The following is a 57,671-nucleotide window of genomic DNA, read 5'->3' on the forward strand; positions in this document are numbered from 1 at the left end:
GATCGAATTGAATTGAATTGAGTTGAATTGATTTAAGTTTATGGTGGACGGTACTGGGCTCGAACCAGTGACCCCCGCCTTGTAAGGGCGGTGCTCTCCCAACTGAGCTAACCGTCCAGGGAGAAACAGCGTTAAGAAACCTTAAGCTTTTTTTGATTCATCAAAAAATGATGGTGGACGGTACTGGGCTCGAACCAGTGACCCTCGCCTTGTAAGGGCGATGCTCTCCCAACTGAGCTAACCGTCCATTTAAGACTTTCACAGACAGACCATAAAATGATGGTGGACGGTACTGGGCTCGAACCAGTGACCCTCGCCTTGTAAGGGCGATGCTCTCCCAACTGAGCTAACCGTCCATTTAAGACTTTCACAGACAGACCATAAAATGATGGTGGACGGTACTGGGCTCGAACCAGTGACCCTCGCCTTGTAAGGGCGATGCTCTCCCAACTGAGCTAACCGTCCGTCTGTGTGGTTGCGTATTATAGGGATCGGCAAAAAGCTGTCAACACAAACTTTAAATAATTTCAGAAAAACCGTTTGTTTGCCGAAATTTAAAGCAATTAAAGATAACCTTATCGTAATTCGACAATTTGCCTGGCATTGATTGCCAAATTTCCGAAAAAATTGAGCCATTCAACCGCCACCTATTTCTGCAAAAATTTTCTTTTGGATGCCCTTTTGCGGACAAAACCACGAAGAAAGTCGTAATAAAGTGTGGGTGAATGTAAAAGAGTATTTGTCATAGCCTACCCTGCACAACTAAAGCTTCGGTCAAAAAACCAACAAACACAGCATATTGCACTGATTTATAAGTTAGAGCACGTAACTTCACCATGAAATAACTTGTTACATCCCGTCAAATTTCATTAGCAACTAAATCGCGTTCTTGTGCCATCTATATAGGTGTTACCCATTAACAAATTCTTTACAACAAGTTGCACAAGAAGCAACTAAGGAAGATAACCATGAAAACTTTAAACGTTATTGCAACAACAGGTCTTATCGCTTCATTAGCCGCATTCAGTGTGAATGCTCAAGGTGCCTACAGCAGTTATATGGAAACCGCATTGGTTGATACCTGTAAAGCGGCCATGTCAGACAGCACGTACAAGCTTCGTCAGACATTAGGCGAATATAACCTGAAGGCGAAAACCGTTGCTCTTGGTTTGGTTTGTAATGGTGAAGACGTGATCACATTCGCAACGAATCGAGGCGCAAACAACACCGCCGATTACATGAATGAGAAACTTGATGGCGCAAGCATCACCGATTTGGCGGCAACTGAACAGGTGACATACGAAGTAACTTTCGAAGACGCACCTGAGTAAAATCGACACCTTGGCTTAACATCGAATGTATTATCGACTAATGCCTTTCAGTCGATAATAGCCCCCTTTCTCCCAGGGGGGCGCCCTATTCAAATGGATGTAATATGATTCGGTGGTTTCGATAGCATAGAGGCCTATGGTAAACTTGGACGATTAACCCTGTTTACTGTGAAATTGGAATCGATTTGTCTGAACCAGAATTTATAGAGCTTGATGAAAGTGATATCAACACGATTGACGTTTATGTCGAGCCATTAGAGCTGTATAAGCTGCTAAAGATCGCCAATTTGGTCGGTGGCGGCGGTGAAGCGAAAATGTTAATCGCCGATGGTCACGTTGGCGTGAACGGTGAATTGTGTCAACAAAAACGCAAAAAGATCTATCAAGGTGATCTGGTCGAATTCAATGGCGAGTTTATGCAAATCCGTCTTGTCGACGCGCCGCAAAAACCGGCCTTCAATGCCACTGACGCAAGTGATATCGAAACAGAGGAACTTGCTTTGACCAAGCAAGCAAAGCCAGAAAGTCGGAAATCTTCACCAACCAACAAGCGCAAAGCCAAAGCGGGTAAATCTGTGAACTCGGGCAAAGCGAAAAAAGCGGGTAAACCTGATTCAAACAAAAAGTCGGATTCAGAAACCAATGGTCGAGGCTCCGGACGTCGTTCTATTTCGTTTTAAAGTGACGGCGACTCAGGTGAGCCTACCACCGCTGACACGTTATCCATTATGCGACCTTTCTAACAAAACTACACCATAAACAATGGGATAGTTAATGATGGACTTTGCATCTTAGCTTCGTTAACTTAAAGGTTCGCAGATTCTCGGGGAGTTGCTCATGTTAGAAATGAAATCACAATGTGAATCTTGTCAGGCGGCAACCGGACCTACTGACATCGCGTATATTTGTTCATATGAATGCACCTTCTGTAAAGATTGCACTTCGACCAAAGCATTCACTTGTCCGAATTGCGGTGGTGAGTTAGTCCCTCGCCCGACTCGAGAACCCAAGCCATCCGATGTTGTCAAAGCGTCACTTTAGAAAACTTTTTGACTGATAACTGAGATCAGAGCGCTTTTTCCCAAAATTCCGCATTACCCAATTGTGGGTCTAATTCATAGCCAGAAAAGCCAAAATTGATGTAACTTTGTTTCGCGACTTGATTGCCCTGCAACACTTCCAACGTGAGTTTACAACACCCTTTTTGTATGGCGATTTGTTCCACTTCTGCGAGTAGTTTGTGGCTTAATTTTTGACCACGGAACTCAGGCAATACGCCCATATCATGGATGTTCAGCAATGGTTTGGCTTTAAAGGTTGAGAAACCGAAAACGCAGTTACAGATAGCTGCGGGCTTATTATCTATATAGGCTAATAAAGTCACAACCCCAGGTTGCTCTGCAAGTTTTGCGCACAGGTTTTCTTTTACATAGTCTGTTAACGGTTCATTGCCACCCATCGGATCTTCGGCATAGGCATTTAATAACATGATTAAATCTTTACAATGGGTTGGATTATTATAATCGGCGACAATAATTTCAACAGCCATAGGTTATCCTTTTTATTTGTGTTAGCTCAATAATTCACGGGCAATGATCACGCGTTGGATTTCGCTGGTGCCCTCATAGATGGAAGTAATTCGCACATCGCGGGCCAATCGTTCTAATGGGTACTCTTTGATGTAACCTGCACCACCTAGCATTTGCAAAGCATCATAACAGGCTTTATTGGCTTTTTCGCTGGCAAAAAGCTTTGCCATAGACGCCTGAGTCGCAAAACTCAGCCCCTGTTCTTTTAAACTTGCCGCTTGCATCAATAACATTCGTGCCGCTTCCATTTCTGTATATCGGTCAGCCAGCATCCACTGCAGCCCCTGAAACTTGGCCAGCGGTTGATCGAATTGGCGACGGTCCTGAATGAACTCTTTGGCATAATCAAGTGCGGCAAGACCGACCCCTAATGCCAGCGAGCCAATACCGATACGGCCACCGGCTAACTCCGATACAGCAATGGCGTAACCTTTATTTTCCTTACCAAGCATATTACTGGCTGGCACCCGACAATTTTCAAAATGCACTTCATTGGTGGGCGATGCCTTTTGTCCCATTTTGTCTTCCGGCTTGCTGATGTTGATACCCAGAGTATCGGCATCCACGAGAAAGCAGGAAATACCCTTACCTTTTGCCGCGGCGCTATCCGTTACGGCCCAGACCACAAAAACGCCGGCGATTGAACCACTGGTGATATAAATTTTGCTACCGTTTAACAGGTAGTCATCACCGTCTTTTACCGCTGTCGTTTTCATCCCTGCGGGATCCGAACCTGCGCAAGGCTCTGTTAAACAAAACCCACCGGCTAAAAACTCACCACTGCAAATTTTTGGCAGATAGGTCTGTTTTTGTGCATCCGTCCCTACCGCTTGTATTACTTCTGCCACCATATTGGTTACCGATGTCGTTACAGCGGTTGCCGCACACGCTTTGGCAAGTTCGGTGATCGCCAGCGAAAATGCAACAGTACCGGCCTCAACACCACCATACTCGGCATCAATGTTTAACCCCATAAACCCTAAGTCGGCCAACTTTGCCAAATTCGCATTAAAGAGATCGGCATCGGGTTTTGCATCGAGTTGTGCCGCTACTGGCGCGAGTTCAGATTCGGCAAACTTTTTCGCCATATCCTGGATCATTTGTTGTTCTTCACTGAGGTAAATTTTCACTGAGCATTGCCTTTACGTTGTTTGTTCGCTGCTTTTTAATGTTAGTCCAACGATATTTAATGGACGAAACCTTACACCCGTTCCGCGATAGACTCCATTACTGTGCGGATAATGACGCGCGCACAGTGTATGTAAAAATGAACAAACGGGTGCTGATGCAAAGGAGCTAATGCGAGAATTTTATCCATCAGCAGGGAGACAAACGATGCGAACAGCACATCGTTAAGCTGACAATCGCCGCAAACAACGCGGCGCTATGCTGACGACGCAGAGGTTCAATGAATTGTTTTCTGCTTCGCTGACTATTCGGATTCAAACATCCGAATAGTAAAAGCAACTCAGTCTCCTTCACCGAAAATAAGCTCCCTCGATAACTGCTCCTCGATAACTGCTCCTGCGTTATTCTACCTGCGCACATCCATGATCATAACTTTCCACTCCTCCCTGTTCTTTACTCTTCCTTGTAAACAAAATTTTCCGCGAAACCACGCAAAGATTGAACGGTCGACAAGCATTTCATTGAGTTCACCTGGCCTTTGCGCCATTATCGACAGCAAATCTTCGGGATAGTTGAACTTATACCAATGACATCAACGTCCCAAATAACCACACCCAAATAACGACACCCAAATCATTGGGGGAAACAGGAGTTTTTATGGCAGGTTTCAACAAGGTCGTAAATTCTTATCAGGAAGCTTTAGCAGGCCTGGAAGATAATATGACGTTAATTGTCGGCGGCTTTGGCTTATGCGGCAACCCAGAAAACCTTATTAAAGAAATCAAGCGTATTGGCACGACGGGACTTACCGTTGTATCGAATAATTGTGGCACCACAGAGCATGGCTTAGGCATTTTGTTGTTCGATAAACAAATCAAAAAAATGGTTGCATCCTATGTCGGCGAAAATGATAACTTTGAACAGCAAATGATGAGTGGCGAGTTAGACGTTGAATTGACACCACAGGGTACCTTAGCGGAAAAAATGCGCGCTGGCGGCGCTGGTATTCCTGCGTTTTATACTGCCACAGGTTATGGTACGCCAGTTGCTGAAGGCAAGGAAGTGCGAGAGTTTAATGGCAAGAAATATATTCTTGAAGAGTCTGTCACCGGCGACTTTGCGCTGGTTAAAGCCTATAAAGCGGATACTTTTGGAAACCTTGTTTTTCGAAAGACCGCCCGCAACTTCAACCCACTCGCGGCGACTGCGGGTAAAATTACCGTTGTGGAAGTAGAGCATATCGTTGAACCTGGGGAGCTTGATCCCGATGAAATTCACTTAAGTGGTATCTATGTCGACCGCTTAATCAAAGGCAATTTTGAAAAGGTGATCGAACAGCGCACCATAACCGAAGCTAAAAACCCAAAGCAAGGAGCATAATCATGGCGTTATCAAGAGAACAAATTGCCCAGCGCGTTGCTCAGGAGTTACAAGACGGTTATTACGTCAATTTAGGCATCGGAATTCCGACTCTGGTTGCCAATTATGTGCCTGCAGGCATTGAAGTGATGCTGCAATCAGAAAATGGTTTATTAGGTATGGGACTATTTCCAACCGAAGACGAAGTGGATGCCGATTTAATTAATGCCGGTAAGCAAACCGTTACCATGGCCGCTGGCGCATCGCTATTTGATAGTGCCGAATCGTTTGCCATGATCCGCGGTGGCCATGTGGATTTGACTGTATTGGGGGCATTTGAAGTGGATGTCGAAGGCAACATTGCCTCTTACATGATCCCGGGTAAGTTAATCAAAGGGATGGGGGGAGCGATGGACTTAGTGGCAGGCGCTGATAATATTATCGTCACCATGACCCACGCTTCGAAACACGGAGTATCCAAGCTTCTGAACCAGTGCACGCTACCATTAACCGGTAAAGGATGTATCAAAAAGGTATTGACCGACTTGGCATTCATTGAAATAAAAAACGGTAAATTTCACCTGCTTGAGCGAGCGCCGGGTGTTAGTGTCGATGAGATCGTAAAGCTTACCGAAGGCGAGTTAGTGGTCAATGGCGACGTGCCTGAAATGACGTTTTAGTCACGTTCTTGAAAAATATAAAACGGCTTATAACACAAGCCGTTTTTCGTCTGTTTAGCCCCGAAACTTACTGAGCTTTGTACCAAATCGGACTGCTCCAGCCTCTTTCCTGTATGGTTACCGGCAGATCGTCTCTTGGTTTTTGTCCAAGTGCAATGGCATCTAACGTAGACCATCTCGGAGTCGGGATTTCCAGCACGCGCAGATAGTAAAAGGCGTGTTGCGATGCGTCGAATTCAGGGTCTTTCCAGGTCAGTAAAAATGCACTCGCGCCAATATCATTAGTGTATTTTCCTGTTGCTAGATCAACCGTCGACTCAAGCATTTGAGAACCGTCCGTGCGATCATCGGATAATGCCACATCAAAGATCTTTTCCTGCACATTGCCGTCACTGTCCACCCAACCTTTAATGATTTGTGCCCTATCCAGATTCGCACCATCGGCTTCTTTCAGTGCCTGGATGATAAATACCGGCGAACTATCCGAACTGCCCGTCAATTCACTGCCCATATGAACGCCTTTGTCATAAGCCATCGTTACCCAGTCATCACGATTGAGAATGTCTTCGTCATAATCAAAGGATGCAAATATTCTGACTTTAACTCGAGTACCTGAAGTACCAAAAGTTTCTTTGTTTTGCATGGCGTTAAAAATAGCATCCCGGGTATTTTCTTTCGCCCATACACCTGCCAGGCCGCCAGAACCAAATTCCCGGATTTGTTGGTTTGATGCTTCTTCATACCCTGATATTCCGTTTAACCTATGCTCAGGATTGAATTCTCCTGCGAATTTTCCGGTATAGTTATCTTCTTCTACAGATGAGGCTGAATTATGAGTGTCAGAATCACCAATAATCCCGTATTGAAATGGGTTACCCTGGTTATTCATTTCAAATTTCAAACCATCAAGATAGGCCTGCCTTAAGTAACTTCCTTGCCGTTTAGTCGGACGCTCGGTAATCGCCGAAAGCGTGTAATCCCACAACTCAAAGTCGGCAAATTCATCATTGGGTGATAAATCAGGATGGGTATCCGATGAACCTTTGATTTGGGTAATCTCATACAAAGGTTCGTTCATAATGCGATTGTCTGAATACTCTTTGGTGATTTCATTGCCATAGGAATCGGTCAATGCGAACATCATGCCATCGCTGGCATTACCGTTATGGGGCACAGCTAACAGAGTTGCGCCATTTTCACGAGCAGTATTCATGTATTTCCACAAATCTTCGGGTTTGTCAGAATCCAGCGTTGAAAACGGCAATTCAGGAATATTCTCTCGACCATTAAATATGACCACTCGATGCAGGTTTCGGTTACTCGGCGCCGAGGTCCACTCAAAAGCGGCAAATGTGGTGAAATTTCCTGGATCATTGTGCATCTCTGCGGTTTCGATAATTTCCTGCCACATGGTTTTTGCCATTTTTGGATCATTTAATTGTGGATCAGATTTGCCTTTATTCATGTCATCCAAAACTTTCGCAAACGCTTTAAAGGCAACTGCGGGATCGTCAGAGGTGATTTCCTTAGCTATGTCCAACTGACTCACCGGGCTGTCCGGGTCTTCCATACTGACAAAAACACCCATGTATTCCGCATGATCAGAAACGGCATACCAATCCAGAGGTTGTTTAATTTTCATCATCCCACCTTCTTTATTGGCTTGGATCTCTTCGCCTTTGGCCCAGCGATACGCATCATCCGGTGCTGTCACACTGCCATTGGTGTAGCCGTCAAATGACCAGGATGTATGGACATGAAGGTTGCCAAAATACGCTTGTTTATCTGAGGTTAGCGATTCATTGGAATCGTCCTTAACCGGTGCCGGGGCGACTTGGTTATCCGATTTAGATGAAGAGACTGAGTCAGGATCGGATTGTTGACCGCAGGCAAAAAGAATCAGGGCAGCAGATACTGCCAAAGCAAGAGGGGCATGTTTTCGCATTAGATCTCCAGAATTAACCATCGATAAACGATATCGTTAACTAGCTAAATAGATGATTCGACAAGTATAGAAGATAAAAAAGATCCAACAATGCGCAAGGGCTCAGGTAATGGCTATCACTAGCTTCCTTATATTGACTAACCTCGACAATGGGGTTGGGTGAAATCCACAATCGGGCCTTGAGGTACCACGCCCGTCGGGTTAATCATATCGTGGCTCTGATAGTAGTGCCGTTTTATGTGCGTCATATTTACCGTGGGCGCCACTCCCGGCACTTGATACAACTCCCGTAAATAACCGCTTAAGTTTGGATAATCGTCGATACGTCGCAAATTACATTTAAAGTGACCGACATAAACCGCATCGAAACGAACTAACGTGGTGAACAGCCGCCAGTCTGCTTCGGTGATCGAATCACCTACCAGATAACGTTGTTTTCCTAAGCGTTGTTCCAGGCTATCCAATGCCACGAATAATTCCTGCACCGCTTCATCATAAGCTTGCTGAGTGGTCGCAAATCCCGCTCGGTATACACCATTATTGATATTGCGATAAACAAAATCATTGATGGTATCGATCTCTTCTTGCAATGGCTCTGGGTAAAAATCCCAGGGTCTGGCGCCAAGGTGATCAAATGCGACATTAAGCATACGGATAATTTCAGACGATTCATTCGATACAATGGCCTTGGTCTTTTTATCCCATAAAACCGGCACCGTAACTCTACCGGTATATTGAGGGTCGGCCATGGTATATACCTGATGTAGGAATTCCTGGTGATTTATCTCATCCTCAACGTTAACCCAATCCGGATGATCGGAATGTTCTATCGGGGTAAAGGTCCAGCCATTTTCTTGCATAAGATAATGCACCACGGAAACGGAAATCATTCCTTCCAATGCTTTTAATTTGCGAAATATCAAGGTTCGATGTGCCCAAGGGCACGCTAGAGAAACATAGAGATGATAACGGTTAGGCTCCGCTTTAAATCCTTTTTGGCCATTGGGTCCGGGGCTCCCATCGGCGGTTAACCAGTGACGAAACGAAGACGCTTTGCGTTCAAATTTCCCGCCGCTTGCTTTGGTATCGTACCATTGATCCTGCCACTGGCCTTCGACTAATAAACCCATAATATTGTTCCTAAAAATCTGTAAAGGTTAACTTGATTTGATTAAGTTTAATTTGAATAAATTTGATCTCGTTAAACGTGAGGCGTTTAACGATGCGTTTATATCCGCAACCGTTAAACATCACTTTACAGGAATTGATCAGAACAAAAATTAGAAATATTCGACCGCATTAATCGAATCAGTAGAATCTTACGGTCGTTAACTCAAATTAGCGACCGACTTGAGCGATAGCGAACGCTACTGGCATATTGGCTAAATAAGCCTGATCGAAATATTGCAGCGCATTATAGGTAATCAAACCACGAATACTGCGGGTATACGCCTCGCCACGTTCGGAGTATTCGGTCAGATTATCAACGAGATCCAGACCTGCAATTACTTGATTAGAAGCTCGCAAATGATGCCTTTGTGTTCGGAACTGCTGATACGCACCAACCGTATTAAGGTTTAACATGTAAGCCTGAACGGATTCGAGCGGCGTGCTAAATCGTGCCAGACCATAATTTCCCAATTCCTTGCGTTGTTGTTTCGGTATCATGCCATTTCCGGAATAGTCCCACTGACCAAAATACGCATGCCCTTCGAGGGTAAATCTAGAGGTTGCCCAACCGCTTTCTTCTGCGGCTTGCGCCAGCGCCAATGACGGTGGAATAATATCGACACGCGCCATTAACCGTTGTTTTTGTGATTCACTGATATTCGCACGACTACCCGCAATGACCTGATATTTCACTGCTAGCTCAATCAATTTCGGATCCGATAAACTTGCAGACTCAATAAATTGACGCTCTTGTAATATCGCTTCATTTGACATCAAAATGAGTGGCATCATGAGTTTATAAAAAAGAGATTTTTTGACACTGACCGGTAATTTTCGCGTATCCGCTATCCAAGATGGTGCGAGTTTGGAAAACGTGATCCTCGGAACCGCCTGATTATTGTGATGCCAGTTTACTGGGTGGTAATCGAGCAATTCATAAAGGGCGAACAAGTCATCGATTGTCGCGGTTTCAATCACCACAGAATTCGGTGCAAGCACTTGTTCCGTAACAATATCGGCTCGTTGTTGAAGTGGCGTCAGCTGGGTGCTTGCGGATGCATTGACAGATACCATAAGCGCCAGTAACGCAGGAAAAACGATAAAAGAGAGTAAGCGCCCAACCGGGGGAAATAAATAGCGTGATCCTTGCATTTGTTATTATCTCAATCAAAACTGGGTTTTTTATTGAGTATAGACGCTATTTTAAAAAGTACTTTTTAACCGCTGTTTTCATTCATTATTTTATACAAATGTTCAATAGTGTGTACCTTAAGAATCAATATTTGTCTGAAATTCGAAGACTGCCCCCTCCCCTTTATTCCAATTTAAAATATCGGTAGCCTTGCCGATATAGCTGACAGGCCATCAGCAGATCACCTTCAAATTCCAATCGCTTCGCACGTTTAAATAACTCTTCCATAAACAGCAAATTGCCCGCATTGGCCTGTTGAATAACCTGGTTATCGTCAAACTTCGCCAGCCATTGTCGGTGATTTTGTTGAGATAAATACGAGATATAGGATGCCACTTTGATTCTCCGTTGCTTGCGTGTTCGTATCTAAATCGACCATAACGGAATCTGTATCCGAGATCCTATTGCTGACGAGATGAAATATGATCAATGATGAAAGAACAAAGATGAATGGTGATAGCGAAAAGGAGAAGGATAAAGCTTGCCTGCGCAAACAAGTATTTAAGTTATCCGTTTAAGAATACCTTTTTGCATTTTGGCTGCACAATGACGGAATTTAGCGCGCGATATCCCATGTATTCGGAAATTTTAAAAACTAAACCGTCGTAAAGTGTGGATTGTTTAATGCTTGTTGCAGTGGAATATCCGGTAAACCGTTATCCCGAAGGGCGTGAATAAATTTCAATGTTTTAAAGGCATCAAACCAGACCCTAAGTTGCCGGTTCACTTGAGCGCTCGAAATTGATTGTGCCCCAAGTTTATCAAGAAAGTCAGCAAAACCGATATCCGCCAAGGAGCGGCTACAAACCGCTGATAAATCTTGCAACGCTATCGCTAACTCCTCGAGGTTTCCAGCGCTTGTATTCATTGCGTCAAGTAGCTGTTTTAACTCTACAAATACTTGCGGTTGATAGTAGCAATAATCTTGTTTGTTTTGTTGCAAATTGATGATTTTCTCTACCGCAGGACCGGTGCCAAATGGCACTCTATCTGATACTCGGGCATCGATTTTTATTTGCACACTTTGTTCATTTTTTATCTTACCGAGCTTGGCAATCTTGTTAAGCAGGTAAAAATCTTCTCCGGCAGCGCGTTTGGGAAACCCGCGCACTTTGACATAGGCATCGGCGCAAAAAGCCAAAATACTACCAATGGTGAAAAAGTTATAGGGACTACCGGCGTAGCTCAACCCCGCCACATAATAGCGCATCGACAGTTCATAAAGGTGTGTCGCTGCGCCCTCTTGTTGATGCTCTATGGAATCCACCGCTTGATGATAAAAGCCAAACACCAAAGCTCTGGTATCGTCACTAATGTTGGCAAGCGTAGAGAAATAATTTTCTGGTAAATGGGCGTCGGCGTCAGTGGAGTAGACCCAGGGCGATTGGATCTGTTTTTGGCTGATTAATTGGCATGCGAGATCCGCCGCAATCTTCCGTGCCAGACCTACCCCTTGTTTATGTGGGATCGGCTGAGTAAAGCGATCAACAACTAATACAAAACTGCCACTTTTTAGCTGCAATAGAGACAAGTTTTCACACTGCCAGATGCGATCCCCGATATGATCAATTTTCTCGAACAGTTGCCGTTGCGGTTCGATATCCATGTCGGTATCTGGTTGATTAATTACGACAATTAAAAGTTTATCCTGTTGAGATTCGGTCACAATATTAAACCGATGACAAAATTCTGCTGACTCTTTATAGGCCGGCAGTATTACAACCTGCGCAAAGACTAACGTCTGAGGAAAGGATGCTAATCGCGTCACTTCCGGCTCTGCAAAATTTGCCAGATATTTGCTAAACGTTTTGTCGATAGCCAGATTATCTCTCCTTGCCTGTACGCCTATTGGGTATTCAATAACAGACGAAATCCAATTTAACTTGCGCACTTCATAAATCCGCGAGTTAACGGGTTAATATTAATGGCTAGCCGTTAATGCAAGGCCGCTCTAAATGGTAATTTTGAGCAAATACCCGCTTCAAAGTCGAGCACTTCTTCAAGTCGTTGATAAACCATTTCTTCTTCGAAATACTCGAGAGCCAGCTCAACAAACAAGTTTTTATGTTTTTCTTCTGATTTAGCAATCGCCACATAAAATTCTTTCTCTTTGCCCTCTGGCAATGCTTGAGCAATCAGAGAAAAACGCTCATGACCACGGGCTTCAATAACGCCGGCAACCAACAAACGATCAAGGAAAAACACATCAGAGCCACGACGGAACAAGGTGCGAATTTCATTAATGTAAGGGTCTTTTTGATCGTTACCTAAGGTTACATCACGTTTTTGAAGCAGTTTTAACACTTGCTTAAAGTGGATCATTTCCTCAATCGCTAAATCCGTCATCGCCCGTACGAGGTTTTTACGATCAGGGTAATGGGACAACATCGACATCGCCATACCCGATGCTTTCTTCTCGGCTGCAGCGTGATCTTGTAAAAATGCGTCAAAATCTTCCAGGGCAACTTGTGCCCACTCTGGTGGAGTCTGGTATTTTAATTCAAACATGGATTGCGTAGTTACCATTAAAACGAGTGGTTAAAATTGCGCTTATTCTATAGTTTCTCTAACTCTTGCGCCATAGAGAGTTACAGAAAACCTACCTGGCATATGTGGATAGGCGACACTGAACGGTAATGAGCGATAATGAAAACCAAAATCTAATTTATTCGCACCCTTGGCAATCGTCTTTATTCCGTCGCAAAGTATTTAAATACTTTGTATTTGCGAACCGCGCAAATTCAAGGTAGCGTGCTTTTATTGTTGTTTGTGATCAGGAGCAATTTAATGGATGAAACTTTATACATAACCGGTGCGGGCGTCAGTAGTGAAAGTGGTATTCCTACATTTCGCGGTGAAGACGGGTTCTGGACCATAGGCAGTGAAAATTATACACCGCAGGAAATGGCAACTCGTGCCATGTATCAAACCAATCCGGTGGAGTTTTTAACCTGGTATTATCATCGATTTGCCAGCTACCGCCATCATGGGCCTAACGACGTACACCACTGGCTTACAGATAAAAACCTGATCACCCAAAATATCGATGGCCTGGACGGTAAAGCTGGCAATCAGGACTATATCGCCATTCATGGACGATTGGACCAAATGACCTTGTTTCACGAGCAAGGCCCTGTCGTCGACACGTATATGACGCCCTGGGAAGAAGTCGACCCAAACAATGTTCAAGCGTCGCTGTTAAACATTTTTAACATCGATCCCAGTTCAAAACTTCCACAGTTAGATCATTCTTTTAAACCCTTTGTATTGCTGTTTGATGAGTTTTATACCGATTTATATCGCATCGGAGAAGCACAACAACGCATGCAGGATGCCGAGCGAATGGTGTTTATGGGAACCTCCTTTAGTGTCAACATTACCCAAATGGCATTAAGAGCTGCGATTAATAATCGAATACCTATCGAAATTGTCGATCCAAGCCCGGTAGAAATTCCTTACCAGCATGTTTCCTATTTCAAAATGAAGGCTAGCGATTACATAAAACAAAGATAATTACACTAAAATGTCAGCCATTACATTTTGTCGCAATCAATAACAAGCTATTGCCAGACAAAACACTTTTAGTGGCAAGTTTTACAGGGTGAAAACAGCTTTTACTAAGCTTGAGAGGTATGATTATCAGCGTTAACTTTTCATAAGTTTTCTCCCTTAAATACTAGATTTTAACCCCGCGCCATGCGGGGTTTGTTTTTTCTAATAACTGCGTTTCTGTCTATCCCACAAAAATCCTGGTTGCATAGCAAATCCCAGAGCCTTTGCTATGCTCAATTTAGCCTAAATAAAAAACAACAAGTCTATGAAACTACTCACAAAGCTGATTACTGTCGGATTTTGCTGCGTCACCATCACCCTATTTACCTTTTCTGAACGTTTATATTCAAAAGCGTACCCAATCATGGCTGCACTCAATGTAAACCAGTCTGGTAACCTGCGCTTTGAATTAGCGGATGATAGTGAAAATCAAACAAAGGCGATTATTACCCAATGGCATGACAATGAAAAAAAGCGGCAGGGTGGAAAATTTCAATCTCACGGTTGGTGGCCCTGGGGGGTGAATGGTTTCGACTATGACAATGATGGTGACATCGATTTGTACCTGTCCCATCATGGTAAGCCTGGTGGTAAAATTTTGGTCAATCAACTGCAAGAAAGCAATAAGCTTACGTTTATCGATTTAAAGCAAATCAACCCATCGCTACCCTACTTACCCGGTGCCGACGACAAGCCTAAATTTTTCGATTTTGACGGCGATGGCTGGCTCGATATCGCCGGTTTATCTGATGAAAGCAAGCCCGAGTACCTGTTTAACCAACAAGGCGATGGGTTTCTCGGTCGTGGCAAAGGCTTCACCCTAAGACCTTTATCCAAACCGCTGGATATCGTTGATATCAACTTTGATGGTTACCTCGACCTCGACGGTGGCGTTAAAGGTGTCTGGATATATCAACCACAAACAAAGTCATTCAACCGAGACGAGCCAATCACGACAACGGAACCGCCAGGGCTTGAAGAAAAGTACCAAAACCTGACGGAAAAACACAAAGCGATGCGCAAGAAAAATCGTTTTTTCAGAGCCAAGTACCATCAATACTTTCCCACCCATCAGCATGGTTTAAGCCCAAATCTTATCGATCTAAATTTTGATGGTCTCGGCGATATTATTATCGCGGGATCTGCCAGTTATGGTGGCGACAAGATAGGGCATTATCTATTGCAAAACGACAAAGGTCAGTATCATGGTGCCAATAAAACATTAGGACTGCCAGAAGATGCGGTGCCCATTTATTACGGCGACATTAATAATGATCACCTTGATGACTTATTGGTAATTGGCGACAGTAAAAGTGGATGGTATTTGAACTCTTTAAACGGATTCAAATATCACTCAACCGGCATGGATGCGTTTTTTAAAAAACGTGCACCCTACTTATTGCGCGCCTATCCAGTCGATTTCGATGGTGATTCCGATCCCGATTTTGTGATGAATAACCCCAGATTAAAAATCACCGAAGTATATGAGAACCTGGGGGATGGAAACTTCAGTCGAGTATTATTCAGTAAATCCTGGAGTGCCAACCCTGTATATATCGCCGACATCGATAATGATGGCGATAACGACTTAATTCTCGGTGGCAACAATAGCGAAAGCGACACACGACTGTCGATTTTTATCAATGAAAGTAAAATGGACGGCAATCAGGTCACGGTTTACCCCAGGTATAAAATTCCTAATATTTATGCAGCAGGCTCCCTGATTAAGCTTTATATCACAGACAAAGAAGAGAATAAAAAACGTACCCTGCTGGCAAAATCCCGCTGGAACGGAGAACCTGTGACCTTTCATATTGGCAGTGCCGAGCAGGTCAATATTGAGATCAGTTATCCTGACAATAAAAAAACCCGATTTGACGGCCTCGCGGCAAATCAAACGTACACACTTCACTACAACGGGCAAGTGGAAGGTGGCTATCAAGCCGCCACCTTTAAATCTGGTGCGAAGTCTCAGCAAGCGCGCCCATAATATCAAGATAAATGGTACCGATGTAAACCTACTGCAACTGCCCTACCCCTGACCCTACCGATTTATTCGCCTATTTTAATGGCTTGACTGTACACGATTGTCGTTGAAAGATATCCTACCATTGACAGAATTATCGGCGGGGTAAAACTCGCAATAAAATGAGAACGAACAATGAAAATAAAACTGATCGCATCAGCTTTGGCTACAGTATTTGTAGCCGGGTGTGGACAACCTAAGCCACAACAACAAACACAACCACAAGAACAAGAACAAACACAAGAACTACCCCAGGAAACAACACAAGAAACTGCGCAACAAGATCAGCCAGAGCTAGGTAGCTTTGGTGTTGATTTGAGTGCTCGCAACGAGAGCGTGAAACCAGGTGATGATTTCTTTATGTATGCCAGCGGCACCTGGTACGACAATTTTGAAATGCCAGCAGATAAGACCCGTTACGGCGCATTCTCTCTGTTAGCGGAGCGCAGTGACGACCAGGTAAAAGCCATTATCGATGATATCGCTGCTCGCGAAGACCTGAATGCTGAAGAACAGTTAATTGCCGATTTCTACAACTCGTTTATGGATGTAGAAACCCTTAATGCGCTGGGTATAAAGCCTATCGAGCCTCTGCTGACTGATATCTCTGCTATTGAGAATACCGACCAACTTACCAAAGTGTTTGGTAAGTCCTGGCTAAATGGTGTAAGCGCTCCTATCGGTGGAGGTATGTGGTTTAACCGCCTTGATCCAAACGAGTATCAAATGTCGGTTGGCGCCAGTGGTTTGGGTCTTCCGGATCGTTCTTACTATCTGGAAGAATCTGAGCGTTTTGAAAAAACTCGCCAGGCTTATGTTGCGCACATTGCCGAGATGCTTGCTTTTGCCGGTACAGACAAAGCAACCGAGCGCGCTGAAGCGATTCTTGCTCTGGAAACGAAAATTGCCGAAGGTCACTGGCCTCGGGAAAAGCGTCGTAACCGCGACTTAACCTTAAACCAAATCGAACGTTCGGAATTAGCCAAAGAGTATCCTGGCTTTAAATGGGATGTTTTCTTTGCTGAAACGGGTTATCAGGTACCACACCTAAACGTAAGCCAACCTGAGCCAATCAAGGCGATGATTGAGCTAGTTAACAATGAAGATTTAGCGGTATGGAAAGATTATCTGACTTACCACGCAATTAGCGGCAATGCCTCGCTTTTATCTGAAGACATTTATAACACTAACTTCGCGTTTTATGGCACCCATTTAAGTGGTCAGCAACAGCCTCGTGATCGCTGGAAGCGTGCTATCAGCCAAATGTCTGGTACAACATCCCTTGGCTTTGCGATTGGTAAAGTATACGTAGACCGTCATTTCCCAGAATCTTCCAAAGAGCAGATGTCAGAGCTGGTTGAAAACCTACGCACCGCCCTTGGTCAGCGTATCGACAACCTGGATTGGATGGGAGAGGAAACCAAGGTTAATGCCCGTGCAAAACTCGCCGCCTTCGTTCCTAAAATCGGTTATCCGGATGTATGGCAGTCTTTTGACGGCGTTGAGCTGAGCAATAACGATTTAATGGGTAATGTTACCAACCTGCGTGAATTCTTCCGTGCTGACAGCGCGTCTAAAGAATTACAGAAAACTGACCGCAATCGTTGGGGCATGACGCCACAACGCGTTAACGCCTACTACAATGCGTCTTTCAATGAGATTGTATTCCCTGCTGCAATTCTACAACCACCATTTTTCGATCCAAATGCCGATCCTGCCGTTAACTATGGCGGTATTGGTGCCGTAATCGGTCACGAGATGGGTCATGGGTTTGACGATCAGGGTTCAAAATCTGACGCTAACGGTATCCAGCGTAACTGGTGGACTGAATCGGATCGCGCCGCATTTGAAGCGAAAGCCGATAAACTGGCTGAGCAATATAGCCAGTACGAGCCAATTGAAGGTAACTTTGTAAATGGTCGTAACAGCTTAGGCGAAAACATCGGTGATGTTGGTGGCCTGGCAATGGCTTATCATGCTTATAAATTAAGCCTGAATGGCGAAGAAGCACCAATTATCGATGGCCTTACTGGTGATCAACGTTTCTTCCTGGCCTGGGCTCAGGTTTGGAAAGAAAAGCGCACCGAGCAAAGCATGCTAAACCAGCTTCGTGCCGGTACTCACGCGCCGGGTCGTTACCGTTCTCTGGCACCAAGAAACCACGATGCCTGGTACGAAGCGTTTAATGTTCAGGAAGGTGACAAACTTTACCTTAAGCCTGAAGAGCGGGTTCGTATCTGGTAAATCCATGCCACTTTAAACCACAGGTTTAGATACAAAAAAGGGTCAGTTTCACACTGACCCTTTTATTTTTTCGGTTAGTTAAAGCTGGTTCGCTGAATTTTTCAGGTAACGGTCAAGGAATCTGGCATAGGCATCGGATGCTGTGATGCGGTTTGCCCTTTTCCTAAATCCATGGCCTTCATCTTCAAACAACACGTATTCAACTGGCACATTGTTGGCTTTGATTGCAGCAACCATTTCATCGCTTTCCACTTGGAGAACCCGCGGATCATTGGCCCCCTGAACCACTAATACTGGCTTTTTGATATTTTTTGCATGAAATAGCGGTGAAATTTTGCGATGACGCTCTGCATCCGTTGCCGGGTCGCCCATTTCATCATACAGAGCTTGCTTAAACGCTTCCCACCAAGGTGGAATGCTATTTAAGGTACGAACCCAGTTGGTAACACCAAAAATATTGATACCTACTTCAAACTCATCAGTAAACGCCATACCCGCCATGGTCATATAACCACCGTAGCTGCCACCAATAATACCGATACGTGAACTATCTACCCAATCCAGAGTTTGCAGGTGTTTTTTCCCATAGACAATATCCTGCAAGTCCCCTTCCCCATGATTTTTGTCATCCAAATGGAAAAAGGTTTTACCATAGCCGGAAGAGCCACGGTTATTTACTGCAAAAATGGCATAGCCATTGTTGACCAAGTGCTGAATTGCGGCGCGGTAGCCTGTGCGCGACTGGCCACCCGGACCACCATGAACCCACACCAACGCAGGCACCTTGTTCTCACTACTGGCTTGTTTTGGCTTATACAACAGTCCAGGAATTTCTAGGTCATCAAAGCTTTTAAAGCGCACCACTTCACTCATCACTAAATCATCTGATGACATCGCAGGATTCAATGTTTCTGTTAACTTAACGACGTTGTCCTCACCCAAAGTATGGGTATACAGGTTTGAGGGCGAATTATCGGCATTGATGTAAAATACCATTTTGCTCGAGTCGTTAGAAAAATTGACGCCACGTAAGTCACCTGGCGGTAGTTCTGGTAGCTGCACACTTTGTTTGGTTTCACTGTTCAGGATTGTCAGTTTGGTTTGCGCATCATCATTAACGCCAATAACCGTATATTTTCCATCTTTGGAAAAATATACAAAGCTTACATCCCAGTCGGTTTCATAGAATAACTCTGATTCACCAGAAGATAGCTCATAAGCCCAGGCCTGATTAAATTCACTGTGCTCATTGGTGGCAAAAATCAATTTGCTCGAATCCGGGTTAAACCCATAGCTAAAGTATTCGATATTACCTTCATGAGGGGTTACATGAATAGGAGCGGCGTCTTCACGAGTCAAATCAATTAAATATAAGTCAGAATCTGCACCTGATACCGCCTTGGTCAGGCTTAACCAGCGACCATCTTTGGAAACATCACCAATGGATAGCATATCGTCGTTTTGGAAGATCAGTTCTCGTTGATAATCTTTCGAAGAATAACGATAAAGATCGAATGCCTTAGGGTCACGTTCGTTGCTGTAAGCAAAAAAGTCACCACTATCGCTCCAACCTAAAAAGCCCGCTTTTAAGTTTTCACCTGGGGTTAAATCTTTTACTTCGCCACTCACTTCCTGCACATAGAGATGGTTCAGTTCATCACCACCGTTATCTGCGGTATAGATAAAGCGATTATCTTCTGGAAACCAACTAACACCATAAACCGTATCTTTGTCCGATTTCGTTAATTGCTCAGGCTCTGAACCATCCAGAGGGTAGCGATAAGCGTTAAATACACCCGTTTCGTCATTAGACGCCAATACAGCAGTGCCATCATGATTAATGGATGAGCCAAAAACCGTGGTTGTTGCGAAGAACTCTTCCGCGGTGAAGGTTTTTACTTCCGCCTGCGTTGTTGCGGGTGCTGGTGCTTCTGGCTTTGATGTTTCAGGAGCCTTGCCACATGCAGATAGCATTAGCATCGCTGCCACGCTGAGTACACCGGTTTTGATAGACATATCATTCCCTTTCATTATTGGTTTATCGTCAGTTTTTCTAATGCTGAGCCCGAAAAACTTGGTGAAATTTTGCTCAATAGCACTAACATAGCGCGAAAACTTGTTAGAAAACAAGAGGCAGGAAATCTCACGGCTTGCTACAAGAAGGCTTCGGAAGTAAGAAATAAACCGAGTATTGGTAACTTAAACACCAATGTTCACAAAGAAACTCAAAGCCAAACTAAATATCAAGGGGTCAGAGTTGTTGAAAATCAACAACTCTGACCCCTTGATATTTAGTGAGATTAGCCAACTTGAATGGAATCGTTGCTGAGATATTCTCTCAGAGTATCTTTTTTCACTTTGCCAACAAATACAAACTGGCGCCAGCATGTCCCAACATTAGATTTAAAATCCAACAAGGTTCCTAAAAGCCCTAATAGGTAAACTTTGATCAGCCAGACATAACTGAATAACAGCGTTACACCTGATGATTTTCTAACTTTACCGTTTCGCCAATACTTCAACATACAAACTACTTAAATGTTGGATTTGCGACAATCTATCGTAAGCCTAACCGTACATCTTCAATAACGAAGTTATTGTTAAACATCGGGTGCTGGTGGCCTAAGGTGTCCATTTCAAAGAATTCCTGTTCTTCAAAACCAAGGCCTTGATAACCATTAATGACCGCATAAATCCATTCTTCGGCATCAAAGTTTAATGATTGATCCGACATAAACTGCATTGCCGATACCTTTGAGGCGTTATCAATGACTTCACAGAAATACTGCTCAACGGCCTGATGTAATTCATCATCCACCAAGCTAATCTCTTCAATGTCGCCAATGGCTACATCCTGCCCCTGACGCTTATCATCACTGGCGTCCAATTTGCGATTGATGCGTTTTAACCCAGCAACCAATGCCGACAAGTCGGTTTCATGCTCTATGTTATTCACGGAAATTGCTGCCGGTTTAATGATTGCGGCGGCGCGATTAAATAGAGGGTTTACAGCATTTTGCATGCCAGGATCTTTAGGCTGATACTGGGGCTTTTGCCGACAATGACGAATAAAGCCCTTAAGCAATTGCGAGCTTTGCAGGTATTGTCGAAACTGCCCGAGTAATTCAATCAATCGCGCCTGCGCCGAGCTTAACTCTTTTGAGGTTTCTGAATGGCAGTTTTGTAAATGAACCACCATCAATCGACGTAATGGCCTTGAGGTTCCCGCTAATTTGGTAAGTTCATCGAATTGCAAAAGCTGCAACTGCTCACGCATTTGGGTTACCTGCTTTTGTGCTAGCTCATTCTCACGAATTTTGGCATTAATGGATGACACATAACCAAACTCATTATGAATACGACGCCATAGGTTTCGCACCCCAGATTTTAAGCTGTCACTTAAGCCATAAACCTGCTCAGTCAAATCTTCCAGATACACTTCCGCCTGCGCATAGCCTTGATCATTCATCGCTTCGTGATAATGGCTGACCACGGTTTTAATGGTTTGCAGTCGTGCCTGAATATTGGTTTCCAGCTGGCGCGAGCTTTCATCCCGTAAGCTATGCTCCAACAGACTGCGAATATGACTTCTGAGTCGTAGTTCTTCACCAGGTTCTGGGCGCCAGAGGATACCCAGCTTTTGCAGGGATTTAAGCACCTGCTCATTATGGGACTCTTCGCTGATCCGGCCATTTACAAACGCATGCATTACCACATCGGAGTGATTCGCCAGCGCGTTTAATAGCTTTTGTCCGGATTCGAGGATCGGCTGACTCACAGCAATTCTCCCTGCTCCGTTTCAACCTTGCTTTGCTCAGCTAGCGCGAGCTTTTCGTTTTCATCGATAAAGCGGATCACATCAAACAGATAATCGACTTTACCGGTAGCGATAAAGATTTGCTTATCTTTGTTTGGTTTTAATAAATAGCCCAGATCCAATAACCGCTTAAAAATTTGCTTTAATTGACCGTCACTGCTGATACTGGTGGAGTTGAACAGACTATAGCGGGCAATTTTCTGTAATTGTTCACTAAACGCCGGCGTGTCTTCTATAACCAATTGCAACTCTTGTAAGCGAATGACTTTGCCAGCCGTCAACAAGGCTTTGTCACCCTGAGCCTCCTGAACCAGCACCAACCATTCGACCAATGGCAATAGTGCGCCACCAATGTCTTTAAATTGCTCTGATAAGTGCTTACGTTCATTGTCGCCAAGGGTTTGATAACCGCAATAAAACACCTGACCATCGTTAGCGCTGACCAAGGTTCGATTCATCTGGTTTAGCTGCGCTTCAATTTTGTCTGCAGCCTCCGCCTGTTGCAAAAATCCGAATGCGACTTCATCGCTTACGGTACAGATAAACTCGCCTTGCAGGAGTTTTTCCATGACTTGTCCGTGCATACTGATCATGATAATTCCTCCGCTGCGGTGCTTTCACTCAAAGATTGTTGTTGCTCACGCTTTTGCTGTAAGCGGGCTTTAACCGCATTGACTTTTGGTTGCACCACCTGCAGTTGTTGCTTTTGCTTATCAATTAAATAGCGGTTAACAAACAATTGCAGGATATCCGATTCCGGATTTGGAAATGCTCCGAGAACACGAATATGACTGTCTTCACAGGCATCAAATATTTTCTTCACATTGTGATGTGCCAAGGTGCCGATTTCATCAATCGGCCAGTGCACTATTGCCTTAGAATGACCACGTAATAAACGGGTAAAGGCGAGCAGGAACTTACATAAGATCAAATACGCCATACCGTGACTGGAGGATTCATTTAGCTGACGGTCGGTGCGGATCAACAGCTTCGAATGCCCTTCCGTCAGGTGTAATTCAATATCCAGCAACTGACTGATACCACCTTGCATTGACGCACGGCCCAATACATCCAACACTTCGCGTATGGTGGCAATATAGTCATCATTCGGCAGCTTTTGTGCCTCGTTATCCAACCACTGTTTATGGAGCTTGCTAAAATGCTTAAGCTTGGGCCAGAAATCAAATTCACTTATCTTCGAGCGGATTTGCACCGAAGATTCTGATACGCCATCCAGACTAAGCTCTTGACCAACCTCTTTGGAAATCCGCTTTGACTGCAGTTCGATACGCGAATCAATATCCGCCAGGATATGGTAATACTGAGTCAGGTCATTACCGAAAATAAGTCCGTTGTTGCGTAGGCCATCCAGGCGCTGCGGTACCAACGTATTTAACAGTTGATCCAAATGGCTAACCATTTGTCGGGCATCGACGCTTTCCACGCCCTGAGCATTTTTAACCATGCAATCGCGGCGGGCAATTTCCCAGATCTCGGTTAACCCCGTGCCACTTTTCTGGCCAATGGCATTGTCAAAATACTGAATATACTGTTCCAGACTTTCTGCCAATTGCCGTTGTTTATCCAGCAACTGTTGAGCTTCGCTGATACGGGATGTTACCGTCCCTTGTTCTGTCTTTGGTTCTACGTCAGCTAATAGCAGAGCGTTAAGTTTGTGCTTTAACGATTGGATAGACGCGCTCGCCTCTTTGTTAGTGCTTAGCTGCCCTTCCAGAGTCTGAATTTCACGTCGCAATGCCTGTTTTTGTTTAACGTATTCAGTGTCCTGCTGATTTAACTGGCGTTCATATTCTGCCTTGTTGGTTTTCGCCTTACTCGACTGCTCAAGGTATTGGCTTTTCTGCTTGGTAAAGACCAGCTGGTACCAGCGTTGATATTGTGCCACGGCATCGCGATGCCTATTAGTAGCTTCAATATCTGACTTCAGGGTTGCCATCGATTGTTTAAGTTTGGCAATTTTATCGACGTCTACATCTCTGTTTGCCAGTTCATCCTCGTACCAGCGTTTGCAGTCTTTTTTATCTTTGCGATGCGCTACCTGCAATTGTTCAGAACGCTCTGTTAAGGAATCACGCTGTGCTTCAATATCACCAATGATCTGCTGCCAGTGCATTTCATGTTCCATTTTTTCATCGTGACAGTTTTGTTGATATTCTTCTTTCGCATCAGCAAAACTTAACTGCAACTTTTCTAGACTTTTTTGTTGTTGAGTAAGCTCACATTCAACACCTTGCTTGCGTTCAGCCTGCATTTGTCGATGTTGCTCTTTCAGAAGTTGTCGCTCTTCCTGAGCCCGTTTACGGCCATCCGCTTTAAACTGACATTGGCTGGTCAGTGTGGTGATCGTTTGTTCTGCTTCCTTTACTTGTTCGGTCAGTGCTGCCAACTGCTCTTCCGCGTTTTCTTGCTGGGTTTGGGCATCACTTAATGCCACTTCGGCACTGGCTAATTGTGTTTTCAGTTGTTCTTGCGAACGCACGATTTCGGGCGGGTCTATGGCGTCATAATCAATGACGATGCCATTAAAAATAGCTTTTTGAGTGTCTTGCAAATTTTCCGGCAACTCGGCCTTAGCGGGCGCTAAATCAGAACGAGACAGTAATTCGGGATTAATTACCCGTCCTAGTGTTTGCTCCCAATCGGGAATTTCTTTGCGTAAAAAAGACAATAACGTGTTGTCTCCCGGGTACAACCAGGCTTGAACCTGTTCTAGGTGCTGGCGACGTTGTTTCACGATTTGTCTGGCATTGTTCAGGCTTTCATTGGCGCCGATCTGCTGATATTTCAATTGCTGCAGGTTTTGCTGCTGGTGATTGAGCTCATGACGGGCGTGGTCTTCGCTCAATTGTGCCTCTTCAATGGCACTATCGAGCAGGGCGAGTGCCTGTTGCTCTTCAAAACTCGGTGCCGCCATTGATACCTGTGTTTGTAACGTTCCTACGGCCAGTTTACTGTCGTTAATTTGTTCCTGATACTGCGCCTGGGTTTGTTGCCAATGGAGTTGCTGCTTGGATAGTAACCCTTGCAGTGCCTGTTGTTCATCAAGCTGCTTTACTCGCAGCTGTTCAGCAAGCTGCTGCTCTTCTGTGTTCAGGGATTTGAATTCCCGGCTTTGCTTGCTTTCCAGTGCAGCAAGACGCTTATGATAAGCCGCTTCAATATCCTGATGCTCTTCCGTTAGCAAGCTATGTTGTTCAGTAACCGATTGATAGTCCGATTGCCATTGCGGCAGTAATTTTAAATTTGCCTGATGGCGTTCAATATCCTGATCCTGCCAGTCATTAAATTCTGACTCTATTTGATCTAAGTGCTGTTCTGCATTGCTAAGCTCTGCTTTAGCCACCGAGATATTCTGGTTAAAGGCATCGCGTTTCTGCTCCCAGTTTCGGGCCTGTTCAGATTGCGCCTGCTTTGCCTCGGCTAACGCATTATCATCATCATTCAATTGTTTTGATAACAGGCTTAAATCACGGGATAATTGTTGTTTTAACTGCGCTAAACGCTGTTCCGTCTGAACGATATCCAGTTCACAGGATTGCAGTTTTTTATATTGCGGCATCAGGTGCTCAAACTCTTGAATCAAAGCACATTCTTTGATCCATTCTTCCACCTGAATTTTCGATATCTTCGATGCTGGCGGTTGTACTCCATCCTCTTCCAAAATGGCGGCAATCATTGCCTTGATGGTCTCCATCTTGCCTTCTTTGGAATGGACAGCGCGAATAAGTTTCTCAATATGACGCAAATTAGCGTCGGCTTCACACAAACTAAAGTATCGGGCGGCGGTCAGTAGCTCTTTTTTGCCATTGCTGGTCGCCATCACTGTGCGATCGTTTTGGATCACACTGCGATATTCCTTGTTATTCAGTGCCTTTGATGTGATGACATTATCTTTGCGCATATTGCGTACAATTTCAGAGATAGGTATTGCTCGATTGCCGGCAATGTCCTGAGCTATGAAATCCGCAATATCAAAGCCTTTATCGATAAATCGAAACACCACCGCATGGTTAGATGCGGTTAGCACCGCCATACAGGTTTTACCGCTAAGGCGCTGATACTCATAAATAATAAAGCTAGACTCACGGGGCAAATACCAGGTTTGGAAATTATCTCGTGTCGCGGGTACGACCTTAGATGGCGCTTCACCATAAAACACCGGTAGCAGACGTTGCAAGGTGGTTTTACCGGAAGCGTTGGTTCCACAGATATTGGTGTGGCCATCGACTTTAAGTTCGACCATACCAGGTAAATGGGTATCGATCAGAATGATACGTTGTAATCCAGACATGCGAATGTAAGGTCCCTGTTATTAGCTGTCAGTTTTGAGGGAAAACTGCAGTGAAATTATTCCAAAACCGACAGTTTTGATATTAGCGCTAACAGCTAGTGTATCGGTTCATGGGGGCTGATTCAATGCAATTTATCACGCGTTTTGGCAAGCGCATATCGATTGATTAATGCTTAAGCATGCAGGTTTACAAGCGGTTCACAACTTCCCCTAAAGGCTAGCGTTTCATCCTTAATTCAAGCAAGGATTCTCGCATTTTTTGTTCGCCGATTATATTGGTTAGCTCAGACGTTTTGCCATTTAATCAATTCAATTGGCCGTTATCGAAAACAGAGTTTTTTCGCAACACGATTGGTCATTATTGCCCAATTCTTCAATTGTTCAATTTACCAATATTTAAAATAAATCGTCAAAGCGGTAACGATAAGAATCACACTAAGTTGCAACATCAGCTTTTTATTCAATGTGATACTCCTTCTTTCTAATCAATTCAATATGTTGGTGCTCAGCATATGCAGCCCGTTACGGAATTTCTCATGTCATGCTCATAGATTTTTTTTGCGAGTACTTATCTCACGAATATATTAACTATTCCGATGAGCATCCATATTAAACGCAAAGAACACACATATAATAACGTTAACAGCGATATCCTGTTTTGAAAATAATGGAAAATGACGTCTCAGTACATTTATCGAACAAAAATTACATATTGTTAACGGTAAGGCAACGCCAGTTTGATTATTATTACAGCGTTAACTTTTCATAGTTCCTTCCTTAAAGTTTCCGGCGCCTATACGGCGCCTTTTTTATTACATGGGGTCAGAGTCAATTCTCACAAACTCAAACCTAAAGAAATCAAAACCTTACCCCCAAAAAGTCATTGACTGTGTCCCCTTATTATCGATACTCCCCCCTTATCTACAACAACCATTGAAACTTGCATGATCAAATTTGATGTCTTTGGCACCTTAATGTCTGTGCACAGAAAAAACCAAGAATGGCAGTTATTTATTGAGTACGAAACCAGTATCCGCCGACGGATTTAGGATGCGGTGATCCCACAACAGCAGCTTGATGAAGAGCAATTGGCCAGATACCTGGATGATATATACCATGAGATGGCGTCAGAGACTTATCCGGAAGTAGTCCGAATTGATTAAGTCTTAGTCAGATTTTGCGTGGTCCAAAACGGGGACAGAGTCATTAAGTTAATGCATCTAACCGATAGAATTTATTAGCATTTTATTTTCCGTAATTGACTCTGCCCCCATGAAATTTTGGTAATGAAAAAAGGCCGTGAGGGTTACCTCGCGGCCTTTAGTAGGTATCTGGTATTTGAAATTAGTTGCCGGGAAAATCCGCTAACGTTGTTTCATCAACCACAATTGATACGTTTTGCTGTTCGACAAAGATTAGCTCGTCGTCCATCTCTGGGTCGTCTTCAGTTTCACAACTTAACGCTAAGGTGTAGTCACCGGCTAGCAAGAAACCAATTTCGTATTCATACATGTTGGTATTTTCATTGTAGAACACGCCAGCACTGGCAAGTGGTTGAGTCTCATCTGCAACATCGTTTGCGGTGTTATCGCCTAAATCGGTTTGATCTGCGCCGTTATAGAGATAAACACTCGCCGCCGGCAAAGATGTGTCTTCAGGCGGTAATTGCGTACAATCGTAAGCAAGTTCAGAAACCGTGCCCAATAAATGACCAATTTCACTATTATCCACCAAGCGTACGCCGCGTGGTTTAACGAAATAGTTATCCTGACCAGCCGGGTCCGTCATGCCTTTACGAAGATCAAATTCCAGGGTAAAGCTCACATTACCGCCTTGGGCTACCGTAAAACCATCCAGTTTCAATTCATTTGAAGGTACGACAACCGGAATTTCTTGCTCTGGTGAAATTTCATTGCCCGCGTCATCGTACTGAGCGTCTTTAATGGCAAATGAACCCTCGCTCAATACAAAGCGCATTTGATTGTATTTACCGGCTTCAATTTCGATATTATTAATCAAAGTAAGCGCGTCATCACCAGTGTAATCGAGTAAATTGATACCAACACTATTCACCGCATCTGGACAAACACTATTGGCGTTAATCATTTCCGGGTGTTCACCGACGATAAATTCGGTTTTGCCACCTTCGCCGTTTAGCTCTACGCGGTTAAAGCACAAAGTAACATTGCTCACACCATTTACCGGTGCATCACTGATAGCAAGTGAAAATGTTGAAGATTCATCAGAGTCGTTGCTGCAACCTGAAAGCGATAAAGAAGCGGATAAAGCCAGCGCGAGTGCGATTTTGGTTTTTGCAAAAAACATAGTATTGCCTTTATTATTTTGTTTGCTTTCGACTTGAATAAAAATAGTCGAACAATGATGGAAGACGCCTGCAAATACCGATTATAGTGTACTTCACAGGACTAAGTTTTAGGGGGCAAGGTAAGATCAAATATAAACCATTCTTGTGCAAACAGTCAAAAGCCACTTTGTGACTTTTTGTACACTGTGGTTTAAATGAGCAATTCGATAAAAACCACCAGACAACACTAATTAATATGCTGTTTAGCCTTAACCAGCCAATCGCGTTTTGAGGCTTTGCTGATGCATTGCATTAGATCAAAGTCGATATCGTCGACGGCAAGGTTAGCTCTGACTTCACCCAATAGTGATACCCAGAGTTTGGCGGTCATTTGCGCATCGAATAAGGCCCGGTGAAAATCACCGGATTCATTGAGGTTTTTATAGGAAACTAGTGTACCAAGCCGGTGATTCGGGGCATCGCTGAACACGCGTCTGGAGGTTAATAAACTACAGGCAAACTGGCCGGCATAATTACGATTAATTAAGGAAAGCTCGGAATCGAGAAATTTTTTATCAAACGAAGCATTGTGAGCAAGCAGGTTATCATCTCCAAGAAACTGCCAAAATGCTTCCATAACTTCAGCATTGGGTGCGGCGCTTTGCAGCATTCGATTTGTGATCCCGGTATATTGTTCGATAAAGCTGTTGACGCGACGCCCGGGGTTCATCAATGCCTGAAATGTGTCGACTGGCTTACCTTTTCTCAGACGCACAGCACCAATTTCAATGGCGCGATCACCATTGTCGGGCGACAGCCCCGTTGTTTCAAAATCGAGTACCACAAGGTCATCGGCAAATTGCGTTTCCATCACACTTCTTTTTGTACAAATTTACGATTATCAGGAGTCTACCTAATTTCGCCGCAAATTAAAAAAGAAACGGGTTCCTTGCCCTAATTCACTTGTGACATTGATGTCGTTGTTAAGGATTTCCAACAACCGTTTGCAAATCGTGAGACCCAGACCATTGTGTTTTTTACAATCTTCAGAAGCATTACTTGCTCGGTACCTGGCATCGAATATGTACGACAGCTCTTCCTTGCGTATGCCCGTACCATTATCTCTTATCGCCACTTGTAAGGTATACTCATCCACTTCAATAATGCTCAGTTCAATCTCACCATTGGCCGGCGTATGGCGCAAAGCGTTGTCGAGCAAATTGGTGATCACCCGCTCTATTTTTCCGATATCACTATGCACCATAAAGTGCCCAAACTCAGGCCGCACATTGATGAGAATATTTTTGTTACTCGCGCTTAATTTAAATTTGTCGGAAACATCATATAACAGTTCGGTCAGATTGAAATGTTCAAGATTGACTGAAACCTGACCGGCCTCCAAATGCGCTAATTCAAAAAGCTGTTCAATAAGACAATTGAGTTGCTTGGCATTGGTAAGTGCGATTTGTAAAAACTCCTGCTTTTGTGCTTCGCTCAACGCGTGGTTTAAACTCAAGGTTTCCAAGTACCCTTGCATATTCGCCAACGGAGTTCGCAAATCATGGGATATATGAGTCAGTAATTCACGACGATTTTTTTCATTGTGATTAAGCTGGTCAAATTGTCGATTAATTTTTGCAACCATCTGATTGAATAGGTTACCTAACTGGTTCACTTCGTTGTGATCATGTTGTGGCCAGGGGTAAAGTTGCATCTGGTTCTGTTCGAACCCTGAACTTCTAAACCGTTTCATTTCATCTGCCAAGCGGCGAATTGGGTGGGTAAAAAAACGAAACAAGCCGAGCATCAAAACGAGTAACATAATCAGAGCAATGCCTGAAAATGCCAGATAAACTTGCATTTCTTTACTGGTATTGGTGCGATCTAAAATGGTTTCATATCGTTCTCCGGCGACAATAACATACAAGTAACCCTGCAATGTGACCCCATTAAAAACTGGTGCTGCAGAAAAGATTTTTTTGCGATTAGTATGTCTTGGATCATCACCGAAAATCGGCAGCGCAGCCTGATTTTGCGTCAATAGATTAATCGGCCTGATATCAATGCTTTGTCGATGAATTCTTGACTCGTCTGCAGAATGGGCAAGAATAGCTCCATCAGGAGCAACAAAATAAAATTCAAAAGCAGGCCCTAGCACCATTAAGGTGTGAAACAGGTTTTGCAACGCTTTAAAGTCATATTCGCCCTGTTGTAGTAGAGGGTTATCGCGAGCTAAATTAGCGGCGAGTGACAAATGTAATCTTTGTTGTGCCTCAAAACGCAACTGTGTTTTGAGCGTATCACTCCACAGGTAAAATCCAAGCGCAATCACCGCAAACAGTGCGAGTAGACTTATCGACAATCGTTGATACAAAGACAGTTTCATGTAAGCGCTTGAATCCGTTTACACGCGCATGCTGCGCACAGGTTTAAAAGGGTTAAAGCGCTCGATTGTCTAAATACCAGCACGATTAATGCACGCCATGCTCGTTAAATTTGTACCCCACGCCCCAAACGGTTTGCACGATTTTAGGGTCAGATACGTCCGATTCAAGCTTATTACGCAATCGATTGATGTGTGAATTTACGGTGTGCTCATAGCCACTGTGATGATATCCCCATACCGAACTTAGTAAATCGGAACGCGAAAACACCTGTCCGGGATGCATAGCGAGGAAACAAAGCAAGTCATATTCCGTGGATGTCAGGTGCAATGTCTGACCATGGATTCGAATTTGATGGCTGGTTTGGTTGATTTCCAATTGACCAATAACAATCCGCTTATGTTCTGGTTGACTGCAGTTGGTCGCTTGTTCTGAAAATTGAAGGGCAAGCGTTTGCGCTTGATGAACGGCTTTAATTAAATTTACCCGCCTTAAAAGACTTCTGACTCGTGCTTGTAACTCTCTGACACTAAATGGCTTGGTCATATAATCATCGGCACCCAGTTCTAACCCGACTACCCTGTCGGTTTCTGAGCTACGAGACGTCAGCATTAATATCGCTTGCTCTGGATCCGTATCTCTCACCTTACGACAAATATCCAGCCCGGAAACGCGACCGAGCATGACATCCAAAATGATAAGATCAAACGACTGAGATTGTGCTTTTTCCAGTCCTGATTCACCATCAAATGCTAGCTCCACATCGAAATTTAGTTCCTTTAATTGCACTTCAATTAGATGTGCAATGTCATGGTCGTCTTCTACCACTAATATCGTTGTCATCTGGCTTCCCCTATGCACCGGAGTTGCCTGAAAAACCCAGATGGACTGGTATTCACCAGACCATCTGAATTAGTGACAATCACTCGATGCGAGTAACAGTTACTCGAATAGTGGGGTTATCAAAGCGATGTGCCTGAGTCAGCACTGATTGTGCCAATCCATCATCCATGGTTACTACACCTGGATGCGCGGCAATAAAGTCGACATCATCGCGGTCGGCGTTATAGCCTTCCCCACCGGCTGCTGGGCCCGGAATTGTTTCTGCAAGTTCGCTATTTTTTTCCGTCCCTGCATCATAAGAACCCATCACCATGGAAATACTTTCGTTTAATGCCATCTGACTGATATTTAGTCCATTAATCCCAGTGAATGCATCATTCGTATTGACCAGCATTGTTGCGCCACTTAGGTAAGTTGGCATGGCATCGGCAAGGCTGATTTCAATGGTTTCACTGCTTCCTGGCATAATGATGTCCTCGCCAGATACGCCGGCTAAGGCTACACCCAAACCGAGAACCTGACTGTTATCGCCACTTTCAGCGAGATTCTCCATCGCATCATTTGCGCTTTCGCCAATGTTCCACAGCATTCCTTCGTTATGCAATACCACGGCAAACGGCGAAAGAGGCTGAGCATTGGTTAAATTGGCCACAGTTACCTGATACCGATAAAGCATCGGCTCAGGCTCTGGCATTAGCCCTTCATCGTCATCATCACAGGCACTGACAAAGAGTAATAAGCTTGCGGCAACTAAGATTTTCACTGCACTTTTTTTACTGGGGTTTCGATAAATAGTCATAAAACCTCCTAATTAACCACAATCGTGATGCGAGCGACCGGATTTAACCAACGATGAACCGTATTATCCAAATCACTTTTACCACCGGACAAATCATCATCTCCAAGATTACCGCGATGGATATGCACTAAGACATTATCCTCCGTCGATGTGACGCCAGTCGCACCTATTCCTGCGTTCATGCCTGGCGCGGCTGGAATACCCGGTTCACCCGGTGCTCCAGCACCATTGACAATTTCATCATTGGCTTCAGTTCCCGCATCATAGGCATTGAGAGTGAAGCTGTAGGTGCCTGGCTCGGTGGGAATTTTCCAGCTGTTCAAACCGACGAATCCATCATTGGTTGGCAGTAACATAGAAGCCAGTGATAAATAGTCGTTTCCGTCGGCACTGGAGAGTGATGTTTCAATCCGGGCACCCGGGGCGAGCAAACCATCTGCTGGGTTTTCAACAAGATCGGCACTGACGCTGGTGAGCAAGGTTCCCATACCAGAAATATCACCACCTTCGGCAATTGCCTGCAATTCAGGAGATGCCGATTCGCCAACGACAAACATGCTGGCATCAGCAGAGTGGGCAGCGATTACCAGAGGTGTAAAATACATCCCCTGAGTTAAGTTAGTGACTGTGATCTGTAAATCCTGGGCCCAGACATTACCGCTTACTGCAAAAGATGCCGCGGCCGCGATTAATTTCATTTTCATCATTATTTTCCTCATCAGGTCGGGGAGCCCCCGTTAAATTATTCAAACCAAGTATGGTGAAAAAAAAGACCGAATCCTTCACAGTTCAATAACAAAATCATCACAATTTCGATGTGAAAATGTTATGAAATTAATTCTTAAAAACTCCGGTATATAGCTAATTGCCCGACAATTTTTCCTTGCCTGATTGCCATCCACAAATACACGCGACAACCCCAATCCCCCCCCCAAACGCAAATGAAATCCAGGATGGAAATGTTGCGAACTCAAGCATCATGTTGGTCCAAGAATCAGATTTCCCGAATGTAATGAACCCCGCATAGCTAAGGCTAATTACAGCTCCCGATAGTAACCAGGGCCTGCCGTATTTTCGATTCCGCAGGTATAGCCACGCAGCTATTAACAACGTAACAGCGATGGACAACATTAATGAATAGTTAAACCGATATAGCGTTTCGACACTCGTTATGGCAAACCCAGGTATGAAGGCGACGAATACTCTTGCAATAATGGGTCCTAATAGACCAAGCATTGTGGCAAACATATATCCGCTGTGAAGTTCGACTGTGCGCCGGTGTTTGAGTGCCTGATATACTAAAAAAGGAGTCAAAAATGTAAGCGCGACATCAACGACTAGAAGAGCCGTGCCAACTTCTTGATAAAAAGCACTGCCCTCTGCGGTTTTCACCGCCCCCTGGTGGGTAACCATTGCAAATGCACCAGTCATAAACGGCGCGACAAGAAATACCAATAATCCTAGTTTTTTATGAAAGGAAAAATTTTTATTTGCTGCCAACCAGCTTTGTGTAATCAGTAAAAATAACCACATTGAACTCGATACACTGTGTAAGTGATGCGCTAGCGGTGCCTTGTCGATCACTAAAAAATAATTGGGTGCAAAGGCGATAAGAATCAGAGGAATTAACCCAAGTAAATAATAATGTGCTTTTGTATAGGGCATAACTTTACTCCAAAAAATTAACGTTTTTGATTAAACTTCCTGCGCTAAAAAATCATTTCAACAATCTGTAATACGTCAAATTGAACCTGCAACTGCACTTTGTCTCGAGTTGCGATCTCGCCAAAGTCTTCAATGTCGTCGATGCGAACAGACCCGCGAATCGTAATCAACTCATTGATTAACCCGGTTGAAAAATAGATGGAATGTAGTGATTCCTTGTATACGCTGCGCCCCGGAAATGAATATTCATAGCCTGAAGATAGAACCGGTACGACAATTGAGCCCGTATGGTAACTACCGCCAACGGCCAGGCTTAAATAGTCGTCATGTTCGAAATCGGCTTCCAGGTAATTAAACGTCGCCGAGCCATCGATGGTGATATTGTCAAAAGGACTGTCGGTTCGACCCACCGCAGAGAAGAGTAAACTGTTCTCAAACGCACCAAAACCAAAGCGCAATGTCCCAGTACAACAATCCGAAAACCAATTACTTAACGGCCAGGTGCCGGTTTTAGAATAATCTATCCAGGAATCTTTAAACGGTTCCGAGATACGTAAAATGGTTAAGAGGTTCTTATTTTCAATGCGAAATTCGCAGTTATAACAATCGGATGCCTGTTCTTGCATGGTGATCAGATTGTCATAGCTCACCTTGAAATGCTCAGCTGCCCACTTCGGGTAGTCAATAAAAAGCTCATCCTGTAACGATTTGGATTTAAACTGCTTACGCGCCAAGCCTTTCAGATTGTTCATATAGTTATTAAACGTCATAGGCTCGGAATGTTTGCCGGAAAAGGTATAAAAAGCCTGAGATAATGCGATGTAAGTGTTTTGATAATAATCGCTGGCTAGCGGCATGGAAGCACGAAATTCGATGTTATACAGGTACTTTAGAAAATCTAATTCAAATAGCTGATTTTCCAATACCGTTTTTTGCTCAGGCGTTAGATTTTCCTGTTTTATTTCCGGACCTTCGACTTGCGTAAGTTGCCGGATGCGTTGAATCATTTGCTGTTGAATACACTGGCTTTTAGTTGATTTATTTACATCTTCGCAGGCATAAGAGCTAAGCAGATAGGCACCATCATAAACGCCAGTTAAATAATCATGAACGCGAAAATGAGCGGAATAAAACGCACCGAAATGGGCATGAAAATCCGCCAGTAAATTATGGTATCGACTGCTCATGCGAAAATGATACTTTTCTTCATCACTATGAATTTTTTCCAGTGTTTTACGGTAATTTTCACTGGTGGCGGTATCAAATGAATTGCCGAGGTATAAAAGGTAATCCCAAAGACCTACGCGATCCGGTTGCTTAATAGCCTCCCCCGGATAGATGGAAAACGAATCTTCGGTAACTGGGTTTTCATTACGCAGATTATCCGGATGAATAAAGACAATACGCTGTTGCGTCGTATAAGGCGGTTGTAGCGGCTCGGTTTTCAGTGTCTTTTGATACATCTCATGAATATCCACCGAAACACCAATGGGAGAATTATCAAACAAGCCGCCATCACTAAATAATGACGTCATCGCATAATCTAATTTGCAGACTCTTCCGTTGAGCTTTTTACTGATGCAAAACGGCAATTCGACCGGTGCAAACGCCACCGGGAAGGAACTTGACGCTTTGATCGCATCAAACACAATATCTGGATTGATCAACCCCGCAGAGTTTTCCGGTAAGGCAATGAAGTAATCGGGGCGCAGTTCCGGAAGTGCCGCTTTGAATTTGTCTAAATAGACATTTTTAAAGGCGATTTTACCGTTAATGGTGATAACTTCGATGGGGATAACAAACCGCTGATACCCTGTGGTTTGGTCCGAATTCTTAATTTTTTCCTGGTAGGGATACATTAACGTTACCGACATAGTCGTAATAATACTGCATTCAACTTTCCCCTCACCTCGACTTGGATTGACCGCATGCTTATTCGCATATTGTCGAGCTAATTTACTCTGGCTGACACCTGATTCAAACGGGTTCAGGACATATTGAGATAAATCTTCGGTGATCTTGGCAAAAATACTTTCCCGGTTAAACAAAGAGCCTTCATTGTTACGTTTATTAAGATTACTAATATCAATATTCCAACTTGAACGTAGTAGGTTTGAATGCAGATCTTCATTAAGGTTCGAACAAATTTTGATTGCCGATAACATGCTATTGATACTACCCGCAGAGGCACCAGAAAATGCCACCAGCGTTTCACTCGGCTGGCTTTGAATGTATTCGACCAGATACCAATTGAGCCCTGATTCATAGCTCCCCAGGCTAACTCCCCCTTTTATCGCAACAAAATACTCTTGCGAGGGGCGCTCTTGAATCATCGGTTTCTCAGCGGAGTTAAGTTGCGGCGTTTGCCCATAAAGATCCATACTGAAAACCATCAGCATAAAGGGTAGGATTAAAGCAACGGCATGAGTTTTTAGTGCGTTCTTTGTCATTGGCCTGTCATTTGTTATTTTTCAGGCACTGTAGGTAAGGCTATATCCGACAGGCTATTGGCTTTGTATTTCCTGTTGGCGCATCGGCATTGCATCGATGGTTTCGTATAGCTGCTTCAAGTCCAGTTCACTGGTAAACAGTTTTGGGCTGCCATCTTTGCCGATTAAAATAATGACATCCCCATCGCCAGTATTACCAAAATATTCGGCTTTAATGGAGTTTTTGAAATTATCCGAAACTTCCCCGGGATAATTAGTCTCGACTTGATCAGATTGAAAAATGAACCAGTAAATATGTCTGTCACTGAGTTGTTTTGCATCATTTTCAAGAGATTGAGAAAACGACTGTTTGGCTTCATCAGACCCCTGCATAAGCAACACTCTTGATTGCCATTGCAACTGGCCTATGTCATTTAACTCTTCGGCATGGAGAAAAGAAAATGGCGCCATTAACCAGAAAATAAAAAGACCCAATACAGACCTGGAAAGTGCCTTAGTTACTGCTTTAAAGACCGCTGAGTTTGTTGTTTTCATCGAGCTATCCTGAACAGAGGTCAACGTCCATGAAAACCTTGATTTACTTGTATCTATTCCCACAACGGCAACAATGACAGTGAGAATCAGAAAGAATTTATATTGTCAATGTATAGCATAGGTCAGGGCATGGAAAATTGTGAAATAAAAGAAGGGATTAACAGAAACGAAAGATGAAGAAAGAAACACGTTTTTTGGGGGATAAGAGCAGTACGTATCGCAAGTGTAACTTCGAGTACACAATCAAAGATTGTTCCTAGTACACGACGAAAAGCGTAACTTCGAGTACGCGGATGTCATCCGCTCCGAGGACACGCAATTTCGAGTGAAAAGCACAACCGCCTAGAGTCATTCCCTGACACTACAGGGAATCTACCACCAAATGGCGGAGCTACAACTGCCCGATAACTCAGATAAGTTAACAACATCATCAACGTCAATCATCAAAAACAATCATTAAAAACAATCCTGGCCAACAAAGGCAAGTGAGTGGTTACTCAAACTCTTTCTTGGCACCTTTACTCATCACCTTTAAATATACCTCGGGGAGCAAACTAAACAGCCAGCGCGCGATATTGGCCACCTTGCCCAGATACAGGGCGCGTTGACCTTTGGACGCTGCCGCTAATATTCGACTTGCCGCCACTTCCACAGAAATCTGTTCGCCATTGGTATTCTTCTTGAGTGCCCCTGGCGATGAAACGCCGGCATTCACCTGCGCCGTCAATTCTGGTCGTGACCGCACAAACGATGGGCAAATAACACTGATACTGACCCCTTGTTCTTTGACTTCACTGGCTAAGGAATAGAAAAAACCTTGCATTGCATGCTTACTTCCAGCATAGAGCGAACGCCCGTATAAAGGAGCAAATCCTGCAACACTGGACATGGCAATGATTTGCCCCTTATTGTTTATTATTTGTGGTAAACACAAACGGGTAATATCGACCGCGGCGGTATAATTTACTGCGATTATTCGATCCGCGAGATCTCTGCTTGAATCGCCAAAACGACTCATATGGGTAATACCTGCATTATTGATTAATACATCAATACGATTAAATCGCGAGATAACTTGTTCGATGGCACCTTGCAACTGCGAATAGTCGGTAATATCGAGGGCAATATTCAACACATTATCATGTTCTATTACATTGTGATTGGTTAAGTCCAGACAGGCGACAAACGCCCCCTGCTCCAGTAACTGTTTACATAATTCCTGACCAATACCGCCACCGCCTCCCGTGACCACCACGACTTTATTTTGGTAAGGATGCATGCGTTATCTCCTCTATACTCTCATTTTTATCCGCTTTAACAGCGTTAACATCTCGCTCACCCTTGCCACAATGGCTACCTTGACCACTATCACTGGTTGGCTGTTCAAAACTTTCCAGTGAGGTTATCTGAATCAAACGAAATAGCGCAATGAAAATCAACGTGACAATAAAACCACCCGCTGCCATTAATGCGATTTGCGAATCAAATGCCTGGGCAACGATGCCGGAAACGACTCCACTTAATGCAGGGATAACCTGACCGATAATGGTATAACACGCCATCACTCGGCCGCGATAAGCCGGTTCACATAATTGATTCAATCCTGCCACAATCAAACTGATGGCAATACCGCCGGCAATGCCAGAGGTTATTAGCACGGCGACCGACAATGCTAAATCAGAGATCAGTGCTAACGCGCCAAGACCTGATGCAGCCACCAAGATTGATAGATTTAATTGCCAGCCCAGCTTGCCAATGTTGCGGGTAAATAGACTGAGCAAGCCTCCAACAATCAAGGAGAAAGCTACTAAAGATAGATAGTTCCCCTGTCCCTGTGCACTTAACCCTAACTGCTGCTCTGCAATAACCGGCAATAGCACCTGCATCGGCCCCATCAATAGATAAGTGATCATTGACAACAATAGCAAAGGCTTCACCATGCCGGGCTTGAACAAAATTTTCCAACCATTTACCACTTGTTGCCAAACCGAGGCCTGGTTATCGGCAGTTAACTCTGGACCGCTTTGTTGCGTTTGCTCATTTTCGCGTATTACTGAAGATTGTGGATGATGGCGTAAGCGTGCCAGCAAAATGGATGAGGCAATAAACATCAATGCGGCTACTGCAAATACGCCTTGGTAACCAAAGGAAACCTGAAGGTTTTTCACCACCATAGGGGCGATGCCAAAACCACTCATAACCATCAAATTCAGAGCAATGGTGCCCGTGGTGAGCTTTTGCGCGGCAATAAATGCTGGTAGCGCCGCAAATCTTGCGGGTGAAACAAAAGACCAGGCAACGCCGGCAAAAAACGCAGCACTTAGAAGTAAGACAACTTGCCAAACAGCTTGCGCGTTCAAGGCAAGGTATAGCAGCGCCAGACTAATTAAAAATGAATTTTGGGCAATTAATATCACCCGTCTTGGGGAATATCGGTCGCAATAAACCCCAGCAAACCAACCGAGAATAACCGGCGGTCCAAAACACAAACCATAACCGATACCCGCCAGCATTGGAGAATCAAACCAGTCTATGGCCAAAAAGATAATGCTGTAATTGACCATATGTCCGGCAATAAACGCCAGCAAACAGGACAAAAGAAATCCGGGAAGTTTATTCATCGATTTGGCTCTTTGCTCTACCCGCCTCAGACCTGTTTTCCTCGCCAGCATCGTCATACTGCGGTTGCAAACGGATCAATGTTGGCTGGCCGTCTTCGATATGCCAGCTCGGGAAACTTGAGTTGGTCGTAAAAACATCACCATTGGGGGCAATTTCAACATCTCGGGTAAACGTTACACGTTTTGGCATTGGATAGTGATGCCAGGTTTTGGCATCGATATCATAGCGATAGAGTGCATCAGAGGTGTTACCGTTAATCCAGACAATATCTCGGCTACGATCCACATTAAGCGAGTATGGGGTTTCACTGCCCAATGGGTACACAGGGATCTCTACGTTTTCAAAGCGTTCCGTAATCGGGTCAAATTTGACAATCATCGACTCTGGAAAGGCGGCAATCCACAAATTACCTTTTGAATCACTGCGCAATCGGCGCGGTCCGGTAAACGGGGTGTCGTATACAGTGACCTGCAGTGTTTTAGCATCAATTTTACCTATGGAATCGGCGTGTAAACGCGCGAACCAGATATCGCCATTAGGAGTGATGTCAATGCCATAAGGAAGCGGAACACCGGAAGATTGTTCGTCGATAGAGAACCAATTGGCCAATGGTAACCCCCAATCCATCAACTTTAAGATTGCCCCCATAAAGCTGACGGTTAAGCCTTCACCAAAATTCCGGGCTGGCAAATCAAACATCTGAAATTCTTGGTTTTTTCGATCAAACATAGCGATTTGATTCGATAATGCCATGGTAAACCAAATTCGGTCTTGCGCATCAATACGCACCGTGTGCGGGTAATAACCATCGTCCATTTCATGGATGATAAAGGCTTTTTTGGTAACATCAAACTCAACTAATCGTTGTTGATACGAGGTGGTAATAAAGATATTGCCATCCACTTTTGACTCTGCGAATGAATGAATACCAGCAAAGGTTTCATGTTTGGGAAATGAGCTTAAACGATTGCCCATCAAGCCACCGTGCTTATCTCCTTTGGCACGCTTCATTTTATAAACAGTATATTCGCCGTTTTCTGGATTAATTTCGTATAAACGATCCTGAAGATTGTCGCCAACATAGACAAACCCGTTCGAGTGGTACAACAAATCATGCATTTGCGAAAACGCATCACCAATTGGCCATTCGGTGATCTTATCTTTGCTTAACGATGTCGCCCAGGGCGTTGCGTCTGGGATTAATTCCGGGTTTTCAAATAAACGTTTATATTCTGCGCTTAGCAAAGGGGGTAACTGCTCTTGTGCTTCATCGTGCACCCTGGCACCGTAACCCACCATGCGATATACAATTTCATTCCAACTTTCTTCGTCGCGTGGACGACGGAAAAAATGCGATCCCTGTTGATGACAAAATCCACATTGCATCACGTAATGTTTCTTTAAGTCTTCATCGCCCAAATCCAGTGCCGATAACCAGGTATTCGCCGGTTTGGATTCCGCCAGCATTAACGGATCGGTGATTGGCTTCATTTGCAACGTCAAATCTTCATTACCACTGGCTTCAACAGTTACGTCCTGATAATTAGGACGACGTATGCGAATTCGGACTTTGTCTTGCTTATAGGTATCAAATTCGACTTCGCCGTTAACATCGGTGAATCTGGTATGGACGGTATTGGAACGATTTAAACGGCGCTCTGGTGGATAACCCATATCGGATTTGTCCAATACAAACCCCTCTACTGGCGTCTGCATCACCATAACCTGAGGCAACGGTTGGTTGTTTTCATCGGTGACCATCACAGTCGCCGCATGAGCCGTTGACGTTATTAAAAATAACGAGGGTAACGCCGCGATTAACGCTGCAGATATCGACAATATGACGGTTTTCATGGAAGTATTCATCACTTAAACATCCTTTTGCAATGCAAGAAACTGCTCCAGCGCCTGCTGAGAGGTATAGCGAGGTTGATGGTGAAAGGTTCGTTTGAGTTTATCGTTCGCCAAAACAGGACGATATTTCACGAACTTCACCTGCTCTGGTCCGTATTGTGTCAGACCAAGCGGCTTTAAAATGCTTAGCGCTCCTTCAATTAACCAGGAGGGCAATGGTAAATAAGGCTTGCTTAATGTTTGTGCGATTTGCGCCATGGAAACGCTACCGTCACCCGCAAGATTATAAGCCCCTTCAATATCACTAAACATGGCTTCTTGAATATAGGCCACCACATCTTCAGACCAGATAAAGACAAAAGGTCCGGGAAATCCTGCCACTCCGGTGATCATTTTTTGCTGGAAAAGGTTCACGATTGGACCGTCAAAGTCGGGGCCTAAAATTGTTCCAGGGCGTAAAATCACTTGCTTGAGTTGTGGATACAGTGTTTTCGCTTGCTCCATATACGCTTCAATTTCCGCTTTATGGGCACTATAAAAATAATCCTGATTACCTTTTTTTGGATGTTCTTCGCTTAACCAGCCGTTATTTTCTGGCCAGTATCCATAGGAAGCGCCGGAGGTTGTCACGAGAAATTTTTGACAACCAATTTGTGCGGCAAGCTCGACCAGTTTTTGGGTTGCAACAACATCAATTTCATAGGCCTTCTCACGGGGCATGGCTTTCGAAATTTGCAAAATAGACGCTAGGTGAACAATCACATCCGGTTTGACTTGTTCTACCCATTGGCTAAAGTCACCGTGACAAATATCCAATGCTCGGTACGACAATGTCTCGCCGTGTTCCGGATTTGCAATTTCAACCCCAAGTTCTGGCTTGATATCGGTGGCAAAGATTTCTGTGCCCTGCTGTTTTACAAGGGATTGAATCAAGCGACGCCCCAGACAACCTGCCGCACCGGTAATTAATACTTTCATGTTTTTTCTCCGCGCTTGGTTAACGCCTGATTCGATTTTTGTTGTTTGAAAATTAGGGCCACGGTGAGTCCTGCCACGATGTGCCAGGTTCCCCAAAATGCACATATCAAGGCCATTCCGGCCTGACCATCAAACTGAGTAAAGACAATGGCTATCGCTAAGGACGCGTTTTGCATGCCCACTTCAATGGTCACCGCCTTTTGATCTCTGACGTCTAGGCCGGCGCTTCTGGCGCTTAAGTATCCAAGCAAAAAAGCCATGCCGTTATGGACGACAACAATCATCAACAAGAACCATAAATGCTGGAGGAAGGCTTGGTTATTTTTAACAACGGCGATCAAGATAAACGCAATTAACGCCAGCAAGCTGGTATTTTTTAGTAGTTTGTGAAGGATTTTTGCGGCGTTTTCAAATTTAGCGCGGATCAATAATCCCCCGGACAATGGAATCGCCAACACCAGGATCAAAGATTTAAACAGTTGTTCTGAATCCACATCAATAGCATGCATAATAGCCATGGCTGGCTCATTAAATTGCGACCAAAACATGAAGTTTATAGGCATCATAATGACCGCTGTCGCACTTGCCGCGGCGGTCAGAGAAATGGATAACGCGGTATTACCACCGCTCAAATGAGTTACGAAATTAGAAATGGCGCCTCCTGGACAGGAGGCGACTAGCATCATGCCTAGTTCTATGCCGGGCGGTAAATCCACCAGCAAAGTCAAGGCGCAGGTCAGAGCCGGCAAGAGTAAGAACTGAGCGCCCAAGCCCGCAATAACGGCCTTAGGCATGGTAATTACCCGTTTAAAATCTTGCCAGTGTATATCCAGCGCTAATCCAAATATCATACTGGCCAGCACCAGATTTAACATCCATTGCGCACTAGAATCGTAAAATACCGGACCTATTTCCATATTATTATTCTTGTCGTTTTTGTTGTTGGACGCTAATACTAACGAATTTACGTTGATAAATAATGACTTTTAGCGCCATCAAACACCCATTGTTTGGCGTGAAGTGCAAAACCATAGGATTGTGAATAATCAATTGGAATTATTACCCCGCTTTATCGGCCAAAAGCTGTTTTCGATATTGCAACGGCGTCATACCTGTCCAACGCTTAAATGCTCTTTGAAATGCACTTTGCTCTGAAAATCCCGTCATTTCAACGATATAGAGTATTGAATAGTGCTCAAGCTGTAGATAATCCATTGCCATTTTCTTACGCAAACTATCCAACAACTGGCTATAACTTGTTCCTGCATCCGATAGTTTACGTTGCAGCGTGCGAACACTTAGGTTCATTAACTCGGCAATCTCTTCGATGTCCGGCACCTTTACCGACAAACGATTGATCATATATTGGCTCATCACTTCAATCGGCACCGCTTCAGTAAAGCTCGCCAGTTGTTGCTCCGCATGCTGACACAATAAATCGTGTAATTGCGGCTCATGCTTTATTAAAGGAACCTCGAGCAGTTCAGATCCAACCAGCACTCCGTTGGCATCCTGAGAAAACAAAACAGGACATTGAAAGTACTGTTCGTACACCCGCTCATCCCCCTGACATGCGTGGGCAAAAAACACTTTTTCAGGGATCACAGGGGCCGCGGATAATTTTCTTGCCAGGGCAACCCAACCGGTAATGATTTCTTCAACCGTATGGTGCGAACACGCGTAGGCCGGAACCCAGTTAATTAAGGTGTATTCACCCTGTAGTTTTATAAATGGTGAGCCGAGATTGCCAACTAAAGACTGAAACTTGTATTGTTGCTGCAATGCCTGACGCAAGGTTGGTGCTGTGAAAGCAATATAGCCTAAGGTACTCCACCGGTCTGGTTCGATGGTTTGCCCAAAATTAAACCCAATGTCTTTCAAGCCGAGGTTTTGCTCGGCAAAAGTATATAACGATTCCAGCACTTGCGTGGGTAGTAGCGAGTGTTCGTTAAATAATGATGCCTTGTCCAGACCGACTAAATCCAGACTTTGACGTAGAGGTACGCCAAGGTGAGATAGGTATACCACCAGCGCTCTGATGGAGTGGGACGATACTTTGATCATATTGAATTAACTGCTGATATCGCTACTAAGTGTAGCGATAAATAATGAATTATCGTTAATACCCTATATTTAAACACATTTATTTGAGTTAGTCGTAAAAGATTCTTTGATAGTGGTGCAATCCTGCTCCACAGAAATGGTATAGACATGGGTCTTAAACTCACACTCGGATGCGCGCTTAACAAGCACTGTGGAGGCGCATTGTTTTGAGGTAAAGGCAGATACCCACTTTAGTGAGGATGACGGTAATTATTTTTATAATAAAAGCTAGGCAGATCCCCACTTTCGTGAGGATGACGGTAATTATTTTTGTAAAACAAGCCAGGCAGATCCCCACTTTCGTGAGGATGACGGCAATTATTTTTGTAAAACAAGCCAGGCAGATCCCCACTTTCGTGAGGATGACGGCAATTATTTTTGTAAAACAAGCCAGGCAGATCCCCACTTTCGTGAGGATGACGGCAATTATTTTTGTAAAACAAGCCAGGCAGATCCCCACTTTCGTGAGGATGACGGTAATTATTTTTATGAGTAACGGGGGACTATAAACGAAGAACTAGTCACCAAATTGAATGCGAACTCCGCCATTCACGGTAAAGCCATCATTACGGGACCAGATATCCGTGGTCCAAGTGCCGCTTGGCGCTTGTTCTAGCAAAAGCAAAGGATGGACTTTGGTTTGGCGAACATTTAGCAAATTTTCCGCGTTCAAAAACCAACTCACCCGTCCCAAGGTGATTTGTCCCAACAGACCTAAGTGCCAATATGGCTTGCCTTGATCCAGATACGGATTATTTTCCAATTTTTGGGTACCGGTGTAATACGCTTCAAACCCCAGCAAACCTTTACCATGTTGCTCCCACATGATCACCGCACCCGCAGAATGTTCTGGCGTAAGTGCGATTGGCGTGCGGTTAGTCGGCATTGAATCCGGCTTACTGGAATCGGTATATAGATAGCTGCCGGTGAATTTCACATCATGCCAGCGATAGCGCAGTAATAATTCGGCACCGCGAATACGCGTTTCCCCGGCTGAATTTACCAAACGCACTTGTTTCGCGCTATTCGTTGTTACTCCGTCAATGGTTTGCAGTTCAGTAACACCATCAATATTTGATGCGAATAAGGTAAGTCCGGTTTCGATGTTATCAATAACATACGTGGTATCTATAGATGCCGTTGATGCTCGCTCTTGCTCGAGTCCTTGCAAAGGCTCAAGACGCGACAACCCCGCCGCTTCAATTTCTTCAACAAATGGCGTTGGCGCAAAATATCCTTTTCCATAAGAGCCACGAATGCTCCAGTTATCAGGGCTATATAACATTGAAACTCTGGGACTGAACTGCGTACCATATTCACTATGCCTGTCGGCTCGAGCACTGATGGACGTTGATACATCTTCGGTTACATCGTAATCAACCTGAGAAAAAATTCCCGGCACTTGATAAGAGTAATCAAATTCAGAAAAGGTTTCGGAATGAAAGGATTCTGACTGCACTGCAACCCCGACTACCCAGTCGGTTCGATCATTGTATCCGGAGACGCTCGACTCAAGCAGGTAGCTTTCGTGCTTGTCATCTTCCAGGGAAAAACCATAGCCATGCTCATCTTGTTGGATCATTGCCGACCCCCTGATATTCAGGTTCATCACCTCGGAGAAAGGTTGCTCAAAAACAAAGCCCGCATCAGTTCTTTGAGTGTCAATCGTTTGCTTAAATTCGTTACCATCGGGCACAGTTTTCCCGGGTAACGTGCCGCCATTTCGAGCTTCATTCATCGCGCCCAGTGTCATATACAGATTGGCACCATTATCGCCACTCCAATATAAACGGGGCCGTGCAGTAATTCGATTGTAGCCCGCCATATCAATCCAACCGTCATCATCAAGGTCTTGTTCTTGTTGGTGATGCGCACCGGCAGTGATGGAAGCGCTAAAGGATTCGCTCAATGGACTGGCAAAATAGCCGGTTAAATCCTGCCCCTCTTTAGACGTAAGGTTTAATAGCATTTCACCTTCGAATTCGCCAGATGGTTGTCGAGAAATCAGGTTGATCACCCCGCCGAGTGCAGAACCACCATAAAGGGATGAGGCGGAGCCTTTAATGATTTCGACATTGGCAAGATCGGTCGGTGGAATTTGCAATAAACCAATCGATGATGCCTGACCACCGAATAGTGGCAAGCCATCACTTAATAATTGTGTGTAACGACCGTATAAGCCCTGTAGGCGAATATTGGCGCTACCGAGCGCCGGTGATGTGGTTTGCACTCGCACGCCACCAGTTTCCGCCACTAACATCGAAATATTACCAGGACGCATCAAGGCTTTTTCTTGGATTTCTTCTGCGTTTATAACCTCAATACGCATCGGTGCGTCACTGACTATTCGGCCTAACCGTGTTGCTCTGACCTGAATTCTTTCAATGTTTTCATGGTGATGATCGTCATGGTGCTCATCTTCATGAATATCTTGCTTGTGCTGTTCATCATGATGTCCATTTTCATGCTCGTCGTGAGAATTCTGCCCAATTGGATTTTCAATCTTGTCTGGTGTTTGCGTACTCATGGTTGAGTATTCATTCGCATTTGACTGCGCGAGAGTGAATAAAGACACAAGGCTCACGGCAGTGATTGTTTTTGTATAAAAATGGTCAGGCATTAGAGTTGTAGAATCATTAGTGGTTAAAAAACAAGGCAATGTAACCTATATCATCGCTCAACACTATCTTCACTTGTCTGTGTGAACATTTATTAAACAGCAGGTTTGCGATATTGCTTAACCAATGGCGGGGAATAAAGGCTCGTAGTTAAACTTAAAGTAAACGCGACAGCAATATCGAAACTAAAAGCGAAAGCATGGACTTACGCAATCTGATCCCAAAGTGCTCAATACTTCATTATTTGGCGCTGACAGATATTGGCCCATTGTATCAGGGCTATCCACTCGCGAATCGCTAGAATAACACTAAATAATGCGATAGCTACCGCAAGATTTTCTGGAAAAAAGCGAATGGATTCAATCAACAGCAATAGATTTCCCGTCAGGACGAGCAATCGTGTTTTGTAATGAAATGAATAGCGATTTGATTTTAAGGGTAAGACTGAGCGTTTGCATTGTTTAGCATCAGCATCGATGCGTACCAGACTTCTTAAACACACCAAATAAAATAAGGCGATAGCCAGAATACCTAACGTATGAAAAATAAGTTCTGTGGCAGTATAAATAAAGTAACAGGCTGCCAATATCAGCAATAAGGCGAGGGTTTGATCTCGGTTGGTAGAAAACATCGCTGTTCGTCCCTGAAAAGCACTAATCGAATATGTCTTCTTTAAGTCTAGTCGTAAATTCAAACTCCGCTGGGGCAATCAAAAATAATTGATAAAATAAATTTAGGGCATAAAAAAAGCTGCCATCAGGCAGCTTTTTCACGACATGCGAATGACCTAATTAAAGGTTGTCTGCATTGTCAGCAAGGTAAGATGCAACACCATCGGCAGATGCTGTCATACCTGCGTCACCTTTGTTCCAACCAGCAGGACATACTTCACCATGCTCTGAGTGGAATTGAAGGGCATCGATCATTCGCAACATTTCATCAATGTTACGACCTAAAGGTAGATCGTTAACAACCTGGTGACGTACATTACCTTCTTCATCGATTAAGAATGAACCACGGAAAGCAACACCAGCTTCTGGGTGCTCAACGTCGTATGCCTGACAGATTTGGTGTTTAACATCAGCCACTAGAGGGTATTTAACTGGACCAATACCACCTTCGTTAACTGGAGTGTTACGCCATGCGCTATGGCTAAATTGAGAATCGATAGAAACACCGATTACTTCAACGCCACGGTTTTGGAACTCTTCGAAACGCTTGTCAAAAGCGATTAGCTCTGACGGGCAAACGAAAGTGAAATCTAGTGGGTAGAAGAAAATTACCGCTTTTTTACCTTTGATGGTTTCGGTAAGGTTGAAGTTTTCTACGATTTCGCCGTTACCTAATACAGCAGCTGCAGTGAAATCTGGAGCAGGACGACCTACTAATACACTCATGTTGTTCTCCATTTATTAACACAAAGTTGTTTCAAAAAAGTTATTTCAAAAACATTGTTTTCAAAAATCAGGCATTGGACAACGTGTTTGTCCAAACCCACTCGAATGGAAAATCCACTCGATATAAAACTCGACTATTCTTGCGATTGCTTGGCTGCCACTTCTTTAATTAAAGGTGCCAATTCGCCTTGCTGGTACATTTCCATAATGATGTCACAGCCACCAATCAATTCACCTTCCACCCATAACTGTGGGAAAGTTGGCCAGTTTGCATACGCTGGCAATTCCGCGCGGATGTCAGGGTTTTGCAGGATATCCACATAGGCAAATTTTTCGCCACAGGCCATAATCGCTTGTGAGGCTTGTGATGAAAAGCCACAACTTGGAAGTTTTGGCGAGCCCTTCATAAAGATTAGAATTGGATTCTCGGCAATCTGTTGTTTGATCTTTTCAATGGTTTCCATAAAGTCCTCAAATTTCGCTAACTAGACAAATAAAACCTGAGTAGTTTACTCGGTTTTCATTTTAAATGGTATTACGGAAGATATTATTCAAGGGTTTGCTGAAAAAATAATTTGCAGGAGTGTTTTTCAGGCAAAAATAAACCCTGATTATCAGGGTTTATTTACGAAATTCTGATTCGAGACGCGAATTAGCGAGCAAGTTCTCGTAATACGTCATCTTTTAACTTGTACCAAACTTGTGCGGATTCTAAACCATAGTTACGAACCACCTGAACAGATTCATTAAAATGACCATTTTCAGCGACGGCAATCAACTCCTGATAAAATTTCAGGCTCAGCTGACGGGCATCTTCATGCGCAAAATACAAACCACCGAGACGAGAATATAGATTCTTGAAGCCATTTAGGACAAGAACATAGATTGGGTTTGATGACGCTAGCGCCAAATCATGATGCAATTGGTAGTCGCTTTGCGCGAACTGCTCACCATCACATTCAGTTTCAAGGCATTGCTTGAGCAGTTCAACAACTTTTTCAGGGTTGTTTTTCACCGCTGCACGAATGAAGATGGCACTTAAATTGGTTCTTGCCGACAGCAAGTTTTCAACTAAGTCAGGAATACCTTCCTGATCGAGCTCCGCGAGTGTACTTAAGATGTTTAACCCACAGGTTTCCCAAAAATCATTCACCTTAGTCGGTTTACCATGTTGGATAGTTAACCAGCCATCACGAGCCAAACGTTGTAAAACTTCACGTAAAGTTGTTCTTGTTACACCGATTAATTCGGATAATTCTCGTTCCGCAGGTAAAATTGAGCCAGGCGGAAAGCCACCGTTCCAGATAGATTCAACGATATACTGCTCAGCAAACCCGGCAGGACTTTGTGCTTTTATGATCATTTAAAATTCCGTATAACTTACGTAAAACGAATACTAACGCTCTGTATATAAACTGATTGTACCAGAAGATGTCAAGAGCTTGTTGATGGATTAAATAAATCAAAACAAAAATGGCTATTTAATCAGCAATTATTAACCGGTTTCTTACAAATACACGAATATCTGCATATTTTCGCCACCAACTACAGCAACTATTTTAGTCCACTAAGGCACGCGAATAAAAATCAAATCGAAGAATAAAGCACTGGTTTTCGACTTTGCTGCAATATCTCTGGCAATGCACCCGATTTATTTAGTATTTCATGGGCTTTTTTGGCTGATAATTTGTATTTTAGCCAACTAATCGATGATATTATCACGACCGCAATTACTTGTTCGCTAAACAAGTAAAAATAATGATTAATTCCCGATGAAATTTGTTTCATCACACAACAATTAGAATCGTTCTTTAAGGTAAGTTAGTAATGCAGCAATCATTTGCCCACGCCTTGTACCGAAATTTTCTTGGTCAGGCGCCAAAATGGTACAAGGCAACAATTATCGGTTTCTTGGTCCTCAACCCAATCCTGTTCTTTTACGTCTCTCCCTACGTCGCTGGTTGGGCGTTGGTACTTGAGTTCATTTTTACTCTGGCAATGGCGTTAAAGTGTTATCCATTACAGCCCGGTGGTTTGTTAGCCATTCAGGCGGTTGCGATAGGTATGACAACGCCAAGTCAGGTGTACCATGAAATCAGCGTAAACCTGGAAGTGTTATTGCTTCTGATTTTTATGGTTGCGGGTATTTATTTTATGAAAAACCTGCTGCTGTTTTTGTTTACCAAGATAATTACTAAGGTACGCTCGAAAATCGCCGTATCTTTATTATTTTGCATTTCCAGCGCAATCTTGTCGGCGTTTCTTGACGCGCTAACGGTTATCGCCGTTATCATCAGTGTCTCGGTAGGCTTTTATACGGTTTACCATAAAGTCGCTTCGGGTGCGAGAATACACCATGACCACGACCATACCGAAGACGAAAAACTGCCAGAATACTCTCGCAGTGACTTGCAGCAATTCAGAGCTTACTTGCGTAACCTAATGATGCACGCTGGTGTCGGTACTGCACTTGGTGGGGTAATGACCATCGTTGGTGAACCACAGAATCTGATCATCGGCCAACAAGCCGGTTGGCAATTTTTAGAGTTTGCCATTCGCATGTCCCCGGTCACCATCCCAGTCTTTATCTTTGGTTTGATCACCTGCTTTTTCGTCGAAAAATTTAAGATATTTAATTACGGCGTCGAATTGCCAGAAAATGTTCGTACCATTTTGGTGGAATTTGACGAAGAAGAAACCAATCGTCGTACCCATTTAGATAACGCCAAGCTGGTAATGCAAGGTGTTATTGCAGTTTGGCTCGTTGTCGCTCTTGCCCTTCATTTAGCGGCTGTAGGTTTAATTGGATTAACGGTGATAATTCTTGCTACATCATTTACCGGTGTTATTGAAGAGCATCAGATTGGTCATGCATTTGAAGAAGCTTTGCCGTTTACCGCCCTACTTGCGGTGTTTTTCGCTATTGTCGCCGTGATTATCGACCAGCAATTATTTACCCCTGTCATTAATTGGGTGTTAACCTTTGAGGGCAATATGCAGCTGGTGATGTTCTATCTGGCAAATGGTGTGCTTTCCATGGTCAGTGACAACGTATTTGTTGGCACGGTATATATCACCGAAGTGAAAAAAGCGCTGCTAGCTGGACAAATTACCCGCGAGCAATTTGATATGCTTGCCGTTGCCATCAATACCGGTACGAACCTTCCATCGGTCGCAACGCCAAATGGTCAGGCGGCATTTTTGTTCTTATTGACCTCCGCTTTGGCGCCACTGATTCGCTTATCCTATGGGCGTATGGTTTATATGGCCTTGCCTTATACCGTGGTATTAACTATTGTCGGCTTCGTCGCAATTTATTCCGGCATATTGGTAGAATACACACAAGTATTTTACGACATGGGCTGGATCCACCACGGTTCGGCAACCCCGTTAATTGAACCAAACGGTCACTAATGTTAAGGTTATCTGATGTTTAATGCACTAAACAACTGGGTAATGGACAGTAAATCATGGTGGGCGCTGGCGTTGTCAGCTCTCGCTCTGGAGCTGACCGCACTATATTTCCAATATGGCATGGGTCTTGAGCCCTGCATTATGTGTATCTATCAGCGCGTCGCCATCTTTGGGATTCTTTTTGCAGGACTTGTTGGCGCACTGGCCAACAACTCCATTATCGGACGCTTGATAGCCTTTTTATCCTGGGGTGTGGGCGCAATTTGGGGACTTCTAATTGCACGTGAACATGTAGAAATGCAATCCAATGCAGATTCTCTGTTTTTCAGTTGCGATATCGTACCTAACTTCCCTCAATGGTTACCCCTGCATGAGTGGATCCCAGCGCTGTTTGAAGCCACAGGTGATTGTGGCGAGATAAGCTGGTCATTTCTCGGGTATTCCATGCCGCAATGGATGATAGTCGTCTATGCCGTTTACAGTGTTTTATTGATATTGTTTTTGGCGAGCCACCTCATCAGCATGGTGTCCAACAACAAATCCTAAACTGAAAAAAGAGCCTCTCGGCTCTTTTTTATTGGCTCATCGTTTTTGTGTATAACGCTCTTTGACTCCCCTTTTCTATCCACCATCACGCCATTATGTCTTCAGGTGCCCCCTGCTCGCAGGCAGGGATGACTGTGTAAATAGATGCGATGGAGTATGACTTCAAGTGGTGCAAATTTGACGTTAACCGATTGAAAAGGTTAATGTCTCAAAAGATCTACAGTCATTACAATTAGTTAAAATTAGAAATAGGATTTAAACATGGAAGTATCATTTGATGGTTTTTCAGGACTGGTGATTTTGGCCTTTATAACACTAGTAATTTCTTTGCCTGTCAAAATTTCAGCATCAGTAATGGGGGCAACGCAAACATCGATGATGCGTTCATTTATGGCAATGCTTATTCCTGTCGTGATCGTGATTGTTTTGTCTACCGTATTACCTTGGATTATTTTTTTATATCCATTTATATTGTTGGCTTCGATAATGTATATCTTAGGTGCTGGATTCATAGGCGCAATTGGAATAACGATATTTACTGCTGCCATCTACACGTTATTCTTTAAATATTTTTCTGAAGGAATATCCATAAGCTCAGTGCTGTAATCTGAGATGACTGAAAAGAGCTGTGAGTTTGAGTCATTGAACCTTCCGCTATCTCTATAATGTCCACCGTCATCCCGCACTTGATGCGGGACCTCCTATCGCATGCTGTGATCCTATTTAATTCAACTTCTTAGCTCAAGAACTAAGTAAACAAGTCTCAGTAAAACGAAATGAGGTTCCCTGTCGGAGCAGGGGATGACGGAGTAAATATTCGATGACAGCGTTTGGCATTTTAGAGACATTCGGCTCTAGCTAAGATTCCCTGTAGTGTCAGGGAATGACGCGAGGTGGTTTTGCATGAATCGACAGCCAGTTCTCGGCAATTGCTCCTGCATTGCTCTAATAGGTTACCTCCATGTAACGACAGACGCTGTCGACATACCTATATCCATATAGGCAACTCGAAATAGCGTGTACTCGGAGCTGATGACATCAGCGTACTCGAAGTGACGTTTTCCGTCACATGCTAGGAACAATCTTTGATTGTGTACTCTAAGTGACGATTTCCGTCACGTGCCAGAAACAATCTTTGATTGTGTACTCGAAGCGACGATTTCCGTCACATGCCAGAAACAATCTTTGATTGTGTACTCGAAGCGACGATGTTCGTCGCGTCCCCGGAGTATCGCTTGCGATACGTACTGCTCTTATCCACCTAAACCAATATCCAGTAACAACACAAGGCGACAATACATGACATGATCAAACTAAGTACCGCACCTTCTTTTACCATATCGACAATTTCCAGTTGTTTGGTACCAAATGCTATCGCATTCGGCGCGGTGGCCACCGGGAGCATAAAGGCGCAACTTGCACAGATTGCTGCTGGGATCATAAGAACATGGGGCGGTAAACCGGTGGCTATCGCCGCTGCCGCAAGGATAGGCATCAATAAAGTCGCGGTGGCGGTATTGGACGTAATTTCCGTTAAATAGGTCACCGATAAGCAGATACACAAGAGTGTGAGCAAGATGGGTAAATTGGCAAGTTCCACGAGGCCAGAGGCAAGTAAATCACTTAATCCGGAAGCGACAAATGCTTTGGCAATCACAATGCCACCTGCGAAAAGTAACAACATCCCCCAGGGAATGGTTTTGGCGGTATCCCAGTCCAATAATCGCGAGCCTTTGCCATTGGGGATCATCGCCATAAGAACCACCGCCGTCAAAGCAATGGTACTATCCCCGACCTCAGGTAAATCAAATAGCCCACTCCAGCCGCCAAAAGGCTCTTTACGGGTGATCCATGCTAATGCCGTTAATCCAAATACTGCCAGTGTGCGTTTTTCTTCTACCCGCCATGGCCCGGGAGTTGGCATCTCAATTTTTTCAACCATGGTAACATTTCGGGTTAACCACAATCCCATAATCGGTATCGAGATAAGCACAATAGGAACGCCCACTTTCATCCACTCGATAAAGCCAAATTCGGTTTGCGTAAATTGCTCGTAAATCCCCATAAAAATCACATTCGGTGGCGTACCAATTAACGTCCCCACACCACCCACACTTGCCGCATACGCAATCCCGAGAATTAACGCGACTTTTAGCTTGCGGTTTTCAACATGAGATAATATCGCCAGAGCCATTGGCAACATAATGAGTACCGTTGCGGTGTTAGAGATCCACATACTCAAAATTGCGGTGGCCAACATAAAACCAATGACCAGTCGTCGGCCACTGTTCACGCCAACAAGATTCACCATATATACGGCTAATCGCTCATGAACCTGGCTTTTCTCAAGGGCCTTGGACAGCATAAACGCGCCCATTAATAACAAAATGACATGACTTCCCAAGGCGCTGGATGCCTGCTTATGGTCGAGGATCCCAAATAAAGGGAACAGCGCAAAAGGCAACAAACTGGTGACGGGAATGGGTAAAGCTTCCGTTACCCATAAGACAACGACAAGCAGCGTCAACGATACCGTAACGGCCGCTTGTTCGGCCATGTTCAATTGCAATAATAGAAAATAACAGGCGACGCACAATAGCGGTGCCAGAATCGTTGTCAGTGAATTTTTTGTCATGGTGCTTATTGTTTTAGTGAATGCATTTACCAAGGTGTTGTTTTAATAACATAACAGACATTATCATGTTTAAGTGTTGTTTTAACCAAAATGCTTGGTAATCAATTTATGCGTTTTTAACCATTGTTTGTTTTGGTGTAATTCGCTTGTTTGGCATGTGCGGGTGTTACTCAGCATGGTTTGCACCCGCAATATACTGTCTGGTTTTGCATCGAGATTGGCATGGTCGAGCACCTGTTCTACGCCGGGACGGTCATTACACAGCAACAACATATCGCAACCTGCGTCTAATGCAGCTTCGCAGCGCTCGACATAACCCCCCGCCACGCTTGCCGCTTTCATCGACAAATCATCAGAAAAAATCACGCCATTAAACCCCAAATCTTTGCGTAAAATTTGCTTTAACCATATCTTTGAAAAACCGACCGGTTGATGGTCTACGTTAGGATAGATAACATGAGCGGGCATTACCGCGCCCAGCTGTTTGCGGCTCATCAGCGCCTGGAATACCGTCATATCATGATTAAATATATTGGCTTTTTGTCGGTCATCAACGGGCATCGCAATATGGGAATCTTCTTTGACACTGCCGTGTCCAGGAAAGTGTTTACCCGTTGCCAACATTCCTGCTTCATTCATGCCCACAATAAACGCACTGGCCAGGTCAGTCACCGTTTGAGGATTCATATCAAAGCCCCGATCGCCGATAACATCCGACACATCGTCAACGTCCAGCACCGGTGCAAAACTGATATCCACACCAGCACTTTGAACCTCGATCGCCATTAGGTATCCGAGATTTCGGGCAAGTTCACAACCTAATTCAAGTGATTTAGCGTCGGTGTTTGTTAGCAGACGAGCCCGCTCAATTACCTTGCCCATGGCTGGCAATTTAGTGTAGCCACTGCGAAAACGTTGTACGCGTCCACCTTCTTGATCGACACCGATCAAAATCTGTTCATTTTGCGATTTAATTTCTGTGGTTAAGCGCCTTAGCTGTTCTGGATCTTGGTAATTGCGGGCAAATAAGATTATGCCGCCAACATGAGGGTGGGCGAGGATCTCGCGATCCTGTGCGGTAAGCTCTAAGCCTTCAACATCAACCATTAAACAACTCACGCCGACTCCTTATGCAGGCTAAAACCTAAAAATTAAACTGAAAACGAATAAGAACCCTTTATATCATGACCTGCGACAGTCACTGAACCCCAATTTACTGTCGCAAGCTCAATGCATAAATGGCTTAGTGAGATTTCGCACCAACACCCGATGCGACATAAGGAATTAAGCGTCGAATTACGCCTTCAATATCCACTTCAGAATCAAAATCATTTTGGGCAATATCAATCAAGGCAGACGTTGATGACATCGCAAATACTGCGGTTCCCATGGTAAAGTGCAATCGCCAAAACATATCTTCAGAAGACAGCTGAGGATAGGCTTTATGCACCGCCAAAACAAAGTTATCAATTATACCGGGGTAATTGGTGGTGATAAACCAACGCAAAAAACCCTGAGAGTCGGTATAAGAATGACCTAGCAGTTGCAGGAAGTTACTGGTGCCCTGCTCTTTCAACGTATTCAAAGTAAGTAACGGCTCAACAAACGCTTCAAAAACCTGATCTAAACTTAGATCGTCGTTTTTCTCCATGACCCTCAGTAGCGCTCCTTCGAGCTCAGGGCTTAATACGTCCAGATAACGTTTCATCAATGCTTTAATTAATTCTTTTTTCGAACCAAAGTGATAGTTAACTGCGGCCAGGTTTACTTCAGCGGCACTGGTAATTTCACGTAAAGACGTGCCAGTAAAGCCCTTATCTGCAAATAAATTTTCCGCGGCATTGAGAATTTTCGTTTTTGTATCCATAACTCACAGGCCAAAATGAAACATGCGTTTAAAATGCCAGCTAGTTAGATAAGTGTCAAGAAATAACGGCTCTCATAGAAAATAAAACAGTGCCAAAGCAATACAAAAATTGAAATTTTGCCATGTTAAAAAGTTGTAAAAAAAACTGACAAAAAATTGTGCGAAATTAAAATTCTCTACCATACTTAAATTATATTAACGATTCTCCCTGGACCCTTTAGCTCCGATCTGTCAACTGGCTATTGGGTCTTTTTTTATCTGCAAACTCAGAAAATTGGTCTAAGATACCTTTCATCAGCATTTGACAACGAC

48 protein-coding genes, 4 tRNA genes and 1 pseudogene are annotated in these 57,671 nt (G+C 44.0%); 12 read left to right on the forward strand and 41 right to left on the reverse strand.

Going from position 1 to position 57,671, the window contains the following annotated elements:
• Nucleotides 1-41: 41 nt before the first annotated feature.
• The 4 genes from FE810_RS13300 to FE810_RS13315 all read right to left on the reverse strand — a co-directional run bounded on the left by FE810_RS13300 (nucleotide 42) and on the right by FE810_RS13315 (nucleotide 465).
• A tRNA-Val gene (locus tag FE810_RS13300) sits at nucleotides 42-117 on the reverse strand.
• A 54-nt stretch (nucleotides 118-171) separates the two neighbouring features.
• Nucleotides 172-247: transfer RNA gene (locus FE810_RS13305), tRNA-Val, on the reverse strand.
• Nucleotides 248-280: 33 nt separating this feature from the next.
• Nucleotides 281-356: transfer RNA gene (locus FE810_RS13310), tRNA-Val, on the reverse strand.
• Nucleotides 357-389: 33 nt separating this feature from the next.
• Nucleotides 390-465 (reverse strand) — tRNA-Val (locus FE810_RS13315).
• 503 nt (nucleotides 466-968) lie between these two features.
• Here FE810_RS13315 and FE810_RS13320 point away from each other — a divergent pair.
• The 3 genes from FE810_RS13320 to FE810_RS13330 all read left to right on the forward strand — a co-directional run bounded on the left by FE810_RS13320 (nucleotide 969) and on the right by FE810_RS13330 (nucleotide 2,372).
• The gene (locus FE810_RS13320) at nucleotides 969-1,331 is read left to right on the forward strand and encodes a DUF3718 domain-containing protein (protein WP_138320561.1); all 363 of its coding nucleotides are present in this window, start codon (nucleotides 969-971) and stop codon (nucleotides 1,329-1,331) included.
• A gap of 185 nt (nucleotides 1,332-1,516) precedes the next feature.
• Nucleotides 1,517-2,011, forward strand: a complete 495-nt coding sequence (locus tag FE810_RS13325) for an RNA-binding S4 domain-containing protein (protein WP_246037059.1) — start codon at nucleotides 1,517-1,519, stop codon at nucleotides 2,009-2,011.
• 157 nt (nucleotides 2,012-2,168) lie between these two features.
• On the forward strand, nucleotides 2,169-2,372 hold the full coding sequence (locus FE810_RS13330) for a DUF1272 domain-containing protein (RefSeq protein WP_138320563.1): 204 nt from the start codon (nucleotides 2,169-2,171) through the stop codon (nucleotides 2,370-2,372).
• A 25-nt stretch (nucleotides 2,373-2,397) separates the two neighbouring features.
• On the opposite strand, the gene FE810_RS13335 is transcribed toward FE810_RS13330, so the two are convergent.
• Entirely contained in the window at nucleotides 2,398-2,880 is a 483-nt protein-coding gene (locus FE810_RS13335; RefSeq protein WP_138320564.1) for a GNAT family N-acetyltransferase, read from the reverse strand.
• A gap of 21 nt (nucleotides 2,881-2,901) precedes the next feature.
• Nucleotides 2,902-4,050, reverse strand: a complete 1,149-nt coding sequence (locus FE810_RS13340) for an acyl-CoA dehydrogenase family protein (protein WP_138320565.1) — start codon at nucleotides 4,048-4,050, stop codon at nucleotides 2,902-2,904.
• Nucleotides 4,051-4,705: 655 nt separating this feature from the next.
• Between FE810_RS13340 and FE810_RS13345 the strand changes: the two genes are divergently transcribed.
• Together FE810_RS13345 and FE810_RS13350 are read left to right on the forward strand one after the other, a co-directional pair.
• Nucleotides 4,706-5,428, forward strand: coding sequence for a CoA transferase subunit A (locus FE810_RS13345; RefSeq protein ID WP_138320566.1), 723 nt, complete (start codon nucleotides 4,706-4,708; stop codon nucleotides 5,426-5,428).
• A 2-nt stretch (nucleotides 5,429-5,430) separates the two neighbouring features.
• Entirely contained in the window at nucleotides 5,431-6,087 is a 657-nt protein-coding gene (locus FE810_RS13350; RefSeq protein WP_138320567.1) for a 3-oxoacid CoA-transferase subunit B, read from the forward strand.
• 67 nt (nucleotides 6,088-6,154) lie between these two features.
• On the opposite strand, the gene FE810_RS13355 is transcribed toward FE810_RS13350, so the two are convergent.
• The 6 genes from FE810_RS13355 to FE810_RS13380 all read right to left on the reverse strand — a co-directional run bounded on the left by FE810_RS13355 (nucleotide 6,155) and on the right by FE810_RS13380 (nucleotide 12,902).
• Nucleotides 6,155-8,032 carry a DUF3604 domain-containing protein gene (locus FE810_RS13355; protein ID WP_171022363.1) on the reverse strand — a complete coding sequence of 626 codons (1,878 nt, stop codon included), beginning with the start codon at nucleotides 8,030-8,032 and terminating at the stop codon, nucleotides 6,155-6,157.
• 137 nt (nucleotides 8,033-8,169) lie between these two features.
• On the reverse strand, nucleotides 8,170-9,162 hold the full coding sequence (locus tag FE810_RS13360) for a glutathione S-transferase family protein (RefSeq protein ID WP_138320569.1): 993 nt from the start codon (nucleotides 9,160-9,162) through the stop codon (nucleotides 8,170-8,172).
• 208 nt (nucleotides 9,163-9,370) lie between these two features.
• Nucleotides 9,371-10,354, reverse strand: a complete 984-nt coding sequence (locus FE810_RS13365) for a glucosaminidase domain-containing protein (protein ID WP_138320570.1) — start codon at nucleotides 10,352-10,354, stop codon at nucleotides 9,371-9,373.
• Nucleotides 10,355-10,517: 163 nt separating this feature from the next.
• Nucleotides 10,518-10,730 carry a hypothetical protein gene (locus tag FE810_RS13370; RefSeq protein ID WP_138320571.1) on the reverse strand — a complete coding sequence of 71 codons (213 nt, stop codon included), beginning with the start codon at nucleotides 10,728-10,730 and terminating at the stop codon, nucleotides 10,518-10,520.
• Between the two features lie 259 nt (nucleotides 10,731-10,989).
• Complete coding sequence (locus FE810_RS13375) at nucleotides 10,990-12,285, reverse strand: glycosyltransferase family protein (RefSeq protein WP_138320572.1); 1,296 nt, start codon at nucleotides 12,283-12,285, stop codon at nucleotides 10,990-10,992.
• A gap of 44 nt (nucleotides 12,286-12,329) precedes the next feature.
• Entirely contained in the window at nucleotides 12,330-12,902 is a 573-nt protein-coding gene (locus FE810_RS13380; protein WP_138320573.1) for a MiaE family protein, read from the reverse strand.
• A gap of 279 nt (nucleotides 12,903-13,181) precedes the next feature.
• Here FE810_RS13380 and FE810_RS13385 point away from each other — a divergent pair, with 279 nt between their 5' ends.
• The 3 genes from FE810_RS13385 (at nucleotide 13,182) to FE810_RS13395 (ending at nucleotide 18,216) form a co-directional block, all read left to right on the forward strand.
• Nucleotides 13,182-13,907: an SIR2 family NAD-dependent protein deacylase gene (locus FE810_RS13385; RefSeq protein ID WP_138320574.1), complete on the forward strand. Its 726-nt coding sequence runs from the start codon at nucleotides 13,182-13,184 to the stop codon at nucleotides 13,905-13,907.
• A 304-nt stretch (nucleotides 13,908-14,211) separates the two neighbouring features.
• On the forward strand, nucleotides 14,212-15,936 hold the full coding sequence (locus FE810_RS13390; RefSeq protein ID WP_138320575.1) for a CRTAC1 family protein: 1,725 nt from the start codon (nucleotides 14,212-14,214) through the stop codon (nucleotides 15,934-15,936).
• A 171-nt stretch (nucleotides 15,937-16,107) separates the two neighbouring features.
• Nucleotides 16,108-18,216, forward strand: coding sequence for a M13 family metallopeptidase (locus FE810_RS13395; protein ID WP_138320576.1), 2,109 nt, complete (start codon nucleotides 16,108-16,110; stop codon nucleotides 18,214-18,216).
• Between the two features lie 78 nt (nucleotides 18,217-18,294).
• On the opposite strand, the gene FE810_RS13400 is transcribed toward FE810_RS13395, so the two are convergent.
• From FE810_RS13400 to FE810_RS13420, 5 genes are all read right to left on the reverse strand, one after another.
• Complete coding sequence (locus FE810_RS13400; RefSeq protein WP_138320577.1) at nucleotides 18,295-20,232, reverse strand: alpha/beta hydrolase family protein; 1,938 nt, start codon at nucleotides 20,230-20,232, stop codon at nucleotides 18,295-18,297.
• A gap of 284 nt (nucleotides 20,233-20,516) precedes the next feature.
• Nucleotides 20,517-20,741: a hypothetical protein gene (locus FE810_RS13405; RefSeq protein ID WP_138320578.1), complete on the reverse strand. Its 225-nt coding sequence runs from the start codon at nucleotides 20,739-20,741 to the stop codon at nucleotides 20,517-20,519.
• A 32-nt stretch (nucleotides 20,742-20,773) separates the two neighbouring features.
• Complete coding sequence (locus tag FE810_RS13410) at nucleotides 20,774-21,994, reverse strand: phosphoenolpyruvate carboxylase (protein ID WP_138320579.1); 1,221 nt, start codon at nucleotides 21,992-21,994, stop codon at nucleotides 20,774-20,776.
• Nucleotides 21,991-22,626 (reverse strand): hypothetical protein, encoded by a 636-nt coding sequence (locus FE810_RS13415; protein ID WP_138320580.1) that lies wholly within the window; start codon nucleotides 22,624-22,626, stop codon nucleotides 21,991-21,993. The genes FE810_RS13410 and FE810_RS13415 overlap by 4 nt, the downstream gene beginning before the upstream one ends.
• Nucleotides 22,623-26,345 carry an ATP-binding protein gene (locus FE810_RS13420; RefSeq protein ID WP_138320581.1) on the reverse strand — a complete coding sequence of 1,241 codons (3,723 nt, stop codon included), beginning with the start codon at nucleotides 26,343-26,345 and terminating at the stop codon, nucleotides 22,623-22,625. Before FE810_RS13420 ends, FE810_RS13415 begins: the two co-directional genes overlap by 4 nt.
• 944 nt (nucleotides 26,346-27,289) lie before the next feature.
• Between FE810_RS13420 and FE810_RS17320 the strand changes: the two are divergent.
• Nucleotides 27,290-27,508: pseudogene (locus FE810_RS17320) on the forward strand (DUF7661 family protein).
• A gap of 181 nt (nucleotides 27,509-27,689) precedes the next feature.
• Here FE810_RS17320 and FE810_RS13430 read toward each other — a convergent pair.
• From FE810_RS13430 to FE810_RS13500, 15 genes are all read right to left on the reverse strand, one after another.
• The gene (locus FE810_RS13430) at nucleotides 27,690-28,670 is read right to left on the reverse strand and encodes a DUF4382 domain-containing protein (RefSeq protein WP_138320582.1); all 981 of its coding nucleotides are present in this window, start codon (nucleotides 28,668-28,670) and stop codon (nucleotides 27,690-27,692) included.
• A gap of 227 nt (nucleotides 28,671-28,897) precedes the next feature.
• The gene (locus FE810_RS13435) at nucleotides 28,898-29,521 is read right to left on the reverse strand and encodes a 3'-5' exonuclease (protein ID WP_138320583.1); all 624 of its coding nucleotides are present in this window, start codon (nucleotides 29,519-29,521) and stop codon (nucleotides 28,898-28,900) included.
• A 42-nt stretch (nucleotides 29,522-29,563) separates the two neighbouring features.
• Nucleotides 29,564-31,036: a sensor histidine kinase gene (locus FE810_RS13440; protein ID WP_138320584.1), complete on the reverse strand. Its 1,473-nt coding sequence runs from the start codon at nucleotides 31,034-31,036 to the stop codon at nucleotides 29,564-29,566.
• 85 nt (nucleotides 31,037-31,121) lie between these two features.
• On the reverse strand, nucleotides 31,122-31,877 hold the full coding sequence (locus tag FE810_RS13445) for a response regulator transcription factor (protein WP_138320585.1): 756 nt from the start codon (nucleotides 31,875-31,877) through the stop codon (nucleotides 31,122-31,124).
• Between the two features lie 79 nt (nucleotides 31,878-31,956).
• Nucleotides 31,957-32,676 (reverse strand): spondin domain-containing protein, encoded by a 720-nt coding sequence (locus FE810_RS13450; RefSeq protein WP_138320586.1) that lies wholly within the window; start codon nucleotides 32,674-32,676, stop codon nucleotides 31,957-31,959.
• 8 nt (nucleotides 32,677-32,684) lie between these two features.
• A complete protein-coding gene (locus FE810_RS13455; protein WP_370738937.1) occupies nucleotides 32,685-33,383 on the reverse strand; it encodes a spondin domain-containing protein in 699 nt (232 codons plus the stop codon).
• Between the two features lie 154 nt (nucleotides 33,384-33,537).
• A complete protein-coding gene (locus FE810_RS13460; protein ID WP_138320587.1) occupies nucleotides 33,538-34,341 on the reverse strand; it encodes a cytochrome d ubiquinol oxidase subunit II in 804 nt (267 codons plus the stop codon).
• Between the two features lie 44 nt (nucleotides 34,342-34,385).
• A complete protein-coding gene (locus tag FE810_RS13465) occupies nucleotides 34,386-36,791 on the reverse strand; it encodes a patatin-like phospholipase family protein (RefSeq protein ID WP_138320588.1) in 2,406 nt (801 codons plus the stop codon).
• Nucleotides 36,792-36,845: 54 nt separating this feature from the next.
• Nucleotides 36,846-37,325: a DUF4174 domain-containing protein gene (locus tag FE810_RS13470; protein WP_138320589.1), complete on the reverse strand. Its 480-nt coding sequence runs from the start codon at nucleotides 37,323-37,325 to the stop codon at nucleotides 36,846-36,848.
• A gap of 493 nt (nucleotides 37,326-37,818) precedes the next feature.
• Nucleotides 37,819-38,604: an SDR family NAD(P)-dependent oxidoreductase gene (locus tag FE810_RS13475; RefSeq protein WP_138320590.1), complete on the reverse strand. Its 786-nt coding sequence runs from the start codon at nucleotides 38,602-38,604 to the stop codon at nucleotides 37,819-37,821.
• Nucleotides 38,585-39,946 (reverse strand): MFS transporter, encoded by a 1,362-nt coding sequence (locus FE810_RS13480; protein ID WP_171022364.1) that lies wholly within the window; start codon nucleotides 39,944-39,946, stop codon nucleotides 38,585-38,587. Before FE810_RS13480 ends, FE810_RS13475 begins: the two co-directional genes overlap by 20 nt.
• Nucleotides 39,939-41,816 carry a Vgb family protein gene (locus FE810_RS13485; RefSeq protein ID WP_212744518.1) on the reverse strand — a complete coding sequence of 626 codons (1,878 nt, stop codon included), beginning with the start codon at nucleotides 41,814-41,816 and terminating at the stop codon, nucleotides 39,939-39,941. The genes FE810_RS13480 and FE810_RS13485 overlap by 8 nt, the downstream gene beginning before the upstream one ends.
• A complete protein-coding gene (locus tag FE810_RS13490; protein ID WP_171022365.1) occupies nucleotides 41,817-42,779 on the reverse strand; it encodes an NAD-dependent epimerase/dehydratase family protein in 963 nt (320 codons plus the stop codon).
• Nucleotides 42,776-43,696 (reverse strand): bile acid:sodium symporter family protein, encoded by a 921-nt coding sequence (locus FE810_RS13495; protein WP_138320593.1) that lies wholly within the window; start codon nucleotides 43,694-43,696, stop codon nucleotides 42,776-42,778. Before FE810_RS13495 ends, FE810_RS13490 begins: the two co-directional genes overlap by 4 nt.
• Before the next feature lie 142 nt (nucleotides 43,697-43,838).
• Entirely contained in the window at nucleotides 43,839-44,843 is a 1,005-nt protein-coding gene (locus FE810_RS13500) for an AraC family transcriptional regulator (RefSeq protein ID WP_138320594.1), read from the reverse strand.
• Between the two features lie 239 nt (nucleotides 44,844-45,082).
• On the opposite strand from FE810_RS13500, the gene FE810_RS13505 reads away from it, so the two are divergent.
• Nucleotides 45,083-45,391, forward strand: coding sequence for a hypothetical protein (locus FE810_RS13505; RefSeq protein WP_138320595.1), 309 nt, complete (start codon nucleotides 45,083-45,085; stop codon nucleotides 45,389-45,391).
• Nucleotides 45,392-45,399: 8 nt separating this feature from the next.
• Here FE810_RS13505 and FE810_RS13510 read toward each other — a convergent pair whose 3' ends face one another.
• From FE810_RS13510 to fadR, 5 genes are all read right to left on the reverse strand, one after another.
• Nucleotides 45,400-47,409, reverse strand: coding sequence for a TonB-dependent receptor plug domain-containing protein (locus FE810_RS13510; protein ID WP_171022366.1), 2,010 nt, complete (start codon nucleotides 47,407-47,409; stop codon nucleotides 45,400-45,402).
• 320 nt (nucleotides 47,410-47,729) lie between these two features.
• Nucleotides 47,730-48,131 (reverse strand): hypothetical protein, encoded by a 402-nt coding sequence (locus FE810_RS13515; protein WP_138320597.1) that lies wholly within the window; start codon nucleotides 48,129-48,131, stop codon nucleotides 47,730-47,732.
• 160 nt (nucleotides 48,132-48,291) lie between these two features.
• Nucleotides 48,292-48,897, reverse strand: a complete 606-nt coding sequence (locus tag FE810_RS13520) for a peroxiredoxin (protein WP_138320598.1) — start codon at nucleotides 48,895-48,897, stop codon at nucleotides 48,292-48,294.
• A gap of 134 nt (nucleotides 48,898-49,031) precedes the next feature.
• The gene (locus FE810_RS13525) at nucleotides 49,032-49,361 is read right to left on the reverse strand and encodes a Grx4 family monothiol glutaredoxin (RefSeq protein ID WP_138320599.1); all 330 of its coding nucleotides are present in this window, start codon (nucleotides 49,359-49,361) and stop codon (nucleotides 49,032-49,034) included.
• 188 nt (nucleotides 49,362-49,549) lie between these two features.
• The gene (fadR, locus tag FE810_RS13530) at nucleotides 49,550-50,260 is read right to left on the reverse strand and encodes a fatty acid metabolism transcriptional regulator FadR (RefSeq protein WP_138320600.1); all 711 of its coding nucleotides are present in this window, start codon (nucleotides 50,258-50,260) and stop codon (nucleotides 49,550-49,552) included.
• 464 nt (nucleotides 50,261-50,724) lie between these two features.
• Between fadR and nhaB the strand changes: the two genes are divergently transcribed.
• Nucleotides 50,725-52,311, forward strand: coding sequence for a sodium/proton antiporter NhaB (nhaB, locus tag FE810_RS13535; RefSeq protein ID WP_138320601.1), 1,587 nt, complete (start codon nucleotides 50,725-50,727; stop codon nucleotides 52,309-52,311).
• Nucleotides 52,312-52,326: 15 nt separating this feature from the next.
• Entirely contained in the window at nucleotides 52,327-52,857 is a 531-nt protein-coding gene (gene dsbB, locus FE810_RS13540) for a disulfide bond formation protein DsbB (RefSeq protein WP_138320602.1), read from the forward strand.
• A 242-nt stretch (nucleotides 52,858-53,099) separates the two neighbouring features.
• Here dsbB and FE810_RS13545 read toward each other — a convergent pair whose 3' ends face one another.
• From FE810_RS13545 to psrA, 4 genes are all read right to left on the reverse strand, one after another.
• Nucleotides 53,100-53,405, reverse strand: coding sequence for a hypothetical protein (locus FE810_RS13545; protein WP_138320603.1), 306 nt, complete (start codon nucleotides 53,403-53,405; stop codon nucleotides 53,100-53,102).
• 713 nt (nucleotides 53,406-54,118) lie between these two features.
• Nucleotides 54,119-55,492: an SLC13 family permease gene (locus FE810_RS13550; RefSeq protein ID WP_138320604.1), complete on the reverse strand. Its 1,374-nt coding sequence runs from the start codon at nucleotides 55,490-55,492 to the stop codon at nucleotides 54,119-54,121.
• A gap of 81 nt (nucleotides 55,493-55,573) precedes the next feature.
• The gene (nagZ, locus tag FE810_RS13555) at nucleotides 55,574-56,611 is read right to left on the reverse strand and encodes a beta-N-acetylhexosaminidase (protein ID WP_138320605.1); all 1,038 of its coding nucleotides are present in this window, start codon (nucleotides 56,609-56,611) and stop codon (nucleotides 55,574-55,576) included.
• Nucleotides 56,612-56,735: 124 nt separating this feature from the next.
• Nucleotides 56,736-57,359 carry a TetR family transcriptional repressor PsrA gene (psrA, locus tag FE810_RS13560; RefSeq protein ID WP_138320606.1) on the reverse strand — a complete coding sequence of 208 codons (624 nt, stop codon included), beginning with the start codon at nucleotides 57,357-57,359 and terminating at the stop codon, nucleotides 56,736-56,738.
• Between the last annotated feature and the right edge of the window lie 312 nt (nucleotides 57,360-57,671).

It is taken from the genome of Thalassotalea litorea (assembly GCF_005843925.1).
Classification (GTDB): Bacteria; Pseudomonadota; Gammaproteobacteria; order Enterobacterales; family Alteromonadaceae; genus Thalassotalea_A; species Thalassotalea_A litorea_A.

Coding starts and splice junctions, on each gene's coding strand:
- FE810_RS13320 (WP_138320561.1), top strand. CDS start 969: ATGAAAACTTTAAACGTTATTGCAACAACAGGTCTTATCGCTTCATTA.
- FE810_RS13330 (WP_138320563.1), top strand. CDS start 2,169: ATGTTAGAAATGAAATCACAATGTGAATCTTGTCAGGCGGCAACCGGA.
- FE810_RS13335 (WP_138320564.1), bottom strand. CDS start 2,880: ATGGCTGTTGAAATTATTGTCGCCGATTATAATAATCCAACCCATTGT.
- FE810_RS13345 (WP_138320566.1), top strand. CDS start 4,706: ATGGCAGGTTTCAACAAGGTCGTAAATTCTTATCAGGAAGCTTTAGCA.
- FE810_RS13350 (WP_138320567.1), top strand. CDS start 5,431: ATGGCGTTATCAAGAGAACAAATTGCCCAGCGCGTTGCTCAGGAGTTA.
- FE810_RS13355 (WP_171022363.1), bottom strand. CDS start 8,032: ATGCGAAAACATGCCCCTCTTGCTTTGGCAGTATCTGCTGCCCTGATT.
- FE810_RS13360 (WP_138320569.1), bottom strand. CDS start 9,162: ATGGGTTTATTAGTCGAAGGCCAGTGGCAGGATCAATGGTACGATACC.
- FE810_RS13365 (WP_138320570.1), bottom strand. CDS start 10,354: ATGCAAGGATCACGCTATTTATTTCCCCCGGTTGGGCGCTTACTCTCT.
- FE810_RS13380 (WP_138320573.1), bottom strand. CDS start 12,902: ATGTTTGAATTAAAATACCAGACTCCACCAGAGTGGGCACAAGTTGCC.
- FE810_RS13385 (WP_138320574.1), top strand. CDS start 13,182: ATGGATGAAACTTTATACATAACCGGTGCGGGCGTCAGTAGTGAAAGT.
- FE810_RS13390 (WP_138320575.1), top strand. CDS start 14,212: ATGAAACTACTCACAAAGCTGATTACTGTCGGATTTTGCTGCGTCACC.
- FE810_RS13395 (WP_138320576.1), top strand. CDS start 16,108: ATGAAAATAAAACTGATCGCATCAGCTTTGGCTACAGTATTTGTAGCC.
- FE810_RS13400 (WP_138320577.1), bottom strand. CDS start 20,232: ATGTCTATCAAAACCGGTGTACTCAGCGTGGCAGCGATGCTAATGCTA.
- FE810_RS13405 (WP_138320578.1), bottom strand. CDS start 20,741: ATGTTGAAGTATTGGCGAAACGGTAAAGTTAGAAAATCATCAGGTGTA.
- FE810_RS13415 (WP_138320580.1), bottom strand. CDS start 22,626: ATGATCAGTATGCACGGACAAGTCATGGAAAAACTCCTGCAAGGCGAG.
- FE810_RS13420 (WP_138320581.1), bottom strand. CDS start 26,345: ATGTCTGGATTACAACGTATCATTCTGATCGATACCCATTTACCTGGT.
- FE810_RS13430 (WP_138320582.1), bottom strand. CDS start 28,670: ATGTTTTTTGCAAAAACCAAAATCGCACTCGCGCTGGCTTTATCCGCT.
- FE810_RS13435 (WP_138320583.1), bottom strand. CDS start 29,521: ATGGAAACGCAATTTGCCGATGACCTTGTGGTACTCGATTTTGAAACA.
- FE810_RS13440 (WP_138320584.1), bottom strand. CDS start 31,036: ATGAAACTGTCTTTGTATCAACGATTGTCGATAAGTCTACTCGCACTG.
- FE810_RS13445 (WP_138320585.1), bottom strand. CDS start 31,877: ATGACAACGATATTAGTGGTAGAAGACGACCATGACATTGCACATCTA.
- FE810_RS13450 (WP_138320586.1), bottom strand. CDS start 32,676: ATGACTATTTATCGAAACCCCAGTAAAAAAAGTGCAGTGAAAATCTTA.
- FE810_RS13455 (WP_370738937.1), bottom strand. CDS start 33,383: ATGATGAAAATGAAATTAATCGCGGCCGCGGCATCTTTTGCAGTAAGC.
- FE810_RS13460 (WP_138320587.1), bottom strand. CDS start 34,341: ATGCCCTATACAAAAGCACATTATTATTTACTTGGGTTAATTCCTCTG.
- FE810_RS13465 (WP_138320588.1), bottom strand. CDS start 36,791: ATGACAAAGAACGCACTAAAAACTCATGCCGTTGCTTTAATCCTACCC.
- FE810_RS13470 (WP_138320589.1), bottom strand. CDS start 37,325: ATGAAAACAACAAACTCAGCGGTCTTTAAAGCAGTAACTAAGGCACTT.
- FE810_RS13475 (WP_138320590.1), bottom strand. CDS start 38,604: ATGCATCCTTACCAAAATAAAGTCGTGGTGGTCACGGGAGGCGGTGGC.
- FE810_RS13480 (WP_171022364.1), bottom strand. CDS start 39,946: ATGAATAAACTTCCCGGATTTCTTTTGTCCTGTTTGCTGGCGTTTATT.
- FE810_RS13490 (WP_171022365.1), bottom strand. CDS start 42,779: ATGAAAGTATTAATTACCGGTGCGGCAGGTTGTCTGGGGCGTCGCTTG.
- FE810_RS13495 (WP_138320593.1), bottom strand. CDS start 43,696: ATGGAAATAGGTCCGGTATTTTACGATTCTAGTGCGCAATGGATGTTA.
- FE810_RS13500 (WP_138320594.1), bottom strand. CDS start 44,843: ATGATCAAAGTATCGTCCCACTCCATCAGAGCGCTGGTGGTATACCTA.
- FE810_RS13505 (WP_138320595.1), top strand. CDS start 45,083: ATGACGGTAATTATTTTTATAATAAAAGCTAGGCAGATCCCCACTTTC.
- FE810_RS13510 (WP_171022366.1), bottom strand. CDS start 47,409: ATGAGTACGCAAACACCAGACAAGATTGAAAATCCAATTGGGCAGAAT.
- FE810_RS13515 (WP_138320597.1), bottom strand. CDS start 48,131: ATGTTTTCTACCAACCGAGATCAAACCCTCGCCTTATTGCTGATATTG.
- FE810_RS13520 (WP_138320598.1), bottom strand. CDS start 48,897: ATGAGTGTATTAGTAGGTCGTCCTGCTCCAGATTTCACTGCAGCTGCT.
- FE810_RS13525 (WP_138320599.1), bottom strand. CDS start 49,361: ATGGAAACCATTGAAAAGATCAAACAACAGATTGCCGAGAATCCAATT.
- fadR (WP_138320600.1), bottom strand. CDS start 50,260: ATGATCATAAAAGCACAAAGTCCTGCCGGGTTTGCTGAGCAGTATATC.
- nhaB (WP_138320601.1), top strand. CDS start 50,725: ATGCAGCAATCATTTGCCCACGCCTTGTACCGAAATTTTCTTGGTCAG.
- dsbB (WP_138320602.1), top strand. CDS start 52,327: ATGTTTAATGCACTAAACAACTGGGTAATGGACAGTAAATCATGGTGG.
- FE810_RS13545 (WP_138320603.1), bottom strand. CDS start 53,405: ATGGCAGCAGTAAATATCGTTATTCCAATTGCGCCTATGAATCCAGCA.
- FE810_RS13550 (WP_138320604.1), bottom strand. CDS start 55,492: ATGACAAAAAATTCACTGACAACGATTCTGGCACCGCTATTGTGCGTC.
- psrA (WP_138320606.1), bottom strand. CDS start 57,359: ATGGATACAAAAACGAAAATTCTCAATGCCGCGGAAAATTTATTTGCA.